44 protein-coding genes and 5 pseudogenes are annotated in these 42,879 nt (G+C 34.8%); 44 read left to right on the top strand and 5 right to left on the bottom strand.

All coding sequences use genetic code 11. The features are described 5' to 3' along the window. A pseudogene (locus JFT89_RS12695) lies at nucleotides 1-427 on the top strand (SH3 domain-containing protein); the annotation flags it as partial. 52 nt (nucleotides 428-479) lie between these two features. After that, nucleotides 480-1,688, top strand: coding sequence for an HNH endonuclease family protein (locus JFT89_RS12690; protein ID WP_307838607.1), 1,209 nt, complete (start codon nucleotides 480-482; stop codon nucleotides 1,686-1,688). 48 nt (nucleotides 1,689-1,736) lie between these two features. Here the strand turns inward: JFT89_RS12690 and JFT89_RS12685 are convergent. Next, nucleotides 1,737-2,388 (bottom strand): annotated as a pseudogene (locus tag JFT89_RS12685) (HNH endonuclease). Between the two features lie 141 nt (nucleotides 2,389-2,529). Here JFT89_RS12685 and JFT89_RS12680 point away from each other — a divergent pair. The 4 genes from JFT89_RS12680 (at nucleotide 2,530) to JFT89_RS12670 (ending at nucleotide 4,752) form a co-directional block, all read left to right on the top strand. Further along, nucleotides 2,530-2,862, top strand: coding sequence for a nucleotide pyrophosphohydrolase (locus tag JFT89_RS12680; RefSeq protein WP_201040115.1), 333 nt, complete (start codon nucleotides 2,530-2,532; stop codon nucleotides 2,860-2,862). 32 nt (nucleotides 2,863-2,894) lie between these two features. Continuing rightward, nucleotides 2,895-3,878: an HNH endonuclease gene (locus JFT89_RS12675; protein WP_201040114.1), complete on the top strand. Its 984-nt coding sequence runs from the start codon at nucleotides 2,895-2,897 to the stop codon at nucleotides 3,876-3,878. A gap of 221 nt (nucleotides 3,879-4,099) precedes the next feature. Then, nucleotides 4,100-4,234 (top strand): hypothetical protein, encoded by a 135-nt coding sequence (locus JFT89_RS30495; protein WP_001086026.1) that lies wholly within the window; start codon nucleotides 4,100-4,102, stop codon nucleotides 4,232-4,234. Between the two features lie 239 nt (nucleotides 4,235-4,473). Next, nucleotides 4,474-4,752 carry a helix-turn-helix transcriptional regulator gene (locus JFT89_RS12670; RefSeq protein ID WP_201040113.1) on the top strand — a complete coding sequence of 93 codons (279 nt, stop codon included), beginning with the start codon at nucleotides 4,474-4,476 and terminating at the stop codon, nucleotides 4,750-4,752. A 66-nt stretch (nucleotides 4,753-4,818) separates the two neighbouring features. Here the strand turns inward: JFT89_RS12670 and JFT89_RS12665 are convergent, their stop codons facing one another. Continuing rightward, the gene (locus tag JFT89_RS12665; RefSeq protein ID WP_201040112.1) at nucleotides 4,819-5,241 is read right to left on the bottom strand and encodes a type II toxin-antitoxin system HicB family antitoxin; all 423 of its coding nucleotides are present in this window, start codon (nucleotides 5,239-5,241) and stop codon (nucleotides 4,819-4,821) included. A gap of 271 nt (nucleotides 5,242-5,512) precedes the next feature. Further along, a complete protein-coding gene (locus JFT89_RS12660; protein WP_000352021.1) occupies nucleotides 5,513-5,674 on the bottom strand; it encodes a hypothetical protein in 162 nt (53 codons plus the stop codon). 332 nt (nucleotides 5,675-6,006) lie between these two features. On the opposite strand from JFT89_RS12660, the gene JFT89_RS12655 reads away from it, so the two are divergent. The 38 genes and pseudogenes from JFT89_RS12655 to JFT89_RS30655 form a co-directional block, all read left to right on the top strand. Next, on the top strand, nucleotides 6,007-6,303 hold the full coding sequence (locus JFT89_RS12655; RefSeq protein ID WP_098651791.1) for an HNH endonuclease: 297 nt from the start codon (nucleotides 6,007-6,009) through the stop codon (nucleotides 6,301-6,303). Between the two features lie 166 nt (nucleotides 6,304-6,469). Then, nucleotides 6,470-6,841 (top strand): hypothetical protein, encoded by a 372-nt coding sequence (locus JFT89_RS12650; RefSeq protein ID WP_042510948.1) that lies wholly within the window; start codon nucleotides 6,470-6,472, stop codon nucleotides 6,839-6,841. Further along, a complete protein-coding gene (locus tag JFT89_RS12645) occupies nucleotides 6,838-8,526 on the top strand; it encodes a terminase large subunit (RefSeq protein WP_201040111.1) in 1,689 nt (562 codons plus the stop codon). The genes JFT89_RS12650 and JFT89_RS12645 overlap by 4 nt, the downstream gene beginning before the upstream one ends. A gap of 15 nt (nucleotides 8,527-8,541) precedes the next feature. Then, a complete protein-coding gene (locus JFT89_RS12640) occupies nucleotides 8,542-9,753 on the top strand; it encodes a phage portal protein (RefSeq protein WP_201040110.1) in 1,212 nt (403 codons plus the stop codon). Further along, entirely contained in the window at nucleotides 9,719-10,303 is a 585-nt protein-coding gene (locus JFT89_RS12635; protein WP_201040109.1) for an HK97 family phage prohead protease, read from the top strand. Before JFT89_RS12640 ends, JFT89_RS12635 begins: the two co-directional genes overlap by 35 nt. Nucleotides 10,304-10,316: 13 nt before the next feature. Continuing rightward, complete coding sequence (locus JFT89_RS12630; RefSeq protein WP_201040108.1) at nucleotides 10,317-11,480, top strand: phage major capsid protein; 1,164 nt, start codon at nucleotides 10,317-10,319, stop codon at nucleotides 11,478-11,480. Nucleotides 11,481-11,516: 36 nt separating this feature from the next. Continuing rightward, nucleotides 11,517-11,804: a hypothetical protein gene (locus JFT89_RS12625; RefSeq protein ID WP_201040107.1), complete on the top strand. Its 288-nt coding sequence runs from the start codon at nucleotides 11,517-11,519 to the stop codon at nucleotides 11,802-11,804. A gap of 2 nt (nucleotides 11,805-11,806) precedes the next feature. Further along, entirely contained in the window at nucleotides 11,807-12,079 is a 273-nt protein-coding gene (locus tag JFT89_RS12620) for a head-tail connector protein (protein WP_201040106.1), read from the top strand. Next, the gene (locus JFT89_RS12615) at nucleotides 12,076-12,375 is read left to right on the top strand and encodes a phage head closure protein (RefSeq protein ID WP_012261473.1); all 300 of its coding nucleotides are present in this window, start codon (nucleotides 12,076-12,078) and stop codon (nucleotides 12,373-12,375) included. The genes JFT89_RS12620 and JFT89_RS12615 overlap by 4 nt, the downstream gene beginning before the upstream one ends. Next, the gene (locus tag JFT89_RS12610) at nucleotides 12,368-12,724 is read left to right on the top strand and encodes an HK97 gp10 family phage protein (RefSeq protein ID WP_201040105.1); all 357 of its coding nucleotides are present in this window, start codon (nucleotides 12,368-12,370) and stop codon (nucleotides 12,722-12,724) included. Before JFT89_RS12615 ends, JFT89_RS12610 begins: the two co-directional genes overlap by 8 nt. Further along, the gene (locus tag JFT89_RS12605; protein WP_201040104.1) at nucleotides 12,721-13,050 is read left to right on the top strand and encodes a hypothetical protein; all 330 of its coding nucleotides are present in this window, start codon (nucleotides 12,721-12,723) and stop codon (nucleotides 13,048-13,050) included. Before JFT89_RS12610 ends, JFT89_RS12605 begins: the two co-directional genes overlap by 4 nt. Then, entirely contained in the window at nucleotides 13,051-13,644 is a 594-nt protein-coding gene (locus tag JFT89_RS12600) for a major tail protein (protein ID WP_201040103.1), read from the top strand. Between the two features lie 4 nt (nucleotides 13,645-13,648). After that, entirely contained in the window at nucleotides 13,649-14,011 is a 363-nt protein-coding gene (locus tag JFT89_RS12595) for a hypothetical protein (protein WP_201040102.1), read from the top strand. A gap of 227 nt (nucleotides 14,012-14,238) precedes the next feature. Then, nucleotides 14,239-15,453, top strand: a pseudogene (locus JFT89_RS12590) (DUF2207 domain-containing protein); the annotation flags it as partial. A gap of 256 nt (nucleotides 15,454-15,709) precedes the next feature. Beyond that, entirely contained in the window at nucleotides 15,710-15,967 is a 258-nt protein-coding gene (locus JFT89_RS12585) for a hypothetical protein (RefSeq protein WP_098632730.1), read from the top strand. Nucleotides 15,968-16,232: 265 nt separating this feature from the next. After that, entirely contained in the window at nucleotides 16,233-18,413 is a 2,181-nt protein-coding gene (locus tag JFT89_RS12580; protein WP_201040101.1) for a phage tail protein, read from the top strand. Between the two features lie 41 nt (nucleotides 18,414-18,454). After that, a complete protein-coding gene (locus JFT89_RS12575) occupies nucleotides 18,455-19,927 on the top strand; it encodes a distal tail protein Dit (protein WP_201040100.1) in 1,473 nt (490 codons plus the stop codon). Then, nucleotides 19,924-26,118, top strand: coding sequence for a phage tail spike protein (locus JFT89_RS12570; RefSeq protein WP_201040099.1), 6,195 nt, complete (start codon nucleotides 19,924-19,926; stop codon nucleotides 26,116-26,118). Before JFT89_RS12575 ends, JFT89_RS12570 begins: the two co-directional genes overlap by 4 nt. Before the next feature lie 38 nt (nucleotides 26,119-26,156). Then, nucleotides 26,157-26,528 (top strand): hypothetical protein, encoded by a 372-nt coding sequence (locus JFT89_RS12565; RefSeq protein ID WP_201040098.1) that lies wholly within the window; start codon nucleotides 26,157-26,159, stop codon nucleotides 26,526-26,528. Nucleotides 26,529-26,606: 78 nt separating this feature from the next. After that, nucleotides 26,607-26,843: a hemolysin XhlA family protein gene (locus JFT89_RS12560; protein ID WP_000348876.1), complete on the top strand. Its 237-nt coding sequence runs from the start codon at nucleotides 26,607-26,609 to the stop codon at nucleotides 26,841-26,843. Beyond that, nucleotides 26,843-27,082 carry a hypothetical protein gene (locus JFT89_RS12555; protein ID WP_000570216.1) on the top strand — a complete coding sequence of 80 codons (240 nt, stop codon included), beginning with the start codon at nucleotides 26,843-26,845 and terminating at the stop codon, nucleotides 27,080-27,082. Before JFT89_RS12560 ends, JFT89_RS12555 begins: the two co-directional genes overlap by 1 nt. Next, nucleotides 27,079-28,143 (top strand): N-acetylmuramoyl-L-alanine amidase, encoded by a 1,065-nt coding sequence (locus JFT89_RS12550; protein ID WP_201040097.1) that lies wholly within the window; start codon nucleotides 27,079-27,081, stop codon nucleotides 28,141-28,143. Before JFT89_RS12555 ends, JFT89_RS12550 begins: the two co-directional genes overlap by 4 nt. A gap of 115 nt (nucleotides 28,144-28,258) precedes the next feature. Beyond that, on the top strand, nucleotides 28,259-28,429 hold the full coding sequence (locus tag JFT89_RS12545) for a hypothetical protein (RefSeq protein ID WP_201040096.1): 171 nt from the start codon (nucleotides 28,259-28,261) through the stop codon (nucleotides 28,427-28,429). A 242-nt stretch (nucleotides 28,430-28,671) separates the two neighbouring features. Next, nucleotides 28,672-28,908: a helix-turn-helix domain-containing protein gene (locus JFT89_RS12540; RefSeq protein ID WP_201040095.1), complete on the top strand. Its 237-nt coding sequence runs from the start codon at nucleotides 28,672-28,674 to the stop codon at nucleotides 28,906-28,908. A 368-nt stretch (nucleotides 28,909-29,276) separates the two neighbouring features. Continuing rightward, a complete protein-coding gene (locus JFT89_RS12535) occupies nucleotides 29,277-29,429 on the top strand; it encodes a hypothetical protein (protein WP_170956727.1) in 153 nt (50 codons plus the stop codon). A gap of 235 nt (nucleotides 29,430-29,664) precedes the next feature. Continuing rightward, on the top strand, nucleotides 29,665-29,877 hold the full coding sequence (locus tag JFT89_RS12530) for a hypothetical protein (RefSeq protein WP_002142768.1): 213 nt from the start codon (nucleotides 29,665-29,667) through the stop codon (nucleotides 29,875-29,877). Between the two features lie 294 nt (nucleotides 29,878-30,171). Next, nucleotides 30,172-31,134 carry a hypothetical protein gene (locus tag JFT89_RS12525; protein WP_201040094.1) on the top strand — a complete coding sequence of 321 codons (963 nt, stop codon included), beginning with the start codon at nucleotides 30,172-30,174 and terminating at the stop codon, nucleotides 31,132-31,134. 27 nt (nucleotides 31,135-31,161) lie between these two features. Continuing rightward, the gene (locus JFT89_RS12520) at nucleotides 31,162-31,548 is read left to right on the top strand and encodes a hypothetical protein (protein ID WP_201040093.1); all 387 of its coding nucleotides are present in this window, start codon (nucleotides 31,162-31,164) and stop codon (nucleotides 31,546-31,548) included. After that, nucleotides 31,497-31,949, top strand: coding sequence for a hypothetical protein (locus tag JFT89_RS12515; protein ID WP_201040092.1), 453 nt, complete (start codon nucleotides 31,497-31,499; stop codon nucleotides 31,947-31,949). Before JFT89_RS12520 ends, JFT89_RS12515 begins: the two co-directional genes overlap by 52 nt. Before the next feature lie 576 nt (nucleotides 31,950-32,525). Beyond that, on the top strand, nucleotides 32,526-33,266 hold the full coding sequence (locus tag JFT89_RS12510; RefSeq protein WP_016096294.1) for a YveK family protein: 741 nt from the start codon (nucleotides 32,526-32,528) through the stop codon (nucleotides 33,264-33,266). Continuing rightward, on the top strand, nucleotides 33,215-33,877 hold the full coding sequence (locus JFT89_RS12505) for a CpsD/CapB family tyrosine-protein kinase (RefSeq protein WP_016096295.1): 663 nt from the start codon (nucleotides 33,215-33,217) through the stop codon (nucleotides 33,875-33,877). The genes JFT89_RS12510 and JFT89_RS12505 overlap by 52 nt, the downstream gene beginning before the upstream one ends. Before the next feature lie 301 nt (nucleotides 33,878-34,178). Beyond that, nucleotides 34,179-36,005, top strand: coding sequence for a polysaccharide biosynthesis protein (locus JFT89_RS12500; protein ID WP_201040091.1), 1,827 nt, complete (start codon nucleotides 34,179-34,181; stop codon nucleotides 36,003-36,005). Nucleotides 36,006-36,050: 45 nt separating this feature from the next. Continuing rightward, on the top strand, nucleotides 36,051-37,208 hold the full coding sequence (locus JFT89_RS12495) for a glycosyltransferase family 4 protein (RefSeq protein WP_201040090.1): 1,158 nt from the start codon (nucleotides 36,051-36,053) through the stop codon (nucleotides 37,206-37,208). Next, on the top strand, nucleotides 37,193-38,302 hold the full coding sequence (locus JFT89_RS12490; protein ID WP_201040089.1) for a glycosyltransferase family 1 protein: 1,110 nt from the start codon (nucleotides 37,193-37,195) through the stop codon (nucleotides 38,300-38,302). Before JFT89_RS12495 ends, JFT89_RS12490 begins: the two co-directional genes overlap by 16 nt. 5 nt (nucleotides 38,303-38,307) lie before the next feature. After that, nucleotides 38,308-39,201, top strand: coding sequence for a glycosyltransferase family 2 protein (locus tag JFT89_RS12485; RefSeq protein WP_002111245.1), 894 nt, complete (start codon nucleotides 38,308-38,310; stop codon nucleotides 39,199-39,201). A 35-nt stretch (nucleotides 39,202-39,236) separates the two neighbouring features. Beyond that, a complete protein-coding gene (locus JFT89_RS12480; RefSeq protein WP_201040088.1) occupies nucleotides 39,237-40,301 on the top strand; it encodes an EpsG family protein in 1,065 nt (354 codons plus the stop codon). A 6-nt stretch (nucleotides 40,302-40,307) separates the two neighbouring features. Then, a complete protein-coding gene (locus tag JFT89_RS12475; protein ID WP_201040087.1) occupies nucleotides 40,308-41,456 on the top strand; it encodes a glycosyltransferase family 1 protein in 1,149 nt (382 codons plus the stop codon). A 306-nt stretch (nucleotides 41,457-41,762) separates the two neighbouring features. Then, nucleotides 41,763-42,578: pseudogene (locus tag JFT89_RS30655) on the top strand (DNA translocase FtsK); the annotation flags it as partial. On the opposite strand, the pseudogene JFT89_RS12465 reads toward JFT89_RS30655, so the two are convergent. Together JFT89_RS12465 and JFT89_RS12460 are read right to left on the bottom strand one after the other, a co-directional pair. After that, a pseudogene (locus JFT89_RS12465) lies at nucleotides 42,571-42,684 on the bottom strand (YqzE family protein); the annotation flags it as partial. The pseudogenes JFT89_RS30655 and JFT89_RS12465 sit on opposite strands and share 8 nt — an antisense overlap. Nucleotides 42,685-42,722: 38 nt before the next feature. Then, nucleotides 42,723-42,879: shikimate kinase (locus tag JFT89_RS12460; RefSeq protein WP_374191874.1), on the bottom strand; the 157-nt coding region annotated here is incomplete at its 5' end.

Below are 42,879 nucleotides of genomic sequence, written 5' to 3'. Positions count from 1 at the left end.
AAACATTCGTGCTGGAGCGAATACTGATTCAGAAATTCTTGGCACGCTTAAAAAAGATGACTTGATTGAAACGACAAATCAAGTACAAAACGAATGGTTACAATTCGAATATGGCGGGAAAGCGGCGTATGTTCACATACCATTTTTAACAGGTACAGCACCTGTTATTGAAAGAAAAGAAGTTCCAGCTCAAGATGAAGCGCCAACTAAGGTGAAAACGGCGGTTAAAAATGATACATCAGTTAAGGTGAAAGCGCCGGCTAAAAATGATACGGCAGTTAACGGAAAGGAATCAGTTAAAAGTGGAGCATCAAGTAAACCAGTAGCGCAAGCGAAGCCGGCAACTAAGCCAGTGGCGAAATCTACTGAAACAAGTGAACCTGCTGGTCGTGAAATAACAGTAGAAGCGACAGCTTACACAGCTCACCTCGAAATTAAAGATTTAAAGGCACGTTTGGAAGAATTGGAGAGATGGAAAGGTGATAAAAATAAAGCGTGACAATTTGCATCCTCTAGCTAGAAGGCACTATGAAGAGTATTTTAAGAAAAAAGGTTTTTTAGAAAAGTTAGAGCAAATTGTAGAAGTAGAAGAAAACCTTACATGGAGAAAATTTTTTATTACTATAAGAAATCAAATTGAAAACATTATCATGGGTAATCCTAATCATTTAAATGAAATAGTTATTAATATTAATAAAAAATATAGAAGTGTAATGGGTAAGATACATAAGCATAATGGTTTAAAGAAAAAGCTTAAAAATTATGAAAAACAGCGAAAAATATTAAGAAAAGAATTTGAGGTTCTTCGTGGAAAAGAGGTGTCTGTGACTCGAATCGCTGCTGTTAAAGAAGAGGATAAAAAAGTGGCTTGTATGATTAAATTAGTTAACCGTTACATTCAGGAAGGAAAGAGTTTAATAGATACACTAGCGGTTATATTTGATTATGATCACTTTTGCAGACAGTATAGTAAGGGGAATGAAAAAAAATGGGGGGCTTATGAATTAGTTAAACAATTAAAGGTTGAGGTATGTCCATATTGTAATAGGCAATTTATCACTGTATCTGAGCCAAATGAAGAAGAAAAAGGTAGAACAAGACCACAATTAGATCATTTTTATAGTCAGTCTAGATTTCCTTTTTTAGCAGTTTCTTTTTTTAATCTTATACCTTGTTGTCATGTATGTAATTCTAATTTAAAAGGAAATCAAGAGTTTTCAATAAATACGCATATACATCCATATGAAAAGGGCTTTGGAGATTTGGTCCAATTTACTCTCCAATTTAAAGAGGGAAATGGACAATTAGATTATTTAAAAGCCTGGTACTCAAACCCCGATATATTTTCCATTGGTTTTAAAGTGAACGAAATTGAAAAACAAAAGTATGATGATAAGGAAATTGAGTTGTTACTTAAAAGAATAGACAATAATAAAAAAACATTTAAATTAAATTCATTATATAACTCTCACACAGATTATGTAGGAGAGATACTTTTGAAATCTTTAAGATACAATGATGCTAAAATTGATTCATTATGTCATGAGTTCCCTAATCTGTTTCCTTCAAAACATGATGTAGTAAGAGTAGTATATTCTAATTATGTTGATACTGCACAATTAGATAAAAGAGTTTTATCAAAATTAACAAGAGACATTACTCAAGAATTCGGAATAAAATATACCTAATAAGTTAGTAATACCACTCCTTAATACATAAGAAGCGGTATTACGCTTTTATAAATGTGTTTTATTTAATAATAGTTTTAATTCTTCGATACTTAACCATGGTTTACGTCTATGTAACATTCTGTGACAATTAGAACATACCATTATAATATCCTCAATTTTGGTCGTTTCTCCTTCTTTTAATTGAGATACAGGGGTTATATGATGTCCCTCAATGTAATCTTTTCCTAATTCACCATATGTTTTATAAAAATCAAAACCACAAATTTCACAGAAGAGTTTTCCTCCATGTTTTTGTTTAAAGTGTTCTTGCTAATGGAATGACTTGGTTATTACGTTCATAGGACAGGTGAGTTCTAAGTATTTGTTTACCTTCAGAAAACTCCTCCTCAAGATCGATTAAATTCCAATCATTATCATCATTATTATTATCGAAGTCTCTTAATCCCCAACACACATTTCCTTTACCATTTACAGCATAAAATAAGTCCTGTTCTCCTTTATAAATATCACATTCACTAGAATGATAATAGATGGTCTTTCTAATTTGTGCACCTATTGATTGTTCATGCTGATATTTACTTAGGTCTATTTTATTACGTTCCATAACTTTGGTTTTAATTTGACTTAGTGTTCCATCTCCACCTAACTCTGTTAATATTTCTATGATTTCATTTAACCAAGGATTGTTATTTTTCATAGGTATTCCTCCGAGTAAATTATATTTATCATCAGTCTATCTTTTTAAAATTAGTATATCTAAATCTTTGCAATGGAAGCAATTGGTTTTATATAATTGTAGAAGGATTTACCAATGGACAATAGTGGGAGGATTCAAAAAATGAATCAAAATACAATAAAGGAAATTCTTAAGTTTCGAGATGATAGAGACTGGAAGCAATTTCATAACCCTAAGGATTTAGCAATTTCTCTTTCTTTAGAGGCTAGCGAGTTATTGGAGAATTTTCAGTGGAAAAGTAGTGAAGATGCAATAGAACAAAATCTTGAAAACATCAAGGATGAACTAGCTGATGTTTTAATTTATTCTATTTTATTAGCTGACCAAATGAATGTGGATATAGAAGATGTAATTAAAAATAAATTAGAGAAAAATCAAAGAAAATATCCAGTTGAAAAGTCATTTGGATCGAATAAAAAATATAACGAACTTTAGAAAACTAAATAAAACAGAAGAGGTGTAAGTGTATGTACAACGTAATACTGCAACCTACAGGGAATAAAGTAGCTAAATTTAATTTTCAATCCACAATGCGTAATGGCATTGAATTTGAGAAAATTAAGCCTTTCTTACAACAAGAGGATGTTGATAAGTTATCCGGAATTTATAAAGGAAACTTAATCCGTGTTTGGGGGATAACTCCAAGTCCACAGAAGATAAAGCAATGGGAAAAAATCCAAAGAGGAGATATAACTCTCTTTTCAGCGAATAAGCAAATTTTTGCATCTGCTACCATTGCATATAAGGTACATAATTTAGAATTAGCAAAGCATCTGTGGGGAGAAACAGATAGTGGTGAAAGCTGGGAGTATATTTACTTCTTAGATGAAATAAAGCATCAAGCCATTAGTTTAAGTGTCTTTAATAGATTATTAGATTATGAAGAAGGAAATCTAATACAAGGTTTTAGAGTATTAGACCAAGATAAAAGTAACATAATAATGAGTGCTTTTGATTTGTATAGTTCTTCTTATGCTCCAATTAGTACAAAGGAAGAAACAAAGAAAAATATTAGAGACATCATAGGTGACTTAGAACAAAGTGCATCATTGGATAATGAGATAAAAGGCAAGGCTAGAAAAGAGCAAGGGATATTACGTGGATATCTGTTTAATGATAAGAAAACGTGTAACTGTGGAATTTGTGGGAAAGAGTATCCTATAGATTTACTTGTAGCTGCACATATTAAGAAAAGAGCATTTTGTAGCATAGAAGAAAGGTTAGATATTGAAAATATAGCCATACCTATGTGTAAATTTGGTTGTGATGATTTATTTGAAAAAGGATATATTACTGTCTTGAATGGAGAAATTATTAGCTTGGTTAATAAAGATAATTTACCAGATTCAGTAAGGGATTATATTGAGAGTCTCCAAGGAAAAGAGTGTTTAAAGTGGAATAAAGATAATGCTGAGTATTTTGAATGGCATCTAAATTACCATAAAAAATAAGGGTATTATATAGTTTTTCTATTGAACAAAAGGCATCCGGATTGGGTGCTTTTTGTTTTGGTTTCTGGTTGTAGATAAGCAAGATATCAAAGGAGAAACGTATATTTGATTAGAAATTAAATTGATAAAAACATCAAAAAATAATCAGAAAATGCATGTAAACTGTTTACTTAGGTAAATAGATGTGGTATAATAAATATAGAAAGAAAGGGGGAAACAAATTGGCAAAGTTAGCACTGATACTAGGAATGATACTTACAGCACTAACAATCATCGAAAAAGTCCTAGTCATCCACGAAAAAGTGAAAAAGCTCAAAACCAAACGAAAACGCCCAGCCAGACGTAAACGAAAATGATTTTGAGCGGAAGAGAGAAGCCCACCTTCTCTCTTCTATACACATTATAACAACTTGCCAATTTGTAAACAATATGAAGAAAACAAGTAATTCATCGAACTTCTTAATTATTTTCATTACACTGTTCTACTTTACTTATTTACGAGATTCAGTTGAAGCGAGTATTTTTAAAACGATTTTGGATATTGTGTTAATTATTCTTTTAGTCCTTTATATAATAAATACGTCATTGCGACTCTATGGGGTTTTTAAAGAAAAAAGAGGTGAATAGAGTGTACAAGTTTGAAGATAAAGAGCAACTGCTTTCTTTTTTACATGATGAGGTATTAACGACACCAGAGGTAATGGATGTTTTAGGGATTAGTAAAGCGAGAATTAGTAAAATGATTAAAGATGGTAAACTTGTGCCATTTAAGAAGATGGAACGAGTGAGTTTGTTTCTACGTGAAGATATTGAAGAGAAGAAGAAAGAACTAGAAGTCTTGCGTAGTAAATATAGACCATATGAAGAGGAATAGCCGTTTGTATTAGACGGTTATTTCTTTTTGTGTAAAGAAAAAAGAGATGAAAGTAACTCATCTCTTTTAGATATTTTTATTTTCGGTAACACCCAAATGCTTTTTTAGTGCATCTTGTAACACTTGTGAGTAGTTTACATTATTAGCTTTTCCCATTTTATCAAGCCAATGAGGAATAGTTAATGTTTTCTTTACTGCTTTATTTTCAATTTCACTACGGAATGGTGGCATCCATACTTCAATAAAGCCAATAACTTGATTTTCTTTAGTTTGGATAGAAGCTGGATTAGATGCTGGTGGAATGCTTCCTTTTTTCTCTTCTATTTCGTATAGATGAGTTGCTAACGTCTTTTTAGCTATTTCAAAAGCATCTTCATAGCTATTACCATGAGCATGACAATCTGCAAAGTCAGGAAATGTAACAGTAACCTGCTCATTAGAAAAATCAAAAATAGATGGGTAGATATAGCGATCTTGGTAAGTGCTCATTTGCTTTTCCTCCTGCTAAATATAGTGTAATGGATTTACTTCTTAAATTTCTTGATAATCGAAATGGTGAAGACCAGAATCCATAAAATAATCACTATTAAGTAGATAGTGTCTAACATTTGTAAATTAGAAAAGTCGGTAACAATAAAGAAACGAATTGTTAAAAACAAACAAATAGTATTTAAAATCAATGAAGTTTTTGACATATAGATATGGGAGATGTTAATATTTTTTTGAGAAACCCAACCAGTTGGTTGGGCTTCTTGTTAGCTTACTTGCGTTTTCTTCGCTTAGGTTTTCTGCTTGGTCGGCTGGAACCTTTGCGTTGAGGACGCTTATTTTTTTCTTCTTTGATTTCTTTGAGAAGTATGTATATCGCTAAGATGAAAGAAGAAATCCCGCTTACTTTGTCTAAAATATCTAGAATGTCCATCTCCCTTATTCCCTCCTTTCTATACTCTTATTATAACACGTATTATAATACGTGTAAAGGTAATTCGGTCAATTTATCTATATCTTTTTATAAAATAATATAATGATATAAAATGTTGAGAGGAAAGCTATTGATAGTATTTGCATTCAATATAAGTTTGTCCAATAAGAGGTAAAAGCTTTATTTTTGTCGTACAAAAGCCACCTAATAATAGATAGGGATTAATAACAATTATGTTATATAAAACTTCATTTACCGTATTGGGTTTCGTATAACTTTATATAACAGATAACCGTTCAACATTGAGCGGTTATTTGTTTTGAGGTGGATGCATGGCAATGGAATATGCAAAGAAGTTTTATAAATCCACAGCATGGAAGAAGTGTAGGGATTCATATTTTAAATTTAAATATGGATTGTGTGAGCGATGTAAGGGGAGTGGGAAAATTGTTCACCACAAGGATTACATAACACCAGAGAATATAAATAACCCAGAGATTACATTGAGCTTTCATAACTTAGAACTTTTATGTCAGGATTGCCACAACCGTGAACATCATGAGAAGAATAGTCCAGTTGTTGAAGGAGTAATGTTTGATGAGAATGGGGATTTAATAAAAAAAGAATAAAAATCAAAATAAAAAGTGAACGCTGATATTTCCAAAGAAATAAAAGCCCCCCCATTTCAAAATCTTTTTCGAGTTCTCAAAGGACCGATGAGATACCTTCAAAAAATAAATTGGTCATTCCACGTGACCCCCCTACCCAAAATGCAGAAGAGATGAGGTGTTATTTATGGCGATAAAGAAAGAACTAACAAAAGAAGAACGGGTTAATAAAGAGATAACCAGACTTAGACGGATATATAAAGAAATGCCAAAAGATACCCTCTTGGTAGTAGAGGGGCTAATTGTTGAAGCGGCAGATTTGCGTGTAAGATTAGAAGATGTTCGTAAAGATCTAGATGAAAATGGTTACGATGAAATGTTCTCGCAATCAGAGAATCAAGAGCCTTATGAAAGAGAAAGACCAGCGGCAAGAAGATATATAGCTATGAATAAAAGTTATCAAACGATAATGAAGCAGTTGGGTGATTACATACCTAAAAAACCAGTTGAAAGTAAGGAGAAGGATGATGGGTTTGATGACTTCGTGATGAATAAATGAGGATACAATATCCTTTGTCTTATAACCCAATCATTGAATATTACAGCCTTATTGAATCGGGAAAAGAAATTGTTAGTGAAAAAGTTCGTAGAATATATAAGAAATTAGTTAGTGATATTGGTGATAAAGAAAGTGTATATGAATACGACTCAAAGAAAGCGAACCATGCCATTGAATTCATCGAAAACTTTTGTAAGCACTCAAAGGGAAAATGGGGCGGAAAACCAATTGTTCTAGAAGTATGGCAAAAGGCATTTATTGCAGCAGCATTTGGCTTCGTACATGGAATAGATGGCACAAGAAAATACAGAGAAGTATTACTTGTAGTTGCTCGTAAAAACGGAAAATCTACTGTTGGTTCAGGTATTGGATTGTATTTGCAAATAGCAGATGGGGAACCAGGTTCAGAAGTCTATGCGGTAGCAACTAAGAAAGACCAAGCGAAATTAGTTTGGTTAGAATCAAAGCGAATGGTAAAGAAGTCACCAGCACTATTAAAGCGTATTAAACCTTTAGTATCTGAAATGGTTTCTGAATGGAATGATAGTACATTTAAACCACTTGGTTCTGATAGTGAAACATTAGATGGACTTAACGTACATGGCGCTATGATGGATGAAATTCATGCTTGGAAAGATAAAAATTTGTATGATGTTATTGTAGATGGTACGTCTTCACGAGAACAGCCAATGATATTTATGATTACAACAGCAGGGACTGTCCGAGAGTCAGTGTATGATATGAAGTATGAAGAAGCAGAAATGTTGTTAAATGGACTCGATGATCCGGATGGATATAAAGATGAACGTTTTTTACCCATAATCTACGAGCTGGATAAACGAGAGGAATGGACTGACCCGTCAAAGTGGAAGAAAGCCAACCCTGGGCTTGGAACGATAAAAAAGGTAGACCAACTTGAAACAAAAGTAAACAAGGCAAAAGCAAATTCTTTGCTAGTAAAAAACTTACTAACAAAAGATTTTAATATAAGAGAAACATCAACAGAGGCATGGCTGACTTTTGAGCAACTAAATAATCCTGATACTTTCGATATAGAAAAGTTAAAACCTTCCTATGGAATTGGTGGTTGCGATTTATCTTCAACTACCGATTTAACAGCAGCGAAGGTTATTTTTATGGTTCCAGAAGCCCCGCATATTTATGTGAAGCAGATGTATTGGCTTCCTGAAGATTTACTGGAGCAGCGAAGTAAAGAAGATAAAATCCCATATAATTTATGGCACGAGCAAGGAATATTAAGAACAACCCCGGGAAATTCCGTTCATTATAAATTTGTCACGAAATGGTTCTTAGAAATACGAGATGAATATGGCATTTATCTACCTTGGATTGGCTATGATAAATGGTCAGCGAATTACTGGGTTGAGGACATGCAAGGGTATTTCGGGAAGGAAGCTATGATTCCGGTTGCACAAGGAAAACAGACCCTTTCTAGCCCGATGAAACTTTTAGGAGCTGACTTGGAATCTAAGTTAATAAACTATAATAACCACACAATTGACAAGTGGTGTCTTTCCAACACAGCAATAGACGTTGATAAAAATTTAAATATACAACCAAATAAAACAAAAAACCAACGACGTCGTATTGATGGCACAGCAGCGCTTTTAAATGCATATGTAGTTCTTCAAGAAAAACGAAATGACTACCTCAACATGATTTAAGAAGGAGGTGAGAATTTGGGGTTATTTGATAAGATCTTTGGAAAGAAACAGGCTCCTACTACAACTCGTTTTGAAATGATAAACGATAATGGTGGAGGTTTTTTTGCGTGGAATGGGGACATCTATCAAAGTGACATTATACGAGCTTGTATACGTCCTAAAGCAAAAGCAGTCGGTAAGCTGATAGCCAAGCATATACGAGATAACTCTACTGAATTTAAGGTGAATCCAGATTCCTATATGAGATTTTTACTGGAAGAGCCTAATCCATTGATGACAGGACAAATGTTTCAAGAGAAAATGGCTGTTCAATTAGAGTTGAATCATAATGCATTCGCTTATATTAAGCGTGATGATTTTGGTTATCCTACTGAGATTTATCCCATTCCATGTACAACAGTTGAAGTTGTAGAAGGGGCACAGGGAGACATCTTTTTAAAGTTTTATTTTAAAAATGGTAAGCAGATGACGATTCCGTATACAGATATCATTCATTTGCGTAAAGACTTTAATGATAATGACTTTTTCGGAGAGCATCCTGGTAATGCATTAGCTCAGTTAATGGAGATTGTTACAACTACTGATCAAGGTATTGTTAAAGCTATTAAAAATAGTGCAGTAGTAAAGTGGATTCTTAAGTTTAAGTCAGTACTAAAACAAGAAGATATTGATAGTCAGGTCAAAAACTTTGTAAATAACTATTTAAATATCTCAAATGATGGTGGAGCAGCTTCTTCTGATCCTAGGTATGATTTAGAACAAGTGAAACCTGAAGCGTTTGTACCGGATTCCAAGCAGATGCAAGAAACAGTACAACGTATTTATAATTTCTTTAATACAAACGAAAAGATTATCCAAAGTAAATACAACGAGGATGAATGGACAGCTTATTATGAATCGGAAATTGAGCCATTTGCAATGCAGCTTGCTGGGGAATATACCAGGAAGCTTTTTTCACGTCGAGAAAGGGGATTTGGTAACAAGATTATCTTTGAATCCTCTTCACTTCAATACGCTTCTTTAAGTACAAAGATGGACTTAGTTCAAATGGTCGATAGAGGAGCTATGACACCAAATGAATGGCGTGCAATTCTTTCACTTGGACCAATTGAAGGTGGATCTAAGCCGATTAGAAGATTAGATACAGCTTTAGTTAAAGAAGGAAATGTCACTGATGAAGGAGGTGATGACAATGAACAAGACGGAAAAGAGGGAACTACTGAGTAGTGCTCTTGAAATTAGGGAATTAGAAAATGGCCTTCGAACAATTGCTGGTTATGCAGTTAAATGGGAAATGAAATCTGTAACAATGGGCTATTGGCAACGATTTAAAGAGCAGTTTAAAAAAGGAGCTTTCACAGAGTCCTTGACTCAAGATGATCAATTAGCTTTATGGAGTCACGACACATCGCAAGTCTTAGGAAGAACTAAAAATGGTACTCTTCGTTTATTTGAAGATGAGATTGGACTAAGGTTTGAACTAGACTTAGCCAATACAACACTCGGAAATGACACATACGAGACGATTAAACGCGGTGATGTAGACGGTGTTTCCTTTGGGTTCCAAATGGTCAAAGAAGAATGGGATGAATCAGATCCGGACAATGTAGTTCGTAGTGTAACGAAAGCTAAGTTACTAGAGATTAGTCCAGTAGCTTTCCCGGCTTATCCTGATTCGCAAGTTTCAGCTAGAAGTCATGACCCATATAAACAATTCGTCGATGAAAGAACTGAAACGGAAATACGAAAAAAACTAATTTTAAAAACATATCTATAGGGGAGAGGTTTACTTGAAAACATTACAAGAAATTTTATCTAGAAAAGCAGAAATCCGTTCATTACTTGAGAGTGATAAAGAAATAGATTTAACAGTATTAGAAACTGAATTACGTGAGCTTGATGAATCTCAAAAACAATTTGAAACACGCCAGCGCTTATTGAAAGAGGCCGAGGAAATTAATACTGGTCAAAGTCTAGAAGTTCGTACAGTTGAGACGTTTAATAATGAACCAGAAAAAAGAGATGCTGATTTAGAAGTGTCTGAAAAACGAGGAGAAGCATTAATGGAAAATCGAGCTGTAACTGTAGGGAGTGGAAATGTAGTTCTTCCAAAACATAGCGCATCAGATATCCGCCCAACATTTAATGAAGTTTCTACATTAATTGATCGCGTGTCTACAAAAACATTAAAAGGTGGAGAAAGCTACCAACAACCATATATCAAAAGTTATGGTGAAGGCGATTATACGACTGAAGGTAATGACTACAATACAGCTGAAACAACGTTTGGATATGCAGATATCACAAAGGCAAAAGTTACAGCTTATTCAGAAGACACAGAAGAGCTTCAAAAATTACCAGCGGCTGATTATGATGCTGAAGTAATGAAGGGGATCACGGTAGCTACTCGTAAAAAGTTAACTCGTGAAATTTTAATTGGTACAGGTGCGACGAATCGACTTGCTGGTATTTTCTCGGCAGCAGCTACGGCGATTGATTCAGCAACAGATTTAGAAATTTCAGCAATTGATGCATCTACATTGGATGAGATTATTTATAGCTATGGTGGAGATGAAGATGTAGAAGATGCGGCAGTATTGATTTTAAATAAACTAGACTTAAAAGCATTTGCTAAGCTTCGTACTTCTGATGGTAAAAAGGTATACAACGTAGTATCGCATGGTAACTCAGGGACAATTGATGGAGTGCCATTCATCATTAATAGTGCTTGTAAAGCCGTTTCTGATGCTAAAACGACTGCAGGACAATATAACATGGCATATGGTCCTTTATCAAACTATCAACTTACTATCTTCTCGGATATGGACGTTCAACGATCTACAGACTTTAAATTCAAGCAAGGTATGATTGCTCATAGAGGCTCTGTTTTTGCAGGGGGTAACGTAATTTCTAAGAATGGATTCTTACGAGTGAAGAAAGCGGCTACTGTATAATAGTCGCTTTTCTTTATGGTATAAGGAGGTTTAACAGTGAGTGGGAAATCGTTGAATAAATATGTTGTAAAAAGAGCTTTTCGAGATAAATTCACTTTCATTCATTATAGTGTTGCAGATTCATATGAATCAAATGACGCAGAACGTGTAATATATTTACAAGATGAAGGTTTCTTGAATAAGGAACTTATAGATAAAGAAGAAGATTTAAAAGGACCGGTTCATGTTGGAGGAGGGTATTACGAACTTCCAAATGGCGAAAAGATTAAGGGTAAAGATGCCGCTCTAGAAGCTTTAAAACAGCTAGGGCAAGTTGGTGAATGAATATGATGCTTGATGTTGTGAAGAAAGCGGTACGCGTTTCACATAATGCTCTTGATGATGAACTTGAAGATTTAATTGAATCATCTCGATATGATCTGAAGTTATCTGGTGTTTCTCATCTCAAGGCAAATGATGATACTGATCCTCTGATTAAAAGAGCAATTATTACGTATGTAAAAGCTAATTTTATTTCAGACGCAAAAGAGGCAGAACGGTTTTTAGCATCTTATAACATGCTTAAGAATCATCTAACTTTAGCGGGTGACTATAAATGAATGATATTTTACTATTCCCAGTAATAACAATTACTAAAGATGAACTAGGACAAGTTGAGGAAAATGAAGTATTTAGTAGACAGGTATTTTGCAAGAAAAAATCAGTTCCTCAATCAGAATTCTTTCAAGCTGGACAAAGTAACATCAAGGCTAGTCATATATTGATTGTTCATGTCTGGGATTACCAGGATGAACGAAAAGTGAGGTACCGAGATAAAGAATATAGCATTTACCGCACGTATGAAAGAGACGATGAAAAAATCGAACTTTATTGTGAGGTGAAAGCGGGTGTCTAATATTGATACTCTTGCAAGTGATATTGCTAGGGAATTGCAAAGATACACTAATCTAGTAGAAGAAGATATAGAAGATGCTAAAGAAAAGGTTGCGACTGATCTTGTGAATGAATTGAAACAAAAAAGCCCTAAGAAAACAGGGAAGTATGGTAAAGGCTGGCGGAAAAAGAAGGATGGCAGTGCAATCATTGTTTATAATGCACTGAAACCACAACTTACACATTTATTGGAAAAGGGACATGCTAAAGCAAACGGCGGCCGTGTAGCAGCTAAGGTTCATATTGCTCCGGCAGAAGAAAAAGCAATAAATGAACTAATTGAACGTGTCGAAAGGGCGATTCAACAATGACATTAGGTGAATTAAAGAAAATCCTTGATGCTACAGGTTATCCTGTGGCTTATTCACATTTCACAGCAACGCCAACTAATCCGGTTCCAGCGCCACCTTATATTTGTTACCTTGTGGACGGATCAGCAAATTTAATGGCTGATAACAAGGTCTATCACAAGATAAATAACTTAAATATCGAGCTTTATACTACTAAAAAAGATTTAGTTGCTGAAGCAAATCTTGAAAAAATCCTAGACAATTATGAGATTCCTTATGAATCGTATGAGGTTTTTATTGAAGCTGAAAATCTATTTCAAAAAAATTATGAAACGAGGTTGATATAAATGGGTGAGAACAAAGTGAGTTTTGGATTGAAAAATGTCCATTATGCAACATATGAAACAAAAGATGGGGTAGTTACATTTGGAACACCAATTCCAATGCCTGGTGCGGTTGAACTAACAAATGAACCACGCGGTGATTTAATTGAATTCTATGCTGACGATATGCTTTATTACTCAGCAGATAATAACCAAGGTTATGAAGGAACATTAAATATTGCACTCCTTCCGGAGCAATTTGTAATTGATGCGTTAGGCGAACAATTAGATGAGACAGATGGTGTATTAAATGAGTTGGCCGATGCAAAAGGTAAACCCTTCGCGCTGTTATTTGAGTTTGATGGTGATGTGAAAGCAACTCGTCATGTCATGTATAACTGTTCAGCGAGTCGTCCTAATATTTCATCGAAATCAAAAACGAATTCAGCTGAACCGAATACAAACGAACTTAAATTCGTCGCGAGTCCAATTATTCTAGCAACTGGTGGTAGACCGATGGTTAAGACAAAGACAACTTCTAAAACTACACCGGCAATTCATGAAAATTGGTACAAAAAGGTTTATGTAAAAACACCAACAGCACCAAAAGGAGCGTAATTAGATGGAAAAAACAATTGTAATAGATGGTAAGCAAGTTCGGCTAAAAAGTACAGCAGCAACTGTTAAGCGCTACAAAGCGCAATTTAGACGTGATTTGTTTGCGGATATGATGGCTTTAGGAGCTATTGGTACATTTACACCACAAGATGGTTCTCAGCCTTCTATTGACCTCTCTAATGTAGATTTAAAGAAAATAGATTTTGAAGTTATTTATGATTTAGTTTGGTTATATGCTAAAACTGCTGAATCCAATCTACCTGATCCAATTACATGGTTAGACGGATTTGAAGAGTTTCCTATTTATGAAATCATTCCAGAGATTAACGATATGATTCAAAGTACAATGGGAGCAAAAAAAAACTAAAGAAAAGTAATGAAGAGAAAGGGACTTTCAGTGATGAAGAATTCACCACTGATTTGTTCCTTGCTCTTTGTTATAAAGCGAAATTAACGAGTTGGGATTTAGAAGTAATGACAATTGGTGATTGCTTTGATTACATTGCTGAATTTGCTGAAATGGAGAATCCAGACAAAGAGAAAACTCGTAAAGCAAATCAAAAAGACTTCGATTCGTTCTAAGAAAGGGGTGAGATAGTGGCAGGGGGAAGAATTAAAGGGATTAGCATTTCAATCGATGGTGAAACTACTGGACTTCAAAATGCGTTAAAAGATGTTAATAAGCGTAGTAATGATTTAACCAAAGAGCTTAAAGATGTTGAGCGATTATTAAAATTTGATCCAGGTAATATTGAAGCTTTAGCTCAAAAGCAACAGTTACTTACTCAGCAAATTGAAAGCACCACACAAAAGTTAGATAAATTAAAGGCAGCGGAACAACAAGTCCAAGCACAATTCCAAAACGGAAAAATTTCCGAAGAACAATATCGTGCATTTAGGCGTGAAATTGAATTTACAGAAGGATCGCTTAATGGTCTGAAGAATAAGCTTGGAAACATGAAGGCTGAGCAAGATAGTGTAGCAAGTTCAACAAGGCAGTTAGAAACATTGTTTAGCGCTACTGGGAAAAGTGTTGATGACTTTGCAGGAGCATTAGGAAATCGTCTTGTGAATGCAATTAAAAGTGGTACGGCTACAAGTCGGCAATTGGAACAAGCGATTGGAATTATCGGTCGGGAAGCATTAGGAGCAGAAACAGATATAGAGAAATTACAACGAGCTCTTCGATCTGTGGATGCTGGAAACTCAATACAACAAGTGCGAAATGAATTAAGAGATTTACAGCAAGAAGCCGGAAGAACTGAGAAGAAGTTTGAAGGACTAAAAGTAGGATTAGAAAACGTCATAGGTGGTATGGCAGCTGGTGGCGGTATTGCTAGTGCGGTTGAAAAAGCAATGGATATGTCAAAGTTACAAACGAAAATTGATATATCTTTTGATGTTCCAGAATCCTCGAAAAAATCAGTAGAAGCCGCTGTAAGGGGAGTAACTGCCTATGGAGTGGATGCAGAAGCATCATTAGAAGGTGTACGTAGGCAGTGGGCTTTAAATAAAAATGTAAGTGATGAAGCGAATGCGGCTGTTGTTAAAGGGGCAGCGGCAATTGCACAATCTTATGAAGGAATAGATTTTACTGAATTAATTCAAGAAACGAATGAAATTGGCAACGAATTAGGAATTTCGCAAGATGGTGCACTTGGTTTAACAAACACTTTGCTAAAAATGGGATTTCCACCTGAACAATTAGATATCATTGCTGAGTATGGAGGGCAATTAACAAGAGCTGGATATAGCGCTGAAGAGGTTCAGGCAATTATGGAGGCTGGTGTTGAAACAGGTACTTGGAATTAATTCATAGTTCCCTTGTATGGTGACATGCAATGCAAAACCCCTTTAATTCAGTGAAACTCTCAAAAGAGACAATGCTGAGCGAAGCCTTTAATAAAGGAACGTGCAACGACTAGTCGAGAGACGTAGGGTGTAAGTAAATGACACTCGAAACAGGGGGCAACTCAAAGAGTTGAAGATATAGTCTAATCTATGCGGTGACGTATAGCAGTTCGTAACAGAACGGGCGTGACTTTGCGAATCACGTTGAATATTCATGATTGATAACCTGTTAGATGGACTAAAAGAGGGGCGTATTAAAGCAGCTGAATTTGGTCAAGGTGTCGATAAAGCTATGAAAGAAGCTCTTCAAGGCACTAACATTTCAGCGGAACAAGTTCAAAAATGGGGTCAAGCTGTAGCTAATGGTGGTAAAGAAGGTTCAGCAGCTATGACCGAGATTGCACAAGCTCTATCACAAGTTGATGATGAAACAAAGCGTAATGAATTAGGCGTTAAATTTTTCGGTAGATGATGAATTGTGCCGAAGTAAAATCGTTCAAAAACGGTGAAAGCTCAGCACGTAATGGTGGTGTTAATACCGTGGTAAAGCACATTTTAAAAGATGTGGCTCACTGTAACGCATAGGAGCTGAACCTGTAAATGCAGAATAAAATACTCCCACGAGTGAACGACAACCCTATAGGTTGAAAATATATGCTGAACCGAGGATGAGTTAACATCCTATAATGCGGAGAAATCCCCGGAAGTAGAGGATAAAAAGCCTTTACGATAACAAAATGACAATGTATGAAGATCAAGGGCAAAACATTATTAATACTTTGCTTGGTGCGAAAGAAAAAACAGTTGATTTCCAAAAGAATCAAGAACAATTGAATGGTTCCATTAAAAAAATGGATGCAAATCCAGCAGTTAAATTTCAAAAAGCAATGCAAGATTTACAAATGGCTCTCCAACCGGTACTTGGAGTAATAGCTGATGTTGTTGCTAAAATAGCTGATTGGATTTCTAATAATCCTAAACTAGCAGCCACATTGACAGCTATCGCAGTAGCTATTGGTGTAATAGCGGGAGCATTTATGGCTTTAGCACCAATAGTTGTCGTCATATCGGGTGTAGGGGCTGCAATGATGGGATGGATAGCATTGTTCGCAATAATTATTGCAGCGGTTGTTGCTCTAGTTATTGCTATAGTAAAGAATTGGGATGATATTAAAGCTTGGACGATTGCCGCTTGGGATGCAGTTAAAGAATATTTAATTGGCTTGTGGGATGGGATTGTTCAATCATTATCTTCAGTCTGGAATAGTTTAAGTGAAGGCACACAGGCCGTTTGGAATAGCGTAGTTGAATTTCTTACAGGGATCTGGAATGGAATAGTTGAGTTTGTAGTTACTTGGGGCACTACAATCCTAGAAGCATATATTGGCGTTTGGACATCCATTTTTAATTTCTGTATGGAAATCTGGAATGGGATAGTTGAATATTTAACTTCAGTTTTGCAGGGGATAGCGACGTTCTTTACAGAAATATGGACTTCTATTTCTACATTCTTTCAAGAGACTTGGAATGGATTGGTAGCTTTTATAACTCCTGTTTTACAAGGGATTGCTGATTTCTTTTCTATGATTTGGAATGGTATTTCTACAGTGATCCAAACTGTATGGAATTTCATTACTCAATACTTACAAGCGATTTGGACGGCTATTTTATACTTTGCTACTCCACTATTTGAAAGTATCAGGAATTTCATTTCTGAATGTTGGAATAAAATTAGTTCTACTACAAGCCTAGTATGGGAAACAATTAAGAATTTCTTAGTTTCTTGTTGGAATGGACTTGTGTCATTTGTAATGCCAATCTTTGAAAAAATCAAATCCTGGATTGTTAGTGTGTGGGATACAATCAGTTCAGCAACGATGGCTGTGTGGAATGCAGTTAAGAATTTTTTACAAGCATGCTGGAATGGATTAATCGCTATTGTAACACCAATTTTTGATGCAATAAAAAACTGGATTGTGAATGTCTGGAATACTATTAGTTCCACTACGAGTGCGGTATGGAATGCGATTAAAAGCTATCTTTCTAGCTTATGGAATTCAATTGTTTCCACAGCAAGTTCAATTTTTAATAGCATTAAATCAGCTATTTCAACTGTTTGGAATATGATTAGTAGTGCAAGTAGTAGTGTGTGGAATGGTATTAAGTCTACACTTTCAAGTATCTGGAATGGCATTAAATCCACAGCATCTTCAGTGTGGAATGGATTAAAAGATGCCATTATGACTCCTGTTCGTTGGGTAACAAGTGCTGTTAGTGGAGCGTTTGAAGGAATGAAATCAGCTGTATTAGGCGTATGGGATGGTATTAAGAGCGGTATTCGTACAGCTATCAACGGAATCATTCGTATTATTAATAAGTTCATAGATGGGTTTAACACACCAGCAGAATTATTAAATGAAATTCCAGGAGTTAGTGCACCAACTATTCCGCATGTACCAATGCTTGCTAAAGGTGGAAAGCCTGTAGGTGATGGTTCATTTATCACAGGAGAAGCCGGACCAGAGTTATTTACGAAGAAGGGTAATTCAATTACAGTTACACCTTTATCATCGAAAGAAAAATCACTTGGTATTACTGGGACTATGAATCAATTAATGGGTGATATGAGTCGGATGATGGCTAGTTCTATGAGCCAGTTATCGGGATTAAAGTCTGTGATGAGTGGTGTGTATGGAAGTATGTCAAATAGTAGACAGGCTATAGCGGGTAATACAGGAAATCAAGTATTCAATTATTCATCGGGACAAACTGGTGGTAATGAAGTAATTTCAGCACAAGGTGGCGATTTAGTAGTTGAAGTACCAGTTATTTTAGATGGTAGAGACTTAGCGCGCGGTACTTATCGATATACAAAAGAATACCAAGAAAGAGAAGATCAAAGAAACTCAGCCTTTTAGGTTTGAGTTTCTTTTATTTTATAGAGAAATGGGGTGTCAAAATGAGCTCTTTTACATTTAACAACGAGCGTAAAGAATTTGTTCAAATTGCAAAAGGTTTGAAAAGACCTACTTGGGCGCCATTGAAAAGAAATTTATTAAGTATTCCGGGGTATCCTGGTGCAAGACTATTAAACACACAAACTGAAATTAGGGTTCTTTCTATTCCTGTGGGAATTATAGTTCCTGATGGATCTGATTTAGAAACGCTGAAAGAGGAAATTGCAGGGTGGTTAATAACAGATCAACCAGCAGAACTTATTTTTGATATAGAACCAAATAGAACATATTTAGCAATTGTAGATGATAGCTTTGATCCAGATGAATTTGTAGCCCTTGGTACAGGAACACTTAAATTTATTTGTCCAATGCCTTATAAGTTGGGAGCTGTACAAGAGAAAATACTGGCTATTGAGAAGGGAGACTTAAAAGCTTCATTACGTAACAATGGCTCTGTAGAGTCTAATCCCGTTATTGATATAACTGTGGGAGCACAGAGCCCTTTTCTTGATGTCTGGAATGGTGACGAATACTTTAGATTAGGTTATCCCACAGGTGTTAAAACTCGTGTTGTGAAACAAAATGAGCGTCTCATATGGGACGAAATGAAGAGTTTAACTACTTGGAATGCTGTAACTGGTCAAATAGGGATTTACAAAAGTTCAGGGGCTATGAAGGTTTGGCAAGGATACGCTTTTACACCTGACTCATATGGAACGGGAACGGATACTGAGTGGCATGGTCCTTTTATGAAGAGAACTATTCCTAATACAGGTGGCGTTATCCAAGATTTTAGACTTGATGTGCAAATGACTTTTCGGTCTGAACACTGGAACAGAATGGGGAAAACTGTGGTTATGCTTTTAGATGCTAACGACAATGTGATAGTTGAACTAGCAATGGCTGATGAGTATATGAGTCATGAAATGACAACAGCACAAGCAATTATTGATTCAGGAGGTTCTAGAAAGTGGATTTCTGACGAGATGGGAATGTACTCTGATACATTTAACGACTTTAGAGGACATGTTTCAGTAGCTCGCAGGGGCAAAGAATGGAGTTTCTATTTTGCTAAATATCGTAAGAATACTGAGATAGATGATGCTAGTTTTGTCCGTACATGGAGAGATGAGTCTGACAGTAATCCTATGACAGCTAGGCCAGTAGCAAAGATAGCTGTAGGATGTATTGTTTATGGTTCTAATCCACCAGTTGATATTGCATTTATTGAAGATGTTAAGCTTTGGAAGATAAACACTTTAACCATAGACGAGACTCCTTATATTTTTGATATAGGAGACAAAATACAAATAGATACAGAAAGATCATTAGTAACAATTAACGGGAAAAATGTGATTGGATTGAAAGACATATTCAGTTCATTTCCTATTGTAAAAAGAGGGCCGAATGAAATTATAGTACGTCCAGCCAATATAGGAATAGCAAAATTAAGTTATAGGGAGCGATTTAGATGAGAACACCAAGTGGAATCTTACATATTGTTGATTTTAAAACTAGTCAAATCGTTTCAGCTATACAACCAAAAGATTATTGGGATGATAAACGCCATTGGGAAATCAAGAATAATATAGATACATTAGAGTTTAGGGTGTTTGATAATACAGAACATGCAACAACGCTTTTACAACAAAATTTAGTGTTAAAAGAAGTGCGTGATGGTCGAATTATTCCATATGTAATTACTGAAGCGGAAAAAGATTCTAAAGATAGATCAGTGGTTGCTTATGCATCAGGTGAATGGATTCAGCTGGCTAAAGCAGGGATTATTAACCCACAAAAAATTGAAGGTAAAACGTTGAATGAATGTATGGGAATAGCTCTTGCAGGTACCAAGTGGAAAATAGGTAAAACGGAGCATAATGGATCACATTCTATGACCATTGATGAATTTACCGATCCACTGACTTTTCTTAAACAGATTGCTTCTTCATTTGAATTAGAGATTCAATATCGTGCTGAAGTTATAGGATCTCAAATCGTTGGCCGTTATGTGGATATGGTCAAGAAGCGAGGGCGAGATACAAAGAAAGAAGTAACTCTTGGTAAAGATTTAATGGGAATTAAGCGTATTGAGAACTCTCAAAACATTTGTACAGCCTTATTAGGTTTCGTTAAAAAAGAAGGCGGAGAATTTATTACTATTGCAGAAATAAATAACGGCGTACCTTATCTTGTGGACGACGGTGCTTTTCAACGATGGAATGAAAAAGGGCAACATAAATTTGGCTTCTATAGCCCAGAGACAGAAAATCAAGATATGACTCCGCAACGACTTAAAATTCTTATGAAAACAGAAATAGAAAAACGTGTAAATACTTCTGTTTCTTACGAAGTTCAAGCTCAAAGTATAGGGCAAGTATTTGGACTAGCGCACGAACTAATCAATGAAGGCGATACAATCCGAATCATAGATAGAGGTTTCACACCTAAGTTATACCTTGAAGCGCGCGCTATTGCTGGTGATGAATCTTTTAAAGACCCTACACAAGATAAATATGTGTTTGGTGATTATCGTGAAATTGTTGATCCGAATGAAGAGTTACGCAGAATGTACCAAAAGATTTTAGCATCTTTACAAGATAAAGTACCTCAAGGGTGGTTTGATGCATTAAAAGACAAAGTGAACAATCAGGGCAATAACATTCAAGATGCACTCGACAAATCAAACCAGGCTCAAAAGGAAAGTAAAACAGCTAAAGATTTAGCAGAAGCAACTCAAGATTACATGGAGCAAAATCTTGTAGATATTATAGAAAATGTTAAACCACCTACTACTGATCTTAAAGCAAATAAAACACTATGGCGTGATATTAGTAATGGTAAGCCTGGTATCTTAAAAATATGGACAGGTACAGCGTGGGAATCGGTTGTTCCAGATACAGCTCCATTACAACAAAGTATTAAAGATGTTAAGAAAGATATTGAAACAGCTAAAACGGAATTAAATCAAAAGGTTCTAAGTGTGGAGGGTAAAGCGCAAGAAATAGCTGGACAAATAGTTGGTGTTCAAAAACAGGTTAATGACAAAGTTGATCAAACGTGGATTAATAATCAATTAAAAGATAAGGCTGATAAATCCGGTGTTTATACGAAAGATGAAATTAAAGATGGTTTTATAGGGAAACAAATCTATGAAACTGATAAGAATGGTAACGTTAAGAAGTTCCAAGATATTAACACATCTATTAGTCAAACAAATGAGGCTCTTAAACAAAAAGCAGAGAAGTCAGAGTTAACGAAAATAAATAATGGTTTGTCCCAACTTGAAAGTAAAACGAATGAGATTGTATCAACGGCAGATGGAACGAAGCAGACACTTTCTAATCTGAAAACTCAAGTTGATAATATTCAAATTGGTGGTCGAAATCTATTACTAGAAACAGCTACTAAATCACATTCAGTGAAGACTGGAGAAAACAAGCCGCATACCTACTTTGATGTAGCGAAGGACGTAGCTGCTTTAATGCAGGGTCAGAATCTTGCTATGAGTTTCCTATTTACAGGTAAAGTTACTGCATGGGGTACAACGAATAAATGGGCTGGTTTCGAAGTGAAGATTACTTTCACAGACAATACATTTCATTATCCAAGTTGCCGTGTGGAAAACCGCCTAACACTAGGTAAACAGTATAACCAGGAAAGATTCACAGCGAGTGCTGTAGTAATGGATAAGCCAATTAAAGAGACTTCAGTTTACGCTTTAGCACGTGATTTCACGGGGGATGTGTTAATTGAAAAGCTTAAATTAGAAATTGGCACAATATCAACAGCATGGACACCAGCACCAGAAGACCAAGTATCAACAACTGATTTCACTAAAAAAACAGTAGAAATCGAGACTACTATTAAAGGGATTAATACTTCTGTATCAAATGTACAAAACGAACAGGGAAAGCTTACAGAACGAGTTACTAAATCAGAACAAACCGCAGATGGGTTTAAACAATCAATTGAATCGTTAACAAAAAAGGATAGTGAAATTAGTAATAAATTAAATACGGTTGAATCAACTGTGGATGGCAATGCAAAGTTAATTACGTCAGTAGAGAAAAAGGTTGACGGTATTGATAGCGATGTTACGAACCTGATGGTTGGGACAAAGGAATTGGTGACACCTGTTTACTTTAAAGGCGGTACAGTTAAGTTATCACAAGACAAATTCAACGGGAATGCTGTTGTTGATGTCACTGGTGCATGGCATGGGCTTTCATATCACATTGTAAATCTCGTTAAACCGAATAAAATTAAAATTGGAGACAAAGTAACTTATTCTGTTTGGGCAAGGTTGAAAGACGCACCTGATGGGGTTAAAGCGCAACATAGTATTTATGATGGTTTAGGGCTCGGCCCTGAACTACCTAACGTTGATAATCAATGGAAGCAATTTTCTGGTACGTTCACTGTCGAAAAGAAGCATATGGATGCAACAGATCAATTAATTCGTGTCGAACCGTGGGAATGGTCGGGTGGAGATAGAAAATACATTTATCAACAATCCTCTCCCATGATTTCCGTTACGACTAAGGCGTATCCATGGCGACCAGCCCCTGAGGATATTGGAGACGGTAATGTTTTAACTAAAGTGACAACTGAAATTAAAGAGCAAGCAGGGAAAATCAGTGAGAAGCTAACGAGTGTAGAGACAAAGGTTGATAATACAAAACTAGATGGACGAAATTCTCTTAAAAACTCTAATTTTTCTAGTTATATTGTTAATGATTCTATAAGTTGGGACAAATCGTTAAATGGGAACCTTCAGGCATCTGGTTGGGGAAGTGGGTATAACGGAGGTGTAGCAGATCCAACAAAAGGCTATCACGCCCATCTAGATATAACTACTTTCGGTTATCCAGTTGTAGCATTTATTAACAAAAACAATATCATCGGTCGGAAAAATAGATGGATGGGTATAGCTGAAGATGTGGTTGCAGAATTTGCGAGAAATAATGTCGCAGATAAAGAAATTACTATTAGTATGGATATTTGGTCAGATACAAAAGGTTTCCGTATAAACGGTGGGTTACATCATTTCATTGAAGGTAACACAGCACAAAATTTTCACAGTGGTCAGTATGTGTTTAATGTAAGTGAAGTAAATAGATGGGAACGCTACACATTTACTATGAAACTCCATAACAAATATGACGTTACTAAAGTGGCTAGATTTTATATATATGGTGGCGAAGGTATTGAAGGTGTAGCATATGTGAAAAATGTCAAACTTGAATTAGCCAATATTGCTACAGCATGGACACCAGCGCCAGAAGACCAAGTAACGACTGATGAGTTCAACAAAAAAACAACAGAGATTGAAAAAAGTGTGGAGGGTGTTACAACTTCTGTATCAACTGTTCAAAAAAATCAAGGTACAATGCAATCAACTCTGAATAAAGTGGAACAGACTACGAATTCAAATTCCCAAAGCATTACATCGTTATCACAAACACAGGGTAAACAAGGAGAAATTATTCAGCAAAACACTAGCGATATCACGCAATTGAATAATCAAATTAAATCTAAAGTTTCTGAGACTCAAATGCAGGATTATGTAGGTGGATTAGGTAGTGTGAACATGTACTTTAACTCAGCTTTTGAGGACAGGGTAATTAATACTTCTACTGGAGTTGTTGCTTCTAGAACTCCAAGTTTTACGAAGTGGAACAAGATGGGAATCACTACAGGAACAGCAGTTACTCCTACAAGCGTTCGAAATCATGACGGGTATAACTCAGCTCAGATCCAAGCTACAGGTCTAACTGCAAATACTTGGACAGGCATTAACCAGTTGATACCTGTTTCAGCTGATTCAGGGAAGTTAGTATTATCTGTATGGGTATTTACTAACAATACAGAGGGAATGGATGCAGGAGGGTCTATAGAGTTGAAATTCCTTAATGGTTCGTCGGTGGTTGGTCAAGTTGATACAAATATTAGAAGTAAATTAGTTGGAGGGGCATGGACATTTGTAAGTCTTACAGCTGACGTACCTACCAAAAATGTTACACATGTTCAAGCGGGTATCTTTTTGGTTAAGAATGGTCTTATGTGGGTATCTCAACCACAAGTGCAACAGGGTGCAAACCCTACAACCTTTATGGAAAACCCGAAAGACTATGCTAACTATGACCAACTTGTAGGTGAGATTGCTAAGAAAGTAGCTACTACAGACTTTAACTCTAAGGTATCGACTTTTGAAACAAGCATAAATCAGCAGTCTAAAAGTATTGATTTAAAGGCAGAAAAAACGGATGTTTATACGAAGAAAGAAGCTAACGGTCAATTTGGAAGTAAGTCTATTGTAGATTCCCACACAAGCTCTATTGCTTTAATGGCAGGAGAGATTACTCAAAGAGTTAAAAGTAATGAGGTCGCTTCCACAATCAACCAAACAGCTCAAGCTGTATTGATCCAGGCCAGTAAGATTAACCTGGACGGAGCTGTAACCGCCAAGTCTATAGAATCTGGTAGACTAGCAGGTGTAACTATCTCAACTAGTACAAACTCTACAGGCTATTTTGTTGACATGAATCAGCAAAATATTTCTCTTAAATCCAATGTAGGTAACACGGGACCAATCACACGAGGATATTTAGGTTTTATGCCTAACTTACCAGATAATACAGTCCGTACAGCTCTAGTGCTTGGAAACAACTACGACAACGCTAACAGATTAGAGGTTAATGGTTCCTTATTCCTGGAGCAACAAACACCCAAATGGAATAACTACGATTTATCAAATTGTCGTATCGGTATGGCTAGAAGCCGTAACTCAGACGGATCTATAAACATGAAATCGTCTATAAAAATGGGATATATGGGTAGCATTGAAATGCGCTCAGAAGATAGCGACATTGACCTAGATGCTAAAGGTCATATCCGTATGAACACTACTAGGGGCAGTAAAAGCTTAAATGATATCCAACTTGTATCAGGTACTAGCATGTCTTTAGATGCTTACAATGGTAGTTGGTTCCTAAATAGTTCTAACAGTAAAGGTGCTGACGAATGGAGGATAAGAACGTTATACATTAACGATAAACGCTCTGGAGGTAACACTCAGGCTGACGTAGATTTTAGAATGGGACACCTGGTTACTTTACGTATTCCACAACACCCTGATTACACCAAGTATGGTATGGAGGTTAAGAACGGTGATGGAACTAGCTTAAGTAACATTCACGTAGATAAGGTGTACTTGACACAAAATATGTGGGAATCTACTAGACAGGTAAAAACAGCTATTAAAGAAATTAAAGTAGATGCTTTAGAGACGTTAATGCAACTACAGCCTAAGCAGTACTATCGTAAGTCTGAAATGCAAAAACTCTATGAAAAGCGTGAAAAGATTGTAGCAGGCGAATACCAAGAGCCAATGCCTACAATTAAAGACGTTCCTTTAGAGTATGGATTCATTGCAGAGGAAATGCCAGAATGCTTAGCAACTGAAGACAGAAAAACTGTTTCTGCGTACCCTTTAATGACTATCGGTATTGCAGGCACTCAGGAAGTTTACAAGAAACATTTGGCTTTAGAGGAAATTGTGAAAGAACAAGCCAATCGGTTAGCAATACAAGAGGACAGAATTGCACGTCTAGAAGAATTGCTACTTCAACAATTAATTGATAAGAAACCAGAGCAGCCATAAGCTGGTCTTTTTTATTGTCTAAAAGGGGAGATAACAAAATGACAAATCAAATCCAAAGTACAAGTCCAGAGGAAAATCAATTACAAAGCCAAATTATCAATCAAATCATGCCAATATTAGAGAAGTTAGTTATGCAATTAGTTCAAAACCCAGCTCCAAATGAAGATGTGATGCCAGGGAACGATAATAAATTTATGGAAATCGATGATGTTGTGGATAACTTGGTGAATGCAGGGATTATTACAGCGAGTAATTTTAACGTTAACGTTGAATTATTCAGAGGCAGTCCAATTACCGTTTCTATTATAAAAGCAGGAGATCCGGCAGCAGTGATTTCTACAGAAGTCGGTGCTGGAGATTCTATTAAGGAACACGTAGACGCATCAGATAAACAAGGAGGAACTAAATAGCTAGATTTAAAGCAAAGCGTACGAAAAGTAGGCTTTTTTGTTTTGAATAATTTATGAGGTTGGAAAGAGGTGGACGGTATGGATGGTTTGCAAGAGGTGAGAAGTGATGTTCAAGAAATAAAGCAAGATATTAAGGACATTCGCTTAGAGATTAAAAGTTTAGAAATGCGAACAACAGGTAATGAAAAAGACATTATCAATATTAATAAGCAATTAGATAAGATTAGCGCTAATACAACTTGGATCTTACGCCTTATTGTTGGTGGGCTTATTGGAGCGGCTCTGACCTTCTTCTTGAAAGGAGGTGGTATGTAATGATTGAAATTACGGTAATGATTGGTGTTGTTGTAGGATTATCACAAATTGCAAAAACAGTTGGGATGCAAACAAAATATGTTCCGCTATTAAATTTAACGCTTGGCATAATGCTAGGCGTTTTATTTTTGTCCCAAGATATCAAAACAAATATATTTCAAGGAATCATTATTGGACTATCAGCAAGTGGATTATTTGACCACACAAAAATTATAAAAAAGGATGCCGATGTAAAATGAAAAAGACAATGAAACATATTACCTCGTTACTTATGATTCTAGTACTTGCTGGTTCTTTTGCTACAAGTGCTTTTGCTGACAGAACACTTATTATTCCTGATTTACCGAAACAACCATACCGTAACGGTGTCGGTGCTTATGAGGGCGTTGTAGCTCATTCTACAGCTACCCCAGAAGCTCCAGCTATTAATATTCAAAAATATGAATCTCGTACATGGCGTTCAGCTTTTGTGCACTACGCAGTGGACTGGAATGAAACAATCCAAATCGCGGATACAAAGTACATTGCTTATGGTGGTGGACCTGCTGCGAATAAACGCTTTGTACATGTAGAGTTATGCGAAACAGTGGATTATACAAAATTCAAACGTAGCTATGATAAATACGTTAAGTTACTAGCTAAAATCTTACGTGACCGTGGGTTATCCGTAGAAAAAGGATTGTGGACGCATAGCGATGTAACTCATCATCTCGGCGGTACAGATCATGAGGATCCACTTGACTACTTAAAGTCTCATGGAGTTTCAGAAGCTCAATTTAGAGCAGATGTACAACGAGCATACAATAATTCTAGCGTGGATGTTTCTGTTCCTGAGAAGCCATCTAAACCAGCAGAAGTGCCAACAGCTGTAACAGATGGGATTGCTTATATTGAAGGCTACAACGTTAATTTACGTAAAGGACCAGATACAAGCTATTCAAAGATTCGTCAATTAAACAAACCAGAATCTTATGTTGTATGGGCTGAAAAGGATGGTTGGCTAAATCTTGGTGGAGAGCAATGGATTAAGAACGATCCGTCTTATGTGAAATTTAGTAAGAATAGTACAGTGGATTCTTCTATTGTAGGGAATCGTGTTGTTTCAAAAGTTAACAATCTACGTTTCTATGATGCTCCATCTTGGCAAGATAAAGACGTGGCGGGTTCTGTAGATGCAGGATTAGGATTTACGATTGATGCAAAAGTAAATGTTAATGGTTCACCGCAATATAAAGTTCACAATAGCAAAGGCAAAACATACTATGTAACAGCAAATGAAGCCTATGTGTATGTGAAGTAAAAACAAGAGCCGTCAAATGACGGCTTTTTTTATTTTATAGCAATTATTTAACCAATACCTATTGATTATAAACAACAGGTATGGTATAATTATATTTGTAAGGGAGGTGAGAAACATGGATTGGGACTTAACAGAAAAGATTCTTAAAAATCTAGCTTACATAGTAGGCATGGTGGTAGGAGTCATAACCACAAAGAAAAACATAAACGATATGAAAGACAGAAAGGAGAAGAAAAAGCAAGAAGAAAAAGAAAAACGCCTAGCCCGCAAGACTAGACGCAAATAACACAACGGGGGAAGAAATTCCCCCACCCTTAAAAAATTATAACACAAATCCAATCCATGTAAAAATGAAATTAGATAGAAACACTTTGGTATTAGTATTATTTTTAATATTAGTGGTTACAGTGACAGATTATAGAGCATCAGAGATGACCACCTACTTAGGCATTATGGCTACGGTGATTTTAAGTGTAGCATTGATTATTAATTTAATTGCTATATATATGAAAGGAAAGGGTGAATAATATGGATAATGCAAGTGAGGAATATAAGCGTAAGATAGCACAAGAAGTTGTGTTAACAGCTCCTGAAACTGCAAATGTTTTAGGGGTTACAACTCAGCGATTACACACGCTTGTAAAACAAGGTCGTATAACACCTTTGAAAGTATCAAATAGAATTGCGGTTTATTTTCGTCCTGATGTAGAAAAGTTAGCGGAAGAGTTAGCGCCATTGAGAGAAAAATTTCGTCCTTTTGAATAAATAGAGCCGATTCCAATTAAAGGAGTCGGCTTTTTTTATTAGGATGTTTAGAATTTACTTTTAGATAATGCCTTTAATATTGGATTTATGATTTTACTTAATAAACGAAACCCTCTAAATATAGATTGAATAACCTTCAAACTAGTTCCCTCCCTTAAATTAAGCTAATTATACCAAATTCTTTTAATACAAATTGAAATAATGTAAACGTATTAAAAAATAAGTAATAAAAAAGCCCTTCTCGAAAGAGAGGGCTGTGCTATTTTACAGGATAAAATTAGACTTACAGGAAAAATATTCTTAAATACAGTTGACTCAAGTCAACTTAAGGTGTATAATAAGAGTATAAAGAACAGGAGGTGAACAAAGTGGATTGGTTAATAATCTTAGGAACGCTAACAGCAGTCGCAACATTCTTTTCCCAAGTATCAACAGTTGTTAAAAACAGCGTAGATACATACTACAAAATCAAAGAGGAAAAAGAAAAGAGTCGCCCCCGCCAAGAAGTCGACTCCGAATAACACCACAGGGGAGAGCAATCTCCCTTGTAACTAAGATTATAACACATTCCATATAATATGATGAAAAAGTTTATTTGGACGAATATTCCCGTAATTTTGATTTTAGGATTTATCTTAGCAATACTGGATTATGATAATTTAAACACATGGGGCTATGTCTTAATAGTATTTAGCATAATATCGTTTGTACTAATGATTGTAAATATGATTACTCTCTATATAAAGGAGAAGAAAAATGTATAACTTTGAATCGAAGGAAGAACTAATAAAATTCGTAAATGATGAAATTGTGAATACTTCAGAGGCATTGGAGATTTTAGAATGTTCGAGGCAGAATTTAAATAAGTTGGTGAAGTCGGGGACATTAGTGCCGATTAAAGAGATGGTTCGAGATAGGTTGTTTTTTAAAAAGGATATTTTAAATAGGAAGGAACAGATGAAGAAATGAATTAAATATAGCGTATCGTAATAAAAACGCTCAAGTGACTATTAGGAATAATTTAATGCAAATAGTCAGTAGGGGCGTTTTTTAATCTGTAATAAAGTAAATTTGACTTGCTAAAAATGGTTTATTATAGAAAAAAATTGCCAAAAATTATATAATGGTTTTAAAATAAAAAAAGACATGCAGGATAAACCATACATGCCAATCATCTATATAAATTCTATTATTAATTAGTTAATTTGTCTAGTTTTATAGAATTGTGATATGGTTTCTCCGAAATACTGGGAGGGTCTGTATATGACACAATATTTTAACATACCAAAGAAGTATATTAAGAAGTTAGCATCTTTACACAATATTAAGCATTATGGAAGGGATATTAATGACGTCATAGAAGACTTAATTCAATTGAAATTAGGATGGCAATTAGAGCATCTACATAACCAATTTCGTTTTACAGATGGTAATCTTACAATTTGTAAGCCGGATTCACAATTTCCGAATAAATCAAAAGATGCATCTTCGTTTGTAAAATCTTTGATTGAAGATAAATATATAACTCAATCACAAATTGATACAGAATGGCAACCACCATTATTAAAAGAATTGAAATTATGCGCGATTTATCGTGATGGTGAAGATGTATATTTAAAAATGGTAGAAGCCAAAGATACTATTCGTAAAAGTGGATACGATACAGAACCAGGTGTGTATGCATCAACATCTTCGGCAGTTATTCACTTTGGAGATCAAGTAATAGAACTCAGATGTGCATACAATGAACGTAACAAATATAAAGATTTTATAATGAAAATTTTAGGGTATGGTCAGCCATATAAGTGGACATATACTTCAATCGTTACGAAAGATGAAGCGAAAATCATGTGTCAAATGCTTTCGGCAGGATTGGCATCTACACAAATTGCAATTCCTGCAACGGTGGGAAGTTTAGTATTTAATGGAGTGCAAAATGTTGACTTGCGAAACGATGAATGGTTTAGTAAAATTACAAAGGCAATTACAGATTTAGGATTACCCACAGATGATACTATGGATGAGGTATGTTTTTTCAAATATATTGATGAAAAAACACAGCTACCAATTGAGGTTTCATTTGAAATAAACTTAAAAAACGGTGGTTTCAAATTTAAGAAAAAAGTAACAGAAGCAGTATATGAACATGTACTAGAAGCATATATTTATGTAGCATATACTATGAGACTAGCTAACCAACAAACTGCTGTAGGAAATGAAGGCTAGTACTTTATTAGAAAGGGTGGGAATATTATGAATGTACCGGCTTTAAAAATTAATAATATTTTGGAAGACTGGGCAGCAATAATTCCCCCGATCGAGAATTTTACAGTAGAGAATGTATTGAATGCTGCTCATTTGAATCAAACGTATTATGAAGAAGTTTTTAAATATCTAATGAGATTAGAAGGGTTTATGTTGCATCCGGTTCAAATAATTCTTTGTCCGTATAATCATAAATGTCATGTTTTAGACTTTAATCAACCGATAGATTATGAAGAGGTTTATGAATGTTGGTGTTCAGATGAAGAATTTGACCCAGATAATGTCTTAATTGCATTTCAGTTTGTAGATGCATATAGAGAAGAATGCAAAAAAAAAAAGAGGATAATTCAAAAGTCGATGCTCCAACTGGCCTAGCAATAGATTTAGTTAATGGTACTAAAAAATTTGCTGAATTAGAGAAAATGGGGCTCGTTACAAGAAATAGAGAGGGGATAATTGTTGTGATTGATAACAGTATAAAAGTTGGCGGGTCTATAAACCAAAGCGCAGTAAATACAGGAGATAATGTTACACAAACAGTGAACATTCAACAAGGTGTTTCTGAAGAAGTATTTGTTAATTTGTTTAAGGAAATTGATAAAATACAAGATGAAAGTAAACGTACCATGGCAAATTTTATAGCTGAACAACTTAAAGAAGCGCATGCAAAAAAAGACAAGTCAAAAGCGAAAACAGCAATAGATGCATTAAAAACTACAATTGGGGTTACTGCATCTTTAGCAACAATTGCAAAGTTCTTTGGATTAACAATTTAAGTAATTGTTAATTTGAAAGTGAGAAAAAATTACATGATTGACATATGTATAATACAAAAAACGGCTAATTGAGTCGTTTTTTTGTATTATAGGGTTTTAATTTTATAGCTTAAACTTCACACCCACAAACCCACCCACAATTCACCCACAAAAATAAAAAAAGTGATGAATCGCTATGAAACATCACTTTTATAAAACTTTGAGAAATCAACGTTTTTGGCTCGATTTAAAACTTGATGAATCCAGAGGATATATTCCGCACGCAAGTTCACCAATGGGAACGCGATCAATATATGTCTCTATACTAAGAGAGAAAAAAGCCCTAATACTACGGTATTAGGGCTTTTTCGTCATTTATCTACAGTGAAAAAACACGAATATTGTCGCATTTTTTTTAGTGTTATCAGGAAGTAATTTAGTGAAAATAATTTGTGTTGACTCGTTCTGTATAAAGAACTAAAATGGCATTAACTAGAAATGTTTGTATATTAAAAAGAATAAAAATATTGTTTTTTTCTTAAGTTTTCGATGCCAATTTCAAGTTGAAGCTCATTGGTTTAAATGAGGAGGGAAGTTATGGATAAGGAAATAAATTTGAAAAATCTATTTACTATTATACGGAAAAGAATTTGGATCATTCTATTATTTACAACTCTCACAACAGTAGCAGGAGCGATGTATACTATATATGTAAAAACACCATTATATGCCTCTTCAGCAAGGGTTATTGTTCAAGCTAATGCTGAAACGATGAATACATTGAAAGCGATGGTAAATGAGCCTGTAATATTAGAAAAAGTGGCTGCTGAATTGAATATTAACAGATCTGCAGGTGCATTAAGTGGACAAATAAGTACAGAAAGTGTGCAAGGGTCCCAGATTATGAGAATAAATGTAGTGGATATAGATCCCGTGCTTGCTCATAAAATTGCAAATACTACAGCCGCTGTTTATAAGAAAGAAGTAGCGAATATACTGAATTTTAATAATGTGAGTATATTACCAGAAGACCCAGTTCAAAAAAATTCTATGCCTATAAATATAAATCACTTTAAGACGATACTAATTGCATTCTCTATAGGTATGGTGCTCAGTATTGGATTCATTTTTTTATTGGATTCACTTGATGAGAGAATCAAATCGGAACGGCGAATTGAACAATTGTTAGATGTCCCTGTTTTGGGCGGAATATCTAAAATGAATAGAAAAAATGTGAAAGACAAATTCAGTAAAAAAAATACGGTATTATTGGGGGAGGGAACGGAGTGGCTTACAAAAATAGACGAAAAACAAATAAAGTTAAAGGAGAAAGTATAATTGTACATACCGCTCCAAGATCGAAAATTTCGGAGCAGTATCGTTCGCTTCGAACAAACCTTCAATTATCTTCATCTATTCATAAAAGCAGAACTATAGTTATTACTTCGCCGAGGTATGGTGAAGGAAAATCAACGATTACAGTTAATTTAGCAGTCTCAATAGCACAAAAAGGTGAAAAAGTATTGGTAATAGATGCAAATTTACGAACACCAACGATTCATGAAATATTTGGAGTAGAAAATACAATCGGATTAATTGATATATTGAACGGAAAAACAACTTTAGAGGGCGCCGTGAAAAAAACAGAGATGGAAAGTCTGGATGTATTAACTAGCGGACCGGTACCATTCAATCCATCCGAAGTACTTAGTTCGAGTGCAATGGATATGTTAGTTCAAAAGGCAATGGAACGATATGATATTATATTATTTGATTCTTCTCCTGTACTAGAAGTAACAGATACAAGTGTATTGGCTGATAAGTGTGAAGGTGTATTATTGGTGATACGTTATAATCATACTGCGAATGAAGATGCGCTTGAAACGAAAAGGGCGTTAAGTTTTACGAAAAGTAGGATATTAGGTGCGATTTTGAATGGAAAAGTATAAATAACATAAATGTACTTTTTAAAAAAATAATATCCTTATATTAATATGTTCTTTATAAAGAATTTTTTAAAGAGCTACGATGTGGTGATGTCTCCTTACCGCTATCAACGGAGGCACTCGATTATGCTGTGGGTTGTGAAAACAACCTTAGATGCGAGTCATCAAGAGTGTAATGTGAGGCCGGGTTAGATGCCCATGTTTTATTAAAGTTTCTAACTATGTGCTTTTAATAAAGAGAATATAGTTAGAAACTTTAAATTTGAAAGAGTTAAGTATGGAATTGATTAAAGGAGGAAGTTACATGACGTATCGGCGGAGGATATCGTTATTGCTTTTAATGGATTCAATGATTGTGTTAAGTGCTATTTTCTTTAGTTATTTCTTTGTAAATGCTAGCTTTAGTGTTATCACTTTATCATCAATTATTAGCTCTATCACTCTATTAGTCAGTCATCATTTATTTGCTTTAATATATAAGTTGTATAATAAAGCTTGGGAATATGCAAGTATAGGAGAATTACTCATTATATGCAAAGTTGTTACATTTTCTATAATTGCTACAGCAGTTGTGCAGCAACTAATCATGCAAAAAATGTATTTTCGGCTGTTAGTTGTAACTTGGATGATTCATATTTTATTAATTGGTGGTTCACGTTTTATATGGAGAATGTACAGAGATATTTATTATGTAAAAAAGGGTGATAAAAAAAGAACGTTAATTGTTGGTGCGGGATCTGCTGGGACAATGGTTGCAAGGCAGTTGTTAAAGAATAGCGCTGCCGAATTAATGCCAGTCGCATTTATTGATGATAATGTAAAAAAACATAACCTTGATATTTGGGGTATTCCAGTAATTGGTGGTAAGAATCAAATTGAGTACGTTGTTAAAAAACTGAAAATTGAAATAATTATTTTGGCAATTCCTTCATTAAACAAAAGAGAGCAAAATGTTATTTTGAAAAGATGTTTAAAAACAGAAGTGAAAACTCAAATTCTTCCGATGTTAGAAGACTTAGTAACGGGTAAAGTATCGGTGAACGAATTCAGGGATGTTCAAGTAGAGGATTTATTAGGGCGCGATCCTGTAGAACTTGATGTGGATATTATTTCAGATTATATAACTGACAAGGTTATTTTAGTTACTGGTGCAGGAGGTTCGATTGGTTCGGAAATTTGTAGACAAATTGCAAAATTTAGGCCGAAAAAGTTGGTTTTACTAGGGCATGGGGAGAACAGTATTTATTCTATAGAAATGGAATTAAACAGAAAATATGGAGATATGGAAGGCACGTTTATTCCTGAAATCGCAGATATACAAGATGAAAAGAAGATGAATTTAATAATGAATAAACATCTTCCAAATGTTGTATATCATGCAGCTGCACATAAACATGTACCACTAATGGAGAATAATCCTGAAGAGGCTGTTAAAAATAATTTGATTGGAACTATGAATGTATCAGAGGCAGCGAGAGCACATGGAGTAGGAACGTTTGTTATGATTTCCTCTGATAAAGCTGTGAACCCGACGAGTGTTATGGGAGCAACAAAGAAATTAGCTGAGATGGTAATTCAACATAAAGATAAAATAAGTCATACAAAGTTTGTTACTGTACGCTTTGGGAATGTCTTAGGAAGTAGAGGGAGTGTTATACCTTTATTTAAGAAGCAAATTCAAAATGGTGGACCAGTTACAGTTACTCATCCTGATATGGTTCGGTATTTTATGACAATTCCAGAGGCATCTAGACTTGTAGTGCAAGCAGGTGCGTTAGCTGAAGGTGGGGAGATTTTTGTGCTGGACATGGGAGAACCAGTAAAAATAGTCGATCTCGCTAAAAATCTCATTCGATTATCCGGAAATTCCGTGGATGAAATCGGAATAGAATTTACTGGTATACGCCCAGGAGAGAAACTTTTTGAAGAATTACTAAAAGAAGATGAAGTGAATGAGAAGCAAGTTCACCCAAGAATTTATGTAGGACAAGAAATGAATGTTCGAATAGAAGAGGTAGAAGAATTCGTCTCTATATATGGAAATTTGAATGAAGCGGAATTGCGAGATAGATTATTATATTTAGTTAATCATCGCAAGCCTTTGAAAATATTAATTCCAGTATCAGGATAATGGTGTGTGAGCTTAATAAGAATAAAATAAGATGGGTGCGTGGGAATGATGTCTAAAAAAGTTCTGTTTTGTGCAACTGTGGATTATCATTTTAAGGCGTTCCATTTACCGTATATGAAATGGTTTGCAGAGCAGGGATGGGAAGTGCATGTTGCAGCAAATGGTAACATGGAACTTCCATATGTCAATCAAAAATACAATATCCCTTTTCAAAGATCACCTATTAAATCACAAAATTTTCATGCATACAAAAAGTTAATGTCGATTATTGATAAAAACAAATATAACATTATTCATTGCCATACGCCCATGGGAGGAGTAATAGCGCGTTTAGCTGCTCGAAAATCAAGGAAGAAAGGAACGAAAGTCGTATATACAGCACATGGATTTCACTTTTGTAAAGGGTCACCGTATATGAATTGGTTACTCTATTATCCGATTGAAAGAATTCTAGCTTCTCATACGGATTGCTTAATAACAATTAACCAAGAAGATTATGATTTAGCAGTTAAACATCGCTTTCCAGTGAAAGATATCAAGCTAGTTCACGGTGTAGGAATAGATGTACAACGGTTTACTTCTGTAACTGAAATTGAGAAACAAGAATTAAAGCTACAATGCGGCTATAAATCACAAGATTTTTTAATGTTTTATGCTGCTGAATTTAATAAGAATAAAAATCAAAGCTTTTTAATCCATGTATTAGCACAATTGAAAAATGAAATTCCACATGCAAAGCTTTTGCTTGCCGGAGAAGGTCCGTTAATCGAAGAGTGCAAAAAAATAGCTACTCAACTGGGAGTAAGTAACATGGTTCATTTTCTCGGTTATAGAAATGATATTGCTTCCTTACTGCAGATGTGTGATCTTGCAGTTGCATCCAGTTATCGGGAAGGCTTGCCAGTTAATATTATGGAAGCCATGGCTTGTGGTCTTCCGGTTGTAGCTACTGATAACCGAGGGCATAGGGAATTGGTAATAAATAATAAAAATGGTTGGATTGTCGATCGTGATGATATAAAAGCGATGGCTGACAGGATAAAGGGTATTTCTATAAATCCCCAATTATTAGCTCAGATGGGGCAGTATGGACGTACTATTATTGAAAATCAATATTCAGTCAATGAAGTGTTAAAAGAGAAACAAGAAATTTATACAACATTCATGGGTGAAATGGAGGAGTTAAGGTGGGTACTCCATTAAGAGTATTACACGTAGTCGTAAATATGAATAGAGGCGGCGCCGAAACGCTAATTATGAATTTATATCGCAATATAGATCGTTCCAAAGTTCAATTTGATTTTTTAACGTGTAAAGAAGGAGTGTTTGATGAAGAAATAGTAAAGTTAGGCGGGGAAATTCATAGAATTCCATATATCACAAACGTTGGACATAGAGGATATATAAAGGTACTGGATGCTTTCTTTACCTCTCATCAAGAATATAGAATTGTACATTCACACATGGATAAAATGAGCGGATTTGTACTTCGTTCTGCTAAGAAGGCGGGAATACCGGTTAGGATTGCTCACAGTCATAATACTAGTAGTGAAGGAGGAATTGCGGCAAAAATCTATAAATGGCATGCAGGAAAATCTATATCTACATGTGCAACACATTTGTTAGCATGTTCAAATGCTGCTGCGAGATGGTTATTTGCAGATAAAGCTGATACAGCCAAAATCTTAAAAAATGGAATTGATTGTGATAGATTTTTGTTCCGTCCTGAAATAAGAAAACAAGTAAGAAAGGAATTACAAATTGAACAGGAAGCTTTTGTTATAGGTCATGTCGGAAGATTCGCTTATCAAAAAAATCATACCTATCTTATAGATTTATTTGCTCAGTTAACTCAATTCCGGCCAAATTCAATACTGTTATTAGCTGGTGAAGGGCCGCTTCGCATGGAAATTGAAAAAAAAGTAAAAGATTTGAATATAGAGAAGAATATAAGATTTCTTGGGGTACGAGGTGATATAGAACGTATACTTCAAGCATTTGATGCATTTGTTTTTCCATCTATTCATGAGGGATTACCAGTCACACTTGTAGAAGCGCAAGGGGTTGGTTTACCTTGTATCATATCGGATACTATTACGAAAGAAGTGGATTTGGGAATGAATTTAGTTGAACATTTGCCTCTAACGGATAAAGTGGCTTGGATAGAAAAAATGAAAAAATTAGAAACTAGTAATTTCTCGAGGAATATATCAGCTCAATTATTATTAGAAAAAGGATACGATATTAAGCATACGGCAGAATTAACCCAAGATTTTTATTCCGTACTTTCGAGGTGAGTAATTTGGAGAATTTAACGATTTTCACCCCTACTTATAATAGAGCGTATTGTCTTCAAAATTGTTATGAGAGTTTAAAACGTCAAACATGTAAGGGTTTTGTATGGTTAATAATAGATGATGGATCTAGTGATAACACAAAAGAATTGGTGGATAGCTGGATTGCTGAAAAACATATCAAAATTATGTATCATTGGCAACAAAATCAAGGGATGCATGGTGCTCATAATACAGCCTATGAAATGATTGATACGGAGTTAAACGTTTGTATTGATTCTGATGATTACATGCCAGATGATGCTGTAGAAAAAATCCTTTCTTTTTGGAATAGTTATGGGAATGATGAAGTTAGTGGAATAATTGGACTGGACTTGTATATAAATGGGCAAATAATTGGCTCAAAGTTACCAGAGGACCTTAAATACTCCACGCTTTTTGATCTTTACAACAAACATGGTGTTACAGGTGATAAAAAATTGGTCTATCGCACAGAATTGACTAAGAAATATCCATACCCAATTTTTAAAAATGAAAAATATGTAGGATTAGCATATAAATACTATATGTTAGATCAACAATATGAGATGTTACTAATGAACGAAGCACTTTGCTATGTTGAATACATGCCTGACGGTTCATCAATGAATATGCTAAATCAATATCGTAAAAATCCAAGAGGTTTTGCTTTTTATCGTAAGGAACTTATGAAATTACCATTTACTAATCGAGTATTCAAGTATAGGCAAGCTGTACATTATGTATCCAGCAGCTTCATAGCGAGAAATAAAAGATTTATACAAGAGTCGCCATGCAAAGGTCTGACGATTTGCGCATTACCATTGGGGATTATTCTTTATAGTTACATTACAATGAAAACAAGAATGGAAGTAAATATATAGGAATTTACTTAGTAAGTAAATGAGAGGACATAATAATGACTATACTTTGGATGAATCTTTTTATAGTATTCATACTCGCATTTTTTGCAAGGTATTTTGCTATGCCGGTGACCTCAGAAATTGTGATGTTAAAGCCGAATCGGTTCTTGATTTTAATGGCGACTACCTCTCTTGTATTAGTATCTGGTTTTAGAAATAATATTGGTGATACGTATTTTTATATGCATGCTTATAAAGTTACTGATTTTAATTTGGGATATATTCAAAGTAGTAAGGATGTTGGGTTTAGCATTTTACAAATGATTTTAAAATTGTATACGGATGATCCTCAAGTTCTTATTTTTATAACAGCTTTAATAACAAATATATTAATAGTAGCAGTTCTATATAAATATTCAAGAATGATTGAGTTAAGTTTATATGTATATATAGCATCAGGTATGTATTTAGTTTCAATGAATGGATTGAGACAGTATTTAGCAGCAGCAATTATTTTTACCGCCACAAAATATATTTTAGATGGGAATTGGAAAAAATATTTTTTAATAGTTCTGTTTGCATCTACTTTTCATCAAAGTGCTCTTGTATTGATTCCTATTTATTTTGTAGTTCGGCGAAAAGCTTGGTCGACAATAACATTTATACTACTCTTTCTTGCGGTGCTTATTGTGATAGGATTTAATCAATTTGCAGAAGTTTTTTTTGCAACTATAGGGGATACTCAATATGGATATTATAAGGATTTTCAAGAAGGGGGAGCTAATATTCTTCGAGTTGTTGTGGAAGCAACTCCGCTCATCCTTGCTTTTATCGGGAGGCATAAACTAAGAGAGCTTTTTCCGAAGAGTGATTACATCGTAAATATGGCATTATTAGGTCTAGTCTTTATGATTATTTCAACTCAAAATTGGATTTTTGCTAGATTCTCTATATATTTTGGATTATACCAATTGATATTGATATCGTGGGTTATAAAGGTATTTATTGAAAAAGATCAAAAGTTAATTTACTATGCAGTAATATTATGTTATTTTGTTTACTTTGTGTATGAACATGTTATTACTTTAGGAATAGTTTATAAGAGTAATTTTTGGGGGTAATTTTTAATGTGTAAACTAGAACGACCTAAAAGAGTGTTGCATATCGTTAGTGCGATGGACCGAGGGGGTGCAGAGGCACTGTTAATGAATGTGTATAGGAATATAGATAGAGAAAGAGTACAATTTGATTTTGTTTCCCATAAAAGTGAAGAATGTGATTATGATAAGGAAATAATTGCATTGGGTGGAGAAATATATCGAATACCTAGCTTAGGTCGGGTAGGTCCCCTTTTATACATTAAAGAGCTTGTTAAGGTAATGTCTAGTAATCAATATGTGGCAGCACATGCACATACTGATTATCAAGGGGGATTTGTTGCTGTTGCTGCCAAAATAGCTGGTATAAAAATAAGGGTTTGTCATTCACATAGTAATAATTGGCCAATAGGATCTGGGGTGAAAGGGAAAGTTTTGTTGGGCTTTTTACGAACAATTATTACTTATGCTGGAACGAATTATTGTGCGTGCAGTGTTGAAGCTGCACGCTTTTTATTTAATAAAAATCTTGGTAATACAAAGGTAAAGATAGTGAAAAATGCAATAGATACTAATCAATTTGTTAATGTAGATATACTGGATAGTAATAAAGTAAGAGAAGAATTCAACATACCAGTTGGAGCGAAGGTGATTGGTCATATTGGCCGTTTTTCTGCATCTAAAAATCATATTTTTATGTTAAAGGTGTTCAAAGAGGTATTAAGGTCTGATTCGAAATTTATACTTGTTTTAGTAGGGGATGGTCCGTTACAGGATTCTATTGAGTTAGAGGCAAAAAGCTTAGGTATCTATGAAAAAATTAGATTTTTGGGGGTAAGAAAAGATATTCCGAGAATTATAAGGATGTTTGATGTTTTTCTTTTTCCATCTTTATTCGAGGGATTCGGTATTGTGGCATTAGAAGCACAATGTGCGGGGGTACCATGCGTAGTAGCAAATACAATAACTAAAAATGTAGATATGGGTTTAGGAATAATATCATTTATTAGTTTAGATGAAAAACTGGAAAGATGGTCCGCAGAAATTCATAGAGCTTTATTAAAAGAAAAATTGAATACACAAATAGTAGTTAATAAAATTTCGGAATTAGGTTTTGATATTAAGAGTAATATTCCAGATTGGTTATCATTATATGGATTAGAGTATAGGGAATCATAATTCATTGTAATTATTTATATACAATGAAGGCTATTATTATGAAATTTTACAATAAATTGGGTGAGGGATTAGAAAATGAAAAAGAAAAAAATTCTCATTACATCATTTGATATGGCAATTGGTGGAGTAGAAAGAAGTTTAATCGGTTTATTGAATACAATTGACTATAGCAAATATGATGTGGATTTGATGTTATTTAAACAAGAAGGAGAGTTTCTTTTTTTGTTGCCTAAAATGCCTAATTTGTTAAAGGAAGTAAAACAATATACTACTTTTAGAAAATCTATCAAGCAAATATTACAAGAAGGACAAATTAGTTTTCGTTTCTACAGCCGTATTCCAGCTTTACATGTGAAAAATGGGAAACTTTTCATTCTAATTGCTTCACACATCGCAGTTGATATCCAATTCTTATGGTTTGCAACTGCTCCTATCCATGCAAAGGTTATCCCTTATCTCACGGATAAAGCAACGCATGTTAATTTTGGTGAATATCAGGCAGTAGGCCATGTATTAACGGGGAATTTCCACACATTAACCATGATATTTGTGTTTTTACCTACTGTATTTATGATCTTGTTTACTCTTTGGTATAGCGGGCATATTGTTCGTTACCGGGAAGAAATTTTAAAATGGGTACAAAAATATGAGTACAAAAACCACAAGTTACAAAAATGGTTTAATAGTCAGGAACAACAAATATATCCTGATGTAGAAATTGGTCCTCATATTGAGCATAAAGAAATGGTTCGTATCAAAGGGAAAGATAGAACATTAAATGGAATCATTATTGGTCCAATTGGTTCTGGTAAAACATCTAGTTTAATCATTCCAATGATTAATCAAGATTTACACTGGATGGTACGTTTCATTAATAAGTTCGAGAATGCTTATAAAAAAAATGATTATGATATGGAAGAAGTAAAAGGGACGTTTTTAAATGGTGTCACTGTTATTGAACCGAGTAATGATTTATGTCAAAAAGTATTTAAGTTAGTACAAGCACACAAAATTCCTGAAAGCTCTGTTTACTATATTGATCCAACTAACCCTGATACAAAAAACATAAACATTCTGCGTGGACCAGTTGATAAAGTAGCAGAGGTTTTCGCAATGGCTCTTTCTCCGCACGACGTTGTTGTTTCTGTTGTTTTCGATCCTCTTTTGGAGCATCCATATATGACACAAATTGCTGTGTCACAAAGCGTACATAATCATTAGTAGACATATTATCATCACCTCTACTTGATTAGTATGTCCACTTTTTTATTCATTAATCTTTTGCTTTAATTCATTCATAATTTGCTTTACCGACTTATTTGTCGTATCGATATGAATATCAGCCTCTTCATAATAAGCTCGGCGCGATTCAAATTTCGTTATAAATGCATCTATATCTTTCTTCTGAAATAGTGGACGTCGT

The sequence above is a fragment of the Bacillus sp. TH25 genome (assembly GCF_016650935.1).
Classification (GTDB): domain Bacteria; phylum Bacillota; class Bacilli; order Bacillales; family Bacillaceae_G; genus Bacillus_A; species Bacillus_A mycoides.
Note: the sequence above shows the minus strand (reverse complement) of the source record. Positions and strands in the feature narration are given on the sequence as shown.

Bases quoted from the DNA above. Each gene is read 5' to 3' on its own strand.
- JFT89_RS12680 (WP_201040115.1), top strand. From the start codon at position 2,530: ATGAATCAAAATACAATAAAGGAAATTCTTAAGTTTCGAGATGATAGA.
- JFT89_RS12675 (WP_201040114.1), top strand. From the start codon at position 2,895: ATGTACAACGTAATACTGCAACCTACAGGGAATAAAGTAGCTAAATTT.
- JFT89_RS12670 (WP_201040113.1), top strand. From the start codon at position 4,474: ATGGGGTTTTTAAAGAAAAAAGAGGTGAATAGAGTGTACAAGTTTGAA.
- JFT89_RS12665 (WP_201040112.1), bottom strand. From the start codon at position 5,241: ATGAGCACTTACCAAGATCGCTATATCTACCCATCTATTTTTGATTTT.
- JFT89_RS12660 (WP_000352021.1), bottom strand. From the start codon at position 5,674: ATGGACATTCTAGATATTTTAGACAAAGTAAGCGGGATTTCTTCTTTC.
- JFT89_RS12655 (WP_098651791.1), top strand. From the start codon at position 6,007: ATGGCAATGGAATATGCAAAGAAGTTTTATAAATCCACAGCATGGAAG.
- JFT89_RS12650 (WP_042510948.1), top strand. From the start codon at position 6,470: ATGGCGATAAAGAAAGAACTAACAAAAGAAGAACGGGTTAATAAAGAG.
- JFT89_RS12645 (WP_201040111.1), top strand. From the start codon at position 6,838: ATGAGGATACAATATCCTTTGTCTTATAACCCAATCATTGAATATTAC.
- JFT89_RS12635 (WP_201040109.1), top strand. From the start codon at position 9,719: ATGAACAAGACGGAAAAGAGGGAACTACTGAGTAGTGCTCTTGAAATT.
- JFT89_RS12620 (WP_201040106.1), top strand. From the start codon at position 11,807: ATGATGCTTGATGTTGTGAAGAAAGCGGTACGCGTTTCACATAATGCT.
- JFT89_RS12615 (WP_012261473.1), top strand. From the start codon at position 12,076: ATGAATGATATTTTACTATTCCCAGTAATAACAATTACTAAAGATGAA.
- JFT89_RS12605 (WP_201040104.1), top strand. From the start codon at position 12,721: ATGACATTAGGTGAATTAAAGAAAATCCTTGATGCTACAGGTTATCCT.
- JFT89_RS12600 (WP_201040103.1), top strand. From the start codon at position 13,051: ATGGGTGAGAACAAAGTGAGTTTTGGATTGAAAAATGTCCATTATGCA.
- JFT89_RS12595 (WP_201040102.1), top strand. From the start codon at position 13,649: ATGGAAAAAACAATTGTAATAGATGGTAAGCAAGTTCGGCTAAAAAGT.
- JFT89_RS12585 (WP_098632730.1), top strand. From the start codon at position 15,710: ATGATTGATAACCTGTTAGATGGACTAAAAGAGGGGCGTATTAAAGCA.
- JFT89_RS12580 (WP_201040101.1), top strand. From the start codon at position 16,233: ATGACAATGTATGAAGATCAAGGGCAAAACATTATTAATACTTTGCTT.
- JFT89_RS12575 (WP_201040100.1), top strand. From the start codon at position 18,455: ATGAGCTCTTTTACATTTAACAACGAGCGTAAAGAATTTGTTCAAATT.
- JFT89_RS12570 (WP_201040099.1), top strand. From the start codon at position 19,924: ATGAGAACACCAAGTGGAATCTTACATATTGTTGATTTTAAAACTAGT.
- JFT89_RS12565 (WP_201040098.1), top strand. From the start codon at position 26,157: ATGACAAATCAAATCCAAAGTACAAGTCCAGAGGAAAATCAATTACAA.
- JFT89_RS12560 (WP_000348876.1), top strand. From the start codon at position 26,607: ATGGATGGTTTGCAAGAGGTGAGAAGTGATGTTCAAGAAATAAAGCAA.
- JFT89_RS12555 (WP_000570216.1), top strand. From the start codon at position 26,843: ATGATTGAAATTACGGTAATGATTGGTGTTGTTGTAGGATTATCACAA.
- JFT89_RS12550 (WP_201040097.1), top strand. From the start codon at position 27,079: ATGAAAAAGACAATGAAACATATTACCTCGTTACTTATGATTCTAGTA.
- JFT89_RS12545 (WP_201040096.1), top strand. From the start codon at position 28,259: ATGGATTGGGACTTAACAGAAAAGATTCTTAAAAATCTAGCTTACATA.
- JFT89_RS12540 (WP_201040095.1), top strand. From the start codon at position 28,672: ATGGATAATGCAAGTGAGGAATATAAGCGTAAGATAGCACAAGAAGTT.
- JFT89_RS12530 (WP_002142768.1), top strand. From the start codon at position 29,665: ATGTATAACTTTGAATCGAAGGAAGAACTAATAAAATTCGTAAATGAT.
- JFT89_RS12525 (WP_201040094.1), top strand. From the start codon at position 30,172: ATGACACAATATTTTAACATACCAAAGAAGTATATTAAGAAGTTAGCA.
- JFT89_RS12520 (WP_201040093.1), top strand. From the start codon at position 31,162: ATGAATGTACCGGCTTTAAAAATTAATAATATTTTGGAAGACTGGGCA.
- JFT89_RS12515 (WP_201040092.1), top strand. From the start codon at position 31,497: ATGCAAAAAAAAAAAGAGGATAATTCAAAAGTCGATGCTCCAACTGGC.
- JFT89_RS12510 (WP_016096294.1), top strand. From the start codon at position 32,526: ATGGATAAGGAAATAAATTTGAAAAATCTATTTACTATTATACGGAAA.
- JFT89_RS12500 (WP_201040091.1), top strand. From the start codon at position 34,179: ATGACGTATCGGCGGAGGATATCGTTATTGCTTTTAATGGATTCAATG.
- JFT89_RS12495 (WP_201040090.1), top strand. From the start codon at position 36,051: ATGATGTCTAAAAAAGTTCTGTTTTGTGCAACTGTGGATTATCATTTT.
- JFT89_RS12480 (WP_201040088.1), top strand. From the start codon at position 39,237: ATGACTATACTTTGGATGAATCTTTTTATAGTATTCATACTCGCATTT.
- JFT89_RS12475 (WP_201040087.1), top strand. From the start codon at position 40,308: ATGTGTAAACTAGAACGACCTAAAAGAGTGTTGCATATCGTTAGTGCG.